Here is a 43,704-nt window from a genome sequence, read left to right as displayed (position 1 = left end):
CGGGCTCTTTGGGGGCTGGACAGGTGTGGTAACCACCATTTTCCAAAGATGCCCCGGATGAACAACCTACCGAGAGATCACAGTTAGTCGGCTGACTTCTGCGCACCGTCCCTCGACGGACCGAGGAGCACAGGGCACCGGCGTGCGAAGCACGCCGGCTCGCGACCTGGCGGCGTGTTTCTTTGGTTGCTTTCTTGATGGCGCACATCCATGTGCGCCACCCTACGGGCCGGCTGCGCCGTTCCGCGCTGCTCCCGCAGCGCGGTGCACGCGCAAAGAAAGTGACACCTCCCCACAGGCGCGGAAACGATCCGCCGGGAACTCCCGGCGAACCCGATCAATCCTTCCCGCGCGCCATCGCCTGGAACACCCCATCACGCCGCACCCACAGGTGGAACAACGCCGCACCCACATGCATCAGCACCGTGGCGAACAACACGTAGGCCAGCAGGCTGTGCGCGTTGCGCAGGGCCGCATACAGCGCCGGGGTGTGCGGGACGATCGGTGGCAGGTGCACGCCGCCCCACAGCACGATCGGGTAACCGCCCGCCGACAGCATGGCCCAGCCGATCAACGGCATCGCCAGCATCAGCGCATACAGCATCCAGTGCGAGGCCTTGGCCGCCATTACCTGCCAGACCGGCAGATCGGCCGGCAGCGGTGGCGGCCGATGGCGCAGGCGGTTGTACAGGCGCAGCAGCACCAGCAGCAGGATCGCGATGCCCAAGGGGCGGTGCAGGTCGATCAGCACGGGGCGCAGATGCAGCGAGGCGACCATGGTCACGCCGATGAACAGCATGGCGATGATCATCAGCGCCATCGACCAGTGCAGTACCCGCGCCAGCAGGTTGAAGTGGCCATTGCCGGTGCTCATCGTGCAGCCTCCTTCGGTTGCTCGACATTGCCGCTGGCGCGCTCGCGCTCGCGGCGGTTGAACGACTGCGAGTACACGGCCGAGCGGGCGGCCAGGATCGGATCGTCACTGCCGCGCACGCCGCTGGGCAGGATCAAGGGATCGAAGTTGATCTGGCCGCAGGCACCCTGTTCCTGCGACTGCATGCGGTCCAGGCTGAGCACGCCGGCGACCACCTCGTCGCGCGACGCGGGCCACGGCACCGATGGATCATCGATGGCATCGCCCGGCGCGGCGGTGCTGACGACCAGATTCCAGCGCACCGGACCGCTGGCCAGGCGCTGCTGCAGTTCCTGGCTGAGGAAGTCGACGCTGGCCTGCTTGCGCGTTTCCGCATCCATTTCCACTACCGGCGCCTGCGGCTGCCAGCGCCAGCGCACCGCGCGCTTCTGGCCCTGCGCATTGGTGAACCAGAAGCTGTTGACGCTGTTGAAGGTAGTGTCGGCCCAACTGCTGGTCCACGGCGCCGTCTTGGCCCACTGCTGGAAGGCCTGCGCGCTGGGATATTTCGCCAGCACTGCAGCCATCTTCTGCGGGTCGGGCTTGCCGGTGGCCGGATCGGGGATGGAGGCGCGCGTCTGTTCGTAGAACGCCTCGGCCGTGGGGACGGCGAAGAAGGGGAAGCTGTTCATCGCCATGCGCCATTCCTGGCCGTCATCGCTGACCATCTGCACGGCGATGCTGCGGACGCGTGCGGTGTTGTCGGCGCCGTAGGGGTCGCCGCCGCCGATCGACAGGCGGCCCATCACCGGCACACGCTTCTGCGAGAACACCCGTGCACTGGACAGGGTCGGCGCCTGCGCGCTCGGTTCGAACCAGCCGCTCACGCAGACGCCCTTGCTGTGCGCACGGCGGAAGCCGGGGTGGGCGGGGCCGGTGGCTTCGATGGTATCGGTGAAGCGCTGTGAGGTCAGGCGGCCGCCGATCCAGCCGGCCAGCCAGGCGAAGGCCAGCGCGACGGCACCCAGGAGGAGGGCGATCAGGGCGATCCAGAGCAGCGGCGAATGCCTGCGCGGTGCGCCTGGCGCCTGGCCGGCGCGGGTATAGCGGAAGAGCGACATGGTCGGGTTCCTGCCTTCACGGAGCGTGTGGGTGGTCGACCCTCACATCCTCGCAGAACCCTTCCAGGCCCGGTATTCAAATTTTCGTCAAGTTTGCCGGGGACGGCGTGCCGACCAAGGTCGACACCCACCCGATCAGCTGTAGCGCGCCTTCAGCATCGCCCACGCCGAGCGCAGCGCCAGCGCTTCGCCGCCGGCCGGACGGCCCGGGCGCTCGCCATCGTTCCAGGCGTACACGTCCAGATGTGCCCAGCGCTGGCCATCTTCCAGGAAACGTTCCAGGTACAGCGCGGCGGTGACCGAGCCGGCCATGCGCGAACCGGCGTTGGCCAGGTCGGCGATGCCGCTGCTCAGGTATCGCAGGTAGGGGCGCCACAGCGGCATGCGCCAGACCGGGTCGCGGGTGGCGTCGCCGGCCTGCAGCCACTGCTGTGCCACCGTATCGTCATTGCTGAACAGCGCCGGCAGGTCCGGGCCCAGCGCGATGCGCGCGGCACCGGTGAGGGTGGCGAAGTCCAGCACCAGGTCCGGCTTCTGTTCACCGGCGAAGGTCAGTGCGTCGCACAGGATCACGCGGCCCTCGGCATCGGTGTTGTCGATCTCCACGCTCAGGCCCTTGCGGGTGGCGATGACTTCGCCCGGACGGAATGCATCCGGACCGATCGCGTTTTCCACCGCCGGTACCAGCAGGGTCAGGCGCACCGGCAAGCCGCGCGCCATCACCAGGCCGGCCAGGGCCAGCGCGTGTGCGGCGCCGCCCATGTCCTTCTTCATGTTGCGCATGCCATCGGCCGGCTTGATGTCCAGGCCGCCGGTATCGAAGCACACGCCCTTGCCGACCAGCACCAGCGCCGGATCGGTGTCCTTGCCCCAGCGCAGCACGACCAGGCGCGGCGCACGATGCGAAGCGCGGCCCACGGCGTGGATGGCCGGGAAATTCTGCTTCAGCAGTTCATCGCCGGTGATCGCATCGACCTGCGCCCCGTGTGCATCGGCCAGCGCGCGCGCAGCGTCTTCCAGCTGCTGCGGGCCCATGTCTTCGGTCGGGGTGTTGACCCAGTCGCGCACGCGCAGGCTGGCGTTGATCAGGTCGGCCACTTCGCCGGACGGTGCAGCCACCAGCTGTGCCGGCGCGCGGTTGCGCTTGCGGTAACGGTCGAAGCGGTAGCTGCCCAGGCCCCAGCCCAGCTGCAGCAGCGCCTGTTCGGCGGCCGGCAGTTCGCTGGCCAGCTGCCAGACGCTGCCTTCCGGCAGCGCGTGCGGCGCATGCGCGTAGCTGTAGGCATCGCCACGATCGCCCACGCCCATCACCGCACCGGCCAGGCCATCGGTGCCCGGCAGCAGGGCCACGCTGTGCGCGCCGGCGCTGAAGCCCTGCGATGCCAGCCAAGCCTGGGTCGCGGCCGGTTGGCCCTGCTTCCAGGTGGCGAACTGCTCGCGGTCCAGCACGTACAGCGGCAGCGCCGTGGCGCTGTCGGCGGTGAAACCAGTGATCTCGCTCATGCGTCAGATACTCCGGGGTGCGGCGGCGTCGAGGTTGGCGTCCAACCAGTCGGCCAGGCCGGTGAGGGTGTCGAACTGCAGGTCCGGCTGCAGCTGCGGATGGGTCCAGGTGGCGGCTTCGCGGTTGATCCAGCATCCGCGCAGGCCGGCGGCGATCGCCCCGGCCACGTCCATGTCGGCATGGTCGCCAACGTGCAGCACCTGTGCCGGCGCCACACCCAGGCGGGTGCAGGCGGCGTGGAAAATGCTGGCTTCCGGCTTGGCCGCGCCGTGTTCGCGCGAACCCAGCTGGAAGGCGAAATGATGGGCCAGGCCGATCCGTTCCAGATCGGCGTTGCCGTTGCTCAGCGCGGCCACCGGCACGCGCGCGGCGATCCGGGCCAGCGCGTCGATCGCATCGGGGTAGCACTCGACCTGGTTGCGCGCGGCGTAGAACACGTCATAGGCCGGTTCCAGCAGATCGAGGCTGGCACCGCTGTTCTGCAGTGCTTCGTGCAGCGTCAGCCGGCGCAGCGCGCTCAGGTCGTGGTGGAGGTGCGGATGGGCGTGGTACAGGCGCTCGCGCAGTTCGCGCATCGCCGCGACCGGGTACATCGCGGCGGTGGCGGGGCTGTGTTCACGCATCCACGCGTGCAGGACCTGTTCGATGCGGGCGCCGATCGGTGCGAACGGCCACAGCGTGTCGTCAAGGTCGAGGGTGATGGCTTGGACGGGGAAATTCACCCCGCCATTCTACGCCTGCCCGCGCGGGCTTTCATTCCAGCAGGCGTGCCCAGCCCTGCATGCCGTCCAGCCGCGCCAGCACCAGCTTGATGCAGACCAGCAGGGGCACCGCCAACAGCAGCCCGATCATGCCCCAGGCCCAGCCGAACACCATCAGCGCCAGGATCAGCACCAGCGGCGACAGTTTCATGCGCCGGCCCAGCACGATCGGGGTCACCAGCTGCCCTTCCAGGGTATGCAGGGCCAGGTAGGCGGCGGCGGGCAGCAGTGCCTGCAGCGGGTCGCGGAATTCGACGAAGCCCATCAGCAGCATCAGTGCCACCCCGATCAACGGGCCTACGTAGGGGGCGAAATTGAGCAGCGCGGCTACCGTGCCCCACAGCAGCGCCTCCTGCAGACCGATGCCGAGCAGCATCAACACGCCGGCGAACACCAGCCCCACCAGCGTATTGATCACGCTGATGGTCAGCACGTAGCGCGAGACCTCGCGCTCGATCGAACGCAGGATGTCACTGGTGAAACGTTGCTGCTGGCGGTTTGGAAACAGTGCGATCGCCGCGCGCTGCAGGCTTTGCCCATAGATCATGAAGAACAGGGTGAGCAGCACCACCGCCAGCACCGAGGCGGCCAGCCGTGGTGCGCGGGTCAGCATGCGATAGGGGTCGTCCATCTGGGTGCGGATCACCTGCACCTTGTGGTTGCTGTCACCACCGGCCACGCGGGCGAAGTTCTCCGCCGCCTGGTTGGCCTGTTGCACCGGTTTGGTCAGGTCCTGCACCTGGCGTGCCACCTTGCGCAGCTGCTGCGGCGCTTCCTGCGCCCAGTCCATCGCCGGGCCGATCAGCTGCACCGCCAGCGAACCGGTCACGCCCAAGCCGGCGCCGAGGATCAGCAGCGCCCCCAGAGCGCGCGGAATCCACATCTTCTGCAGCAGGCGCAGGATCGGGTTGCCGACCAGTGCGAAGAACACCGCCAGCAGCACCGGCAGGATGATGTCCTGCGCGGCCCACAGGGTGTAGCCCACCGCCAGCGTGGCCAGTACCACCAGCGACATCGGGCCGCGCGGGCGCGATGGCGGCGGCAGTGGCGCCTCGGGCAGTTCAGGACCGGCGGCTGACGGGGACAGGAGGGACTCGCTCATCGACGCATCAACCGGGAAGGGGAGCGCATTATCCGCCGGCCGCGATCGGCGCGGCGGATTCCATGCATCAACGTTCGGACAGTTCAGTAGCCGCTTCGGCCGGACGCGGCTCGCGCAGTTCCGGCTCGGGAGCCGGTGGTGGCGCAGGCCGTGCCTCGGCGGCGGCCGCAGCGGCCTGTGCCTGCTCACTGGCATCGTCAGCGTCTTCAGCCGCGTCGTCAGCAGATGCCGCCGCCTGCGCCGCCATCGCTGCGCCGAACGCCGCCTGCGCACTGGCGAACAGGTTCGAGACCGAGCCCACCATCTGCAGCCAGCGCGCGCCGTTGACCTTGCCCGGCACTTCCAGCTTGCCGGCGATGAAGCCACCGGCCAGGCCAACCACCACGATACGCAGCGGCGACCAGCCCTGGCGCCAGACCTGGCTGAGCGTGGACCAGTGGTCCTGGGTCTCGACCAGGCGCACCGTCACCACCTGTTCGCAGCGCTTCACCCGCCGCTGCAGCGCACCGAACTTCATGGCTTGCCCTCCGGCAGTTGCACTTCGGCATCGGGATCATCTTCGCTGGGCTCGTCGAACAGGCCCAGGCGCGACAGCTGGCGCCGGGTGGCATGCATGCCGGTGTGGTGGAAGAAGTAGGACACCCGCCAGATCGCGTAGCCGGTCACGGCCAGGCTCAGCAGCGAGGTGATCAACAGGGCCTGCAGCCAGCTCAGGCCCCAGCTCTGCAGCAGGGCGATGAGGGTGGCGGCCATCAGCAGCCAGGCCGACGCACCGAACACGATCGCCACGCCGGCCCAGGCCAGCGCACGACCGAACGCGCTGCGTGCCATTGCGAAGTCGGCCGAGGCCAAGCGTCGCAACGAACGGAGCGAGTGCTTGGCCGAATCGGCAGCGGCACGGCCGGCCGCGCCGACCTGGCGGATGCTCTCATCCAGCGGCGGTGTGGCCGCCGGATCAGGGGCTTGCGCGTTGTCTTCGCTCACGCTGCGGCTTACTTGTCGCTGCTGCCGCGGGCCAGCTTGGCGATGATCCAGCCGGCAGCGAAGGCGACGCCGAACGAGGCCAGCGGACGTTCGCGGATCAGTTCAGCGGCGCTGTCGATCAGATCCTTGCCCTTGTCCATCAGCGCATCGACCTGCTCCTTCGCAGCAGCTCCGCCGAGCTCGGCGGCGGCCAGCCCGGACAGCGCGCTGTCGGACAGTTCGGCCTTGACGTTGGCCTTGCCGATACGCAGTTCATCGGTGGCCGCGCCGGTCGCGCCCTTGATCGCACCGCCGGCAGCGCTCGCGGCCTGCTTCAGGTGGGAACCGGCTTCACCCAGGTGGTCCTTCAGGTTCTCGGTATTGGTGGGGCTCATCGAATCACTCCAGTTGCGATGGGGGTTACGAACGATCGGCCAGGCCGATGGGGCGTACAGCAATAGCATTGCCGGGGTATAGGGGGTGTTAGGGCGGGGCGATCAGCGCATCACGAGCTGGCCCTGCTGCTGGCCGTTGTTGCGCAGCACGCGCAGCACCAGGGTCGGCGGGCGCTGCTGGAAGTTGGCGCGCCAGCTGGCCAGGTCGGCGAATTCACCCACCGTGGCGTTGGTGATGATGTCGCCCTGTTGCAGGCCATTGCTGGCCGCGCGGCTGCCGCGCTTGACCTCGCTGACCAGCACGCCGCCGACGCCGGACTGGCGCAGCGATTCGGGCAGGTCGACGAAGGTGGCACCTCCCAGGCGCGGGTCCAGGCTGTCGCCGGTGACCGCCCGCGCCTGCTCCTTCAGCGTCGCCTTGATCTGCAGCGGCTTGCCTTCGCGGCGAACGTCCAGCGTCAGCGCGCTGCCGACCGCCGCCAAGCCTTCCACGTTGTGCAGCGCTTCGGCGCTGTCCACGCGCTGGCCATTGGCCGAGACCACCACGTCGCCCGGCTTCAGTCCCGCGGTCGCTGCGGCCGAACCGGCCAGCACACGCGTGATCAGCGCGCCCCGGGCCTCGCCCAGGCCCAGGCCCTGCGCGATCTGCGCGGTCAGGTTCTGGCTCTCCACGCCCAGCGTGCCGCGTACCACCACGCCATGCTTGACCAGCTGGTCGACCACGCTGCGTGCCAGGTTGGAGGGGATGGCCAGGCCCAGGCCGATGTTGCCGGCCATGCTGCCCTGTGGGTTGAAGCTGGCGGTGTTGATGCCCACCAGCTGGCCCTGCAGGTCGACCAGTGCGCCACCGGAATTGCCCGGGTTGATCGATGCATCGGTCTGGATGAAGTTCTGGTAGCCCAGCCCGCGGATGCCGCTGCGGCCCACTGCCGAAACGATGCCCGAGGTGACCGTCTGGCTGAAACCGAAGGGGTTGCCGATGGCCACCACGAAGTCGCCCACGCGCAGCTGGTCGCTGTTGCCGAGCTTGATGTCGATCAGGTTCTGCGCCGGAATGCGGATCAGCGCAATGTCGGTGTCGCGGTCCGAACCGAGGAATTCGGCCTTGACCGTGCGCCCGTCGGCCAGTGTCACCTGCACGTCATCGGCGTTGTCGATGACATGGTGGTTGGTCAGCACCAGCCCTTCCTTGGCGTCGATGATCACGCCCGAGCCCAGCGATTCGTTGATGCGCTCCTGCGGGATGTCCGGGAACAGGCGGCGGAAGAACGGGTCGTTGAAGAACGGGTTGCGCACCCGCACCACCTGCTTGGTGTTGACGCTGACCACGGCGGGCATCGCCTTCTCCAGCATCGGCGCAAGCGACGGCACCGCCTGCCCGGCCACCGAGGCCGGCAGTGCCGCCGTGGTCGGCACTACCGCCGGCAGCGGTGCGGCATCGGCGCGGTTGTCCAGGTGGGCATTGATGCCGGTGGCAACGAAGCCACCGAAAGCGGCGGCGATTGCGAGCGTGAGCAGGGTGGGAAGCGGTCGCATGGGAGTCGGTTCGCAGGCGGGGATGGGGGCGGTTCGGCCCTACGGTAAAACAAGCTGAATGAGTGTGTCGCGATCTGGATAAATGCGCCATGAAAACCGCGGCCCCGAACGTGGCCGGTGGTCGCCGCGGAGCGGGCACCCGCGGCATCGCTGCGGTGCCTGTGCAGGTGTCGGCCGCGCGTCGGAAGCAGTGCCGACACACATCGATACTTGCGCAGTTCCGCGCAACCGGCTGCCGCAATGCGCCACAACGCTGGCCCGCCACTGTAGTCGAGCAGATGCGTGCAGTCGCGCTGTGCCGTCGTGCATTCCGCGCAGCGCAGCACTGAAAAGAAGGGGTTTCCTGCAAACCCGGGGTGTCGGCGAGGGTGCCGGGCTACACCATTGCTGTCGCAACAGATGCGATTGTCGGCGCGTGCCCCGTTCCACGATCGTCAATGTCGGTATAGCATCGCCCCGTTTTGATACTAAAGGCCCCCAGGAGGGCAACATGAGCAACGGTAATGGTAATGGTGTGTCGGTCGTGACCGACGCCGTCGAGAACGTCAAAGAAGCCGCCACCAACGTGGGCGAGACCATCGCCCACGCCGCCGAGGACGCAGTGAAGTCGGTCAAGAAGACCGTCAAGCGCGCCACCAAGGCTGCCGGTACCCGCGTTGCCAAGGCCAAGAAGGCCGTGGCCAAGGTCGAGAAGACCGTTGCCCAGAAGGCCGAGAAGGCTGCCAAGTCGGTCGGCAAGACCGTTGCCAAGGCCAAGCAGAAGCTGGAAGCCGCCAAGAAGAACGCCAAGGCCGAAGCCGCTGCCCTGAAGAAGGAAGTGGCCAAGAAGAAGGCGGCTGCAGGCAAGGCTGTGACCAAGAAGGCCGCTGCTGCCAAGAAGACCACCAAGGCTGCCACCAAGGCTGCCGGCAAGAAGGTCGCCACCGTGAAGAAGGCTGCCACCAAGAAGGCTGCCGTCGCCAAGAAGACCGTTGCCAAGAAGACCGCGGCCGCCAAGAAGGTGGTCGGCAAGAAGGTCGCCACTGCCAAGAAGGCCGTGGCCAAGAAGACCGTCGCCGCCAAGAAGGTCGCCGGCAAGAAGGCCGTGGCTGCGAAGAAGGTTGTCGGCAAGAAGGTTGCCGCCACCAAGAAGGTCGCCACCAAGAAGACCGCCGTTGCCAAGAAGGTGGTCGGCAAGAAGGCTGCCGTGGCCAAGAAGGCCGTCGGCAAGAAGACCGCTGCTGCCAAGAAGGTTGTCGGCAAGAAGGCCGCCGTCGCCAAGAAGGCGGTTGGCAAGAAGGTTGCCGCCACCCGCAAGACGGTCGCCAAGAAGGCTGCACCGCTGAAGAAGGTCGCCGCCAAGAAGGCGCCGGCCAAGAAGGCCGTGCGCAAGGTCGCCAAGCGCAAGTAATCGCGCCGTGACCGAAGGCCCTGTCGCCCTCCGGGTGGCAGGGCCTTTCGCGTTTCTGGGACACCTGGTGGGGCAAGATGCCGGTTCTTCCCGCCGGAGCACCGGGCATGCGCGGTATCGACTTCAGTTCCTGGCAGGGCGTGCTGTCCACGCTGGCCGGCCTGGTCCTGATCACTCTGCTGGGCGTGGGTATCCGCCTGCTGGTGATGCAGACCCTGCAGCAGCGCCGTGAGCGCGAGAACCGGCAGATCAACGAGCGGCTGCGCACGTTGATGGCCGCCTACAAGACGTTGGGCGGCTCGTTCACCGGCGAACTGGGGGTGGATCCCAGCCATCGCCGCGACCTGCGCCAGCGCGAAGAGGCGGAAGGCATCGCCGAGCCGCGTTCGGATCGCACGCGCCGCATCCGCGATGCCGTCGAGGCCGCGCTGTCGGACATCCTGCTGCTGGGCACCGACGAACAGGTGCGGCTGGCCGCGCGCGCAGCCAATGAACTGGCACAGGGGCGACCGGTGCACACCCACGAACTGGTGGTCTCGCTGCGTGACTTCGTACGTGAAGCGCTGGACCTGGCGCCGATTCCCGCCGACCTGCAGATTCCACCACAGGGACCGACCCGGCCCGGCGCCAGCGGCGGCGGCAAGGGCCGCAATGACGGCGATGCCAAGGGCGGTCGTGCGGGTGGCGGTGGTGGCGGTGGCGGAATGGGCGCGGGCATGGGGGGGCTCGGCGCCGGCGCTGCACTGGGCGCCGGCCATGCTGCCGCCAGCGATGAAACGGACGCGCGCTGAGCGCGCCCGCCGAGCCCTGCGCTGAGGTCAGCGCTTCAGTTCGTAGATCGGCACGAAGCCGCCGTAGATCATCCGCGCACCGTCAAACGGCATCGGGTTCTTGGCCGGATCCATCCGCGGGTCTTCCATCATCTTTGCCATGCCAGCGTCCCGGGTCGGCTTGTCCGGCCATTCGATCCAGGAAAACACCACCGTCTCTTCCGCCGTGGCCTTCACTGCGCCGAAGAAGTCGGTGGTCTTGCCGTGCGGAACATCATCGCCCCAGCACTCGACCACGCGCAGTGCGCCGAACTCGACGAATATGGGGTTGCCCGCACGTGCATGGGCGAGGAACTTCTCCTTGTTGGCGGTGGGTACCGCCAGCACGAAACCATCGATGTAGCTCATTGCCTGCCTCCGCTTGGACCGTGCCGCATGCACGGCCTTCAGGTACTCGACGAACCAGGGCGCAGTGGATCGACACCGTGGGCACGCCTGTTCAGCCCGGGCCGCCGGGCAGTGGCGCCAGCACCGCATCCGGCGGCTGCTGGCCGGCCAGGTGGCGTACGAAGTAGTCCCACATGCGGTGCGTGTAGGTAGCGTCGTTGCGGAACAACTCATGGTCCTGGCGAGCCAGGTACAGCAGGTCGTACTCGCGCTGGGCCTTGTTCAGGGCAGCGGCCAGCTGCAGGGTCAGCGCTGGTGGCGCGTTCTCGTCCAGCTCGCCATAGACCAGCAGCAGATGCCCGCGCAGGTTGCCGGCCAACGCTGCATTGTCGAGCCCGGCAAAGGGCGCCGGCACGCCCTCCGCCATGGCGGAGGCGGACAGCACACCGCCGAACAGCCGGTCCATGCCGTGCAGGGCGCCGCCATACATGCCCTGGAAGTTGTGGCTGCCGGCCGACGCCACGCCTACCTTGTAGAACGCCGGGTAGCGCAGCAGGGCGCGCGCGGCACTGTAACCCCCGAACGAATGCCCGTAGATGCCGACCCGCTGCAGGTCGATGCCCGGATAGCGCTCGCCCAGCTGGCGCAGCGCCGCTACATGGTCATCCAGCTGCACATCGGCGGCGCGCAGGAAGCTGCTGTCATGGAAGGCCTTGTCGCGGCCGCCGGTGCCGCGCGCATCGATGCTGACCACCGCGAAGCCGAGTTCGGCCAGGCTGGCGCGTGACACCGGGTTCAAGGCAGACACCGCCTCGGCATAGGTCACCGGCGCATTGCTGATGAACGAGCCGCCGTACATCGCGTCGATGACCGGGAAGCTGCCGTCATCGCGATAGTCGCGTGGCAGGTAGACGGTGGCGAAGATCGGCGTGCGCCGATCGGCGGCCAGCAGCCGTTCGCGCCGCGGAGGCCGCCACCCGGCAGCAACCACCGCGCGGTTGTCCGCCGCTTCCAGCAACAACACTTCGCGGCCGTCATCGCTGGAGCGCAGCACGCTGCGCGGCGGCTGAGTGAGGCTGGAAACGGTATCGACCAGATAGCCGCCCCGTGGTGACAGTGCCTGGGGCGCGCGTCCGCCGAACAACACGCCGGTGCCGGCATCGGCCAGGTGGTCGTTGCCATCGGCGGCCAGGCGCTGGACCGGGCCGCCCTGCAGCGATACCCGGTACAGGCCGCGCACGTAGGGGTCGCCACCGTCCACGCCGCCGGCACTGAAGTAGGCCCAACCGCCTGCGCCGTCCACGCCCAGCAGGTCGCGTACCACCCAGGGGCCACGGGTCAGCTGGCGCAGCACCTTGCCATCGGACAGGCGCACCCGGTACAGGTGGCCCCGGCCGTCGCGCTGCGAGAACCACACGGCGGTGTCCTGCCCGGGCAGGATCGCCACCGCCGGTCGGTTGTACGAATACACGTTGAGCTGGAGGCGGGTGTCACTGGTTTCTTCCAGAACGGTGCGCAATGCACCATTGCTGGCGTCGATCTCCACCAGGCGCAGGCGCCGTGGCGTTCCGAAGTGTGCGATTGCCGCGTACAACCGGCTACCGTCCCAGCCCAGCACGCCGGCTTCGCTGAGTGTGTTCCAGCCTTCGGGAAGCGCGATGTCATGCTGTTGACCGTTGCGGGTATCCACCACGTACAGGCTGTCGCGCACCTGCTGCGCATCACCCAGCACGGCCAGCTTCACCGAGTGCACGCGGGGGCGAGCGCTGCCGGCCGGCGTGCTTTCCAGGTACGGATAGTCCAGCAGGGCCCGCTCGTCATAGCGGATGCCGGCCACGTAGCGGCCATCCGGTGACCAGCCGACCGCGAACGGCCGCATCGGCATCCGGCCCTGCCGGCGCGGAATGCCACGCAGGGCGAAGTCCGGCAGCACGCCATAGCCATGGCCGGGTTCACCACCGGCCGTCAGCGTGCGTGCCACGGTTCCAGGCGACTGCAGCCACAGATCATGGCCGCGCACCTGCAGCCATGCATCGCCAACGGGCGCGGGCAGTGCATCGGCTGGCGGCATCGGATCCTGCGAGGGCGCGCATTGCCAGCGTGGCCACTGGCAATCGATCGGCATTTCACCGCTGAAACGCAGGCGCAGGCCAGCGTCCACCGCCTGCACGCTGGCCAGGCGCAGGCGTGGGCCGCTGGCAGCGAAGGGGGCCACCGCCGTATCCAATGCGGCGGGCTCGAACAGGATCTGGCGACGGGCCGTTGCCGGATCGACCAGCACGGCCTGGCTCCGGCCCTGCGCATCCTCGCGTTCGTACCAGAAGCGCCCGTCGGGCAGCCAGTTCGGCAGCACCGACGCATTGCGCAGTGCACCGCGCAGATGACTGTCGTGCACGCGTTCGGCGCGTTGGTAGTCGGTGGTCCGCAGCGCGTGTGCAGGCGCGGATGAAAACAGGGCAGCGCAGGTCAAAACGGTCGCATGGACCGTCGTTCGAAGCGGGTCGGGCAGGCGCAAGGCGACCTCCTGTCGCAATCGTCGATGGATCACAAAGGCACCCGCGCCGCGCGCGTATGCCAGAGACAGCCTGAATCAAGGCAAAAAATTCAGCAATGCGAAGACTGCTGTTTTCAGGGAGCGTTGTGGCGAATAACGGAGAATTTACATTCCCGATGCGATGGCGCCCTGGCGCTGCTGCACACCATAAGAAAGCAAAGGTGTACCCCCATGAAGAATTCGCTGATTGCTCTGGCCCTGGCCGCTGCCCTGCCGTTCACCGCCTCGGCTGCTGAGAACCTGTCCTACAACTACGCTGAAGCCAACTACGCCAAGATCGACAACGACGCGTTCAAGTCCGACGGTTGGGGCGTGAAGGGTTCCTACGGCTTCCTGCCGAACTTCCACGCTTTCGGTGAATACAGCCGCCAGGAAATCGACCACACCAACATCAAGCTGGACCAGTGGAAGATCGGTGCCGGCTACAACGTTGAAATCGCACCGTCGACCGACTTCGTTGCCCGCGTTGCCTACCAGAAGTTCGACCAGAAGCACGGCCTGGACTTCAACGGCTACAGCGCTGAAGCCGGTATCCGCACCGCCTTCGGTGCCCACGCCGAGGTCTACGGCATGGTCGGCTACGAAGACTATTCCAAGAAGCACGGCGTCAACCCGGATGGCCAGTGGTACGGCCGCCTGGGTGGCCAGGTCAAGCTGAACCAGAACTGGGGCCTGAACGGCGAGCTGAAGATGAACCGCGATGGCGACAAGGAATACACCGTCGGCCCGCGCTTCAGCTGGTAATTGCCTCCTCGGCGCGCGTGCGCGCTGAAGATGCCTCGACAGGCCCGGCATATGCCGGGCCTGTTGCGTTATGACGAACCGAAACAACGGCTGACCACGCATGCGCAGGATTGCTGCGTTGCAATGAATTGGATTCCGCTATCCGGGGCGCCAGCCTACCGTGGGTACTTCGTACTGCCGGATCTGTGTGATGCCGCCTGTCGTTCCCGCTCTGCCTCCGAATTGGCCGCGCCGCCTGGCACTGCTGGCGCCGCATCCGGTGCTGCGCCTGGGCCTGGAGGTGGTGCTGGGTCAGCACGGTGGCGTGCAGGTGTGCGGCAGCTTCACCGACGCGGCTGAACTGCTCGATCTGCTGCAGCGCCGGCCGGACAGCATCGACCTGCTGCTGGTCGACGTCACTGCGCCGAGCGGGCCGGAGGAGGGCCTGCAACTGCTGCACCTGCTGTCGCGCCGTTGGCCGTTGCTGCCGGTGCTGGTGCTGTCGGCCCATTGCAACACCAGTACGGTGACCATGGCGATGCAGGCCGGGGCGCGCGGATTCCTGTCCAAGGAAACCGAGCCGGAAACGCTGCTGCGCGCAGTGGATGTGCTGGCCCGTGGCGGGCGCTTCGTGCCCCCGCAGCTGCACATGCAGCTGGACCGACCGCGCAGCCGGCGCGCGCCGGCGCCGGTTCTGGCAACGTTGAGCCGACGCGAACGTGAAGTGATCCGGTTGGTCCTGCAGGGGTGCACCACCGGCGAGGTCGCGCGGCGCTTCGGCCGCACGCCCAGTACGATCAGTTCGCAGAAGCGCACCGCCTACCGGAAGCTGGGCATCCGCAGCGATGGCGAGCTGTTCCGCATCCGGCATCTGCTCGAATGCGGGTGAGCGGGCTTATTCGCCCTGGTACTGCTTTTCTTCCACCAACGCCGAACCGGCCACCCGGTTGATCTCGTTCTTCACCTGCACGCGCTCGCCGTTGGTGCCATAGACGCCGCGCGCCAGCTGGATGAACGCCTCGTCGAACACCTGGGCCGCTTCCTTGTCGCGCAGCTGGTCCTGGATGTCCCACATGCGCTCGTTGATCACCTTCAGCTGCTGCTTCAGCGCGGCCAGCGCCGGCTGTGCCTGCAGCTGCTGCTGCAGCAACGGCAGAAGGCCGTCCAGCTCGGTGCGCACGTTGGCCAGCTTGGCGGCATCGTCGATGCGCTCGGCCTTGATCTCGAGAATGGTGATCTTGTCGATCAGCTCGCCGATCGATACCGGGGTCAGGATGGCGTCCACGTGATTGGTTCCTGGAAACAGGCGGCCATGATACCGCGACGGTGGCGCAGCTCCCCGGGCGGCAGGATTTACGCCGAATTTGCGCAGCGGGCCGGGCAACGCCCTCGATCCGTTACGGCCCTGCCTTCGACACTGCGTTCCCGGCGGCGTGGCCGTCTTCGATGAGGAACACAGTGCAGTGAACAGCAAGGGGATGAGGGCGGCGATGGTGGCCGCACTGGCAGGCCTGCTCGGCATCGGCAGCGCGCAGGCACAGGTGCAGGCAAGCGGCAGCGTGGCACTGACCCGCGATTATGTGTGGCGTGGCAGCTCGCAGAGTGACGGCGATCCGGCGGTGCAGGCGGGCGCGAAGGTGGCGGTCGCATCGGGCTGGTACGCCAGCGTGTGGGGCTCGAACGTTTCGTTCAAGCCGGACAACGGAGCACGCAGCGAGTTCGACCTGGTGGCGGGCTGGTCCGGCGCACTGGCGCCGGACTGGACGCTGGACGCGAACCTGACCCGCTATGTGTACCCGGGCACCGGTCGTGCGCTGGACTGGACCGAACTCAACAGCACGCTGACCTGGAAGCAGCGCGCCTGGCTGCAGGTCGCGCATTCCAGCGATGCGCTGGCCGGTGGCCATCGCGGCACCTATGCGCAGCTCGGCGTGCGGCTGCCGCTGCATGAGCGCTTCCGCCTGGAGGCTGCGCTGGGTCGCTACTGGCTGGCCAGTGCGCAGGGTCCCGATTACCTGCATGGCCAGCTCAGTGCGGTTGCCACGTTGACGCCGGCCTGGGAGCTGCGTGCCACCGTGCACGACACCGACAGCGCCGCCAAGCGCCTGTTCCCGGGCAATGCCGGTGGACGCTGGGAGCTGGCGTTGCAGGCCAGCTTCTAGTTCGACGCCGTGGCCTGGCGTGCGCGCAGCGCGCCAGGCAGCCACAGCAGCAGCGCCAGCACCGCCACCGCGGCACCGGCAATGCAGACACCGGTCCAGCCGAAGCGCTGGTAGACCTGTGCCGACAGCAGCGAGCCCAGAGAACCGCCGATGAAGTAGCCGGTCATGTAGCCGGCGTTGAGGCGGTTGCGCGCGGCGGGCTGCAGCGCATAGATCAGGTTCTGGTTGCTGACGTGCAGCAGCTGCGCGGCCAGATCCAGGACCACCACGCCCACCACCAGTGCCAGCAGCGAGTGTGCCGACAGGCCCAGCGGCAGCCAGGACAGCAGCAGCAACACCAGCGCGATGGCGGTGGCATGGCCGGTCTGGCCACGATCGGACATGCGTCCGGCGAGGCCGGCGGCCAGCGTGCCAGCGGCACCGACCAGACCGAACAGGCCGATGGTGGCATCACTGTATTCATACGGCGGTTGTGCAAGCAGGAAGGCGAGCGGGGTCCAGAAGATCGCGAACATGGCGAAGCTGCAGGCACCGAGCAGGGTGCGCTGGCGCAGTACCGGCTCCTGTACGAACAGCACGCCGATCGAACGCAGCAATGCGAAGTAGCCCAATCCGGCGCTGTGGTGGAAACGCGGCAGCCCGCGCTGCAGGGCGAGGGCGGTCAACACCAGGGTGCCGGCCGCGATCATGTACACCAGGCGCCAGTCGCCCAGGCTCGACAGCAGGCCGGCCACGGTACGGGCCAGCAGGATGCCCAGCAGCAGGCCACTCATCAGCGTGCCGACCACCCTGCCCCGATGCTCCGGTGCGGCCAGCGTGGCGGCGAACGGCACCAGTACCTGCGCCACCACCGAGAACAGGCCGGTGATCGCGGTACCCACCAGCAACCAGGTCAGCGAGGGTGCGCAGGCACTGATCACCAGACCGCCAGCCGACAGCAGGCTCATCACCACGATCAGGCGGCGGCGCTCGAACAGGTCGCCCAGCGGCACCAGCAGGATCAACCCGGCCGCATAGCTGAGCTGTGCAGCGGTGACCACCATGCCGACCTGGCCGAACGGCACGCCAAAAGCATCGGCAATGGTGTGCAGCAGCGGCTGCGCGTAGTAGTTGCTGGCCACCGCGACACCGGTGGCGACCGACATCAGCAGCACCTGCCAGCGGTGCAGAGGGGGGAGGGACGGGCTCACGCGGTGTTCCAGGAAGCGGGGTGCACAGTGTCCGCCTGCTGCAGGCATGATGGAAATGAATCATCATCATCCCTGCCATCTGGAAATGAGATAGTCGGGTGAACCTCAAGCAGCTCGAATTTGCCGTTGCGCTGGCCGAGGAAGGCAACTTCACCCGCGCCGCCGAGCGCTGCCACGTGGTGCAATCCGCGCTCAGCCACCAGATCGCCGCACTGGAGCAGGAACTGGGCACGCCGCTGTTCGAGCGCCTGCCGCGCCAGGTGCGTGCCACCGCGGCGGGCGAGGCGCTGCTGGTGCACGCGCGCCAGGTGCTGGCCAGCCTGCGCCACCTGCGCGCCGACGTAGCGGCGGTGAGCGGTGAGGTGCGCGGGCTGCTGGCCATCGGGCAGATTTCCTCGCTTACCGACATCGACGTGGTGGCGATGCTGGCCGCCTTCCAGCAGGCGCATCCGCAGGTGGAATTCCAGTTGCGGGTGGACAAGAGCGAGGACTTGATCGCGCAGGTGCAGTCGCGCGCGCTGGATGCGGCGCTGGTCGGGCTGGCGCCCTCGGCGGCCTTGGACGGCGTCTGTCACCGGATGCTGCAGGAGGAAGACCTGGTGGCGGTACTGGCGCCCTCGCACCGGCTGGCCCGGCGCAAGCGGCTGCCCCTGTCCGCACTGCAGGACGAGGCGCTGGTCGATTTCCCGCGCGGCACCGGTGCGCGGCGGCAGACCGATGATGCGTTTGCCGCCGCCGGCCTGCCACACACGGTGCGTTTCGAGGTCAACCTGATGGAACTGGTCGAGCGCTTCGTCCGCCACGGGCTGGCGGTGGGCATCGTGCCGGCATTGATTGCCGAAGGGTTCCAGGGGGTCGTGCAGATTCCCCTGCAACCGACCCCGACCCGCCGCGTGCATCTGGTGTGGCAGCGGGTGCCGACGCCGGCGGCGCGGGCGTTCGTCGAGGCCGTGCTCAGCCGCGCAGGCGCAGGCTCAGGCCCTTGAGGAAGTTGCGCAGCATCTGGTCCAGGCAGCGCCGGTAGTTGTTGTGGCCAGGCTGGCGGAACAGCGCGCCCAGTTCCGACTTGGACACGTTGAAACCGGCGTTGGCGAAGATCTCCATCAGGTCCACGTCGCGAAGCTGGAACGCCACGCGCAGCTTCTTCAGCACCAGGTTGTTGTCGATGCGGGTTTCCACCGCGCGCTGGGGCTGGCTTTCGTCACGGCCGCGCAGGTGCACGATCAGCCCGTCGAGGAAGTGCGCCAGCGCGCTGTCATTCATCGCCTCGAAGCCGGCCTCGTCCTCGCGGCGCAGCCAGGCCTTCACCTGTTCGGTATCCACCGCGAAGGCCGGGTCGGCCAGCTGGCACAGGGCCACCACGTGGTGGTCGCCCAGGTCCAGGGAGTAGCGCACGCTGCGCAGGACATCGTTGTTGATCATGGCGCAATTGTACCGGTCACCCCGACAGGTAGGGTCGGATCTGGCCGATCCGGCAACGCAAGCCCCGGCCGACGGTGCCAGAATGGGGGTCTGGTTTTCGCCCTGGAGTTGCCTGATGACCCGCACTGTCCTGATAACCGGCGCCACCTCCGGCTTCGGCGCCGCCGCCGTCCACCGCTTCGCCCAGGCCGGCTGGAAGGTGATCGCCACCGGCCGTCGCAGCGAGCGCCTGCAGCCGCTGGTCGAGCGCTATGGCAAGGACGTGGTGCATGCCGCCGCCTTCGACATCCGCGATCCGGTGGCGATGGAAGCGGCGCTGCTGGCGCTGCCGCCGGCGTTCGGCGAGATTGATCTGCTGGTCAACAACGCCGGCCTGGCGCAGGGCACCGCGCCGGCGCAGGGTGCCAAGCTGTCGGACTGGACCACGATGATCGACACCAACATCACCGCACTGGTGACCTTGACCCACCGCCTGCTGCCGCAGCTGGTGGAGCGCAAGGGCGCGATCATCAACATCTCCTCGGTGGCCGGCGTCTACCCGTACCCGGGGGGCAATGCCTATGGCGGTACCAAGGCCTTCGTCAGCCAGTTCTCGCTGGGCCTGCGCTCCGACCTGCATGGCACCGGGGTGCGGGTGACCACCATCGAGCCGGGCATGGCCGAAACCGAGTTCACCGTGGTGCGAACCCACGGCGACCAGAACGCGTCGGACAAGCTGTACAGCGGTGCCAACCCGATGACCGCCGAAGACATTGCCGAACAGATCTTCTGGGTGGCCACGCTGCCGCCGCACCTGAACATCAATCGCCTGGAACTGATGCCGGTCAGCCAGTCCTTCGCCGGCTTCCAGGTAGCCCGCGAAGGCTGACCGCTCTTGGTAGCGTCGAGCTTGCTCGACGGCCTTTGAACGCAGTCGAGCATGGCTCGCCTCTACAGAAACAAAAAAAGCCGGGCGATGCCCGGCTTTTTCCGTTCAGGCCCGAAGGCTCACTGTGCCTTGATCGCCATCGCCTGCAGGCCGGTGCCATCCAGCTTCTGCTTGGCTTCGGACAGCTCGCCGGCGCTGCCATACGGCCCCATGCGCACGCGGTACACGGTCTTGCCGTTGATCTGCGCGGACTCCACGCGTGCGGCCAGGCCCATCATCGCCAGCTTGGCCTTGGTCGCTTCGGCATCGCCGGAGGCACCGAACGCGCCGGCCTGCAGGATGTAGCGGGCATTGTCGGCAGCAGCAGGTGCGCTGGTGGCGGCCGCTGCGGTTTCCGTGCGCGCTGCCGGGGCGGCGGCGGTGCTGGTCGATGCGGGCGCGGTCGTGGCCGGCGGCGTCGCCGCCGGGCGCTCGCTCAGCGGTGCCGGCAGCGGACGGTTGCTGGCAGTCACCGGTGCGGTGCTGGCCACGCTGGCCGTCGCCGTCGGGGCCATCGGTGCGGTGGCAGTGGCCTGGGGCGGTACCGGCTTGCCTTCCAGCGCGGCCTGCGCGCGCGACGCTTCGGCCTTGGCCCGGCGCTGCTCTTCAGCACGGGCGCTGGCCGCCAGTTCCGCGTCGGACATCTCCACTTCCTTGCCGGGCAGTAGAGTGTAGAAGTCGTACTGCGTGGCGGCCGGCTTTTCCGCTTCGGCCGGCTTCGGCGTGGCCGGCTGCGCGGCCGGCTGGGTGCCGACATCACCATCGCCATCGGCGACCGGCGCCGGTTGCGCGTTCGGGTTCGGCTGCGGACCGGCGCGCAGGAAGCCATCGCCTTCGCCCTTGAACAGGTTCGGCGCCGCCAGGAACACCACGGCCGCAATCGCCACACCGGCCACCAGCCACACCCATCCAGGGGTGCCCTGGCTGCTGCTGTTGCGCCTGGCCTGTGTTTTGCCGCGTCGTGCTGCCATGTCTACTACGTCTCCGGGGAGTTACATTTTTTCCGGGGCGCTGACGCCCAGGAGGTCGAGGCCGTTGGCCAGTACCTGCCGCGCCGCGCTGGCCAGGGCCAGACGCGCATCGAGCTCGGACTGGTCCAGTTCAAGAATCTTCTTGCTCTGATACCACGTGTGGAAGGCGTGTGCCAGTTCGCGCAGGTACTGTGCCACCAGGTGCGGTTCGAGCAGCGTGCCGGCTGATTCCACCACTTCCGGGTAGCGCGAGATCTCGTTCATCAGCAGCAGCGAGGCGTCGTCGGCCAAGCGGCCGAGATTGGCTACGCCATTGCCCTGCACGTACACCAGGCCCTTCTCCTGCGCCTGGCGCAGCAGGCTGCAGACGCGCGCGTGCGCATACTGCACGTAGAACACCGGGTTGTCGTTGCTCTGCTGGCGGGCCAGGTCGATGTCGAAGGTCAGCTGCGAATCGGGCTTGCGTGCGATCAGGAACCAGCGGGTGGCATCGCGACCGGCTTCATCGATCAGGTCGCGCAGGGTGAAGTAGCTGCCGGCACGCTTGGACAGCTTCACTTCCTCGCCACCGCGCATGACAGTGACCATCTGGTGCAGCACGTATTCCGGCCAGCCCTGCGGGATGCCCACTTCCATGGCCTGCAGGCCGGCGCGCACGCGGGCCAGCGAACCATGGTGGTCGGCGCCCAGTTCGGTGATCGCGCGCTCGTAGCCGCGCTGCCACTTGGACAGGTGGTAGGCCACGTCCGGCACGAAGTAGGTGAAGGTGCCGTCGGACTTGCGCATCACGCGGTCCTTGTCGTCACCGAAGTCGGTACTGCGCAGCCACAGCGCGCCGCCCTCTTCGTAGGTGTGGCCCGAGGCCTGCAGCTTGGCCACAGCTTCGGCGACCTTGCCGTCGGCGTACAGCGAGCTTTCCAGGAAATAGATGTCGAAGTCGACGCCGAACGCGGCCAGGTCCAGGTTCTGTTCGTTGCGCAGGTAGGCCACGGCGAAGCGGCGGATCGCCTGCATGTCGTCCGGATCCTTGGCGCCAATCACCAGGGTGCCTTCCAGGTCGACGCTGGCGCCGGCCATATAGGCGCGGGCAACGTCGGCGATGTATTCACCGCGGTAGCCGCCTTCCGGCCAGCCGTCCTGGTCCGGGGCGATGCCCTTCACGCGGGCCTGCACCGACAGCGCCAGGTTCTCGATCTGCACGCCGGCGTCGTTGTAGTAGAACTCGCGCTTGGCGTTCCAGCCGTTGGCATCGAGCACGCGTGCGACGCAGTCGCCGATCGCGGCCGCGCGGCCGTGGCCGACGTGCAGCGGACCGGTCGGGTTGGCCGACACGTACTCCACGCCCACCGTGCGGCCATTGCCGGACAGGTTGCGGCCATAGTCATGGCCTTCCTTGATCACCGACGCGGCTTCGCGCTGGTAGGCGGCCGGGGCCAGGTGGAAATTGATGAAACCGGGGCCGGCGATCTCGACCTTGCTGACGTCTTCGCTGCGCGGCAGCGCTTCGACCAGCGCCTGCGCCAGTGCGCGCGGGTTGCTGCGCGCGGCCTTGGCCAGCAGCATCGCGGCATTGGTGGCGAAGTCACCGTGGTCGCGGGTCTTCGGGCGCTCGACCACGAAGTCCGGCGGCAGGGAGTCGGCGGGCAGGGTGCCATTGGCACGCAAGGCTTCGATGCCTTGGCTGATCAGGGCGCGGAGGAGGTTTTTCACGAGGCCTGCTGTGAGAATGAGCGGCGGAATCGCCCATTTTAGCGCAGATACCCGCACCCACGCTGACCCGGGCCCGCCCGCGCAGCCGCCGACCGTGCCGGAGTGGCAGGACTCAGCCGAACAGGCGGGGCTGGGGCGGCGCCAGCAGGCCTCGTTCAGCAAACGAAACGGGCCGCCCTTCACCCACCACGAAGTGGTCCAGCAGGCGTACGTCGACCAGCGCCAGGGCCTGCTGCAGCTCATCGGTGATACGGGTGTCGGCACCGGAGGGTTCCGGATCGCCCGAGGGGTGGTTGTGGCTGAGGATCACCGCTGCCGCATTGTGCAGCAGGGCGCGTCGCACCACTTCGCGTGGGTAGACCGGGGCGGCGTTGATGGTGCCCTGGAACAGTTCCTCGCAGGCAATGAGGCGGTGGCGGTTGTCCAGGAACAGCGCCATGAAGATCTCGCGGGCCTGGCCGCGCAGGCGGTGCTGCAGGTAGCGGCCGACCGCGGCCGGGTTGTTGCCGACCGCCTCGCCCTGCTGCAGTTCCGCGGCCAGGTAGCGGTGGGCCAGCTCCAGCCCGGCGGCCAGCGTGCAGCTGCGTGCCGGGCCCAGCCCGGGCAGGCGGGCCAGTTCGCCGGCGGGGTGGGCCAGCAGCTCCCGCAGCGGGCCGTGCGCCTGCAGCAGGTCGCGTGCGGTCCGCACCGCGTCGCGGCCACCGGTTCCCGAACCCAGGAACAGCGCCAGCAGTTCAGCGTCGGAGAGTGCCGCGGGCCCGCGCGCGATCAGCTTCTCGCGGGGACGTTCCTGTTCGGGCCAGTCATGGATGGGCATGCCTGCATCATCGCCAGGGCGGGCGGCGCCTCCCATCGGGGCTTGGCGCAACCTGGGGTCGGCCGATGCCTCAGTCGCGCTGGGCCTGCAGGTAGTCGAACAGTTCCTGGTTGGTCTGCAGGCCCAGCTTGCGCTTGGCGTCGGCCTTCTGCCGGCTGATCGTCTTCGCACTGCGCCCGCAGTGCTCGGCGATGGCGTTGACATTGAGTCCGGCGGCCATCAACTCCAGCACTTCGCGCTCACGCGCCGAGAGCGCAGCGGGTGAACGTGCAAACAGCAGATCGCGGGCCTGCAGGTGATCGCGCAGCTGAGGAGAGACGAACACCTGCCCTGCCAGGGCGGCGTTCAGCGCCTGTGGCAACTGGGCGAAATCAGCGCACTTGTCGACCAGGCCGCGGATGCCGTCGCGCAGCAGGCCGTCCAGCAGGCCGGGATGGCGCGCGCCGGTCAGCACCACCACCGGCAGGTCGGGGTAGCGGCTGCGCAGCGTGTCGATCAGTTCCGGACCGTCCGGGCCGGTGCCGGGCATCGACAGGTCGGTCAGCACGACGTCGCAGCCGTGTTGGTCCACCAGTTGCAGCAACCCGGCGCCGTCGCGCGCGCTGCCGACGATGTCCATCGGATGGGACCGCAGGACGATGCGGATACCGTGCAGGACCACGGGGTGGTCGTCGGCGATGATGATGCGCGGGTGCACGCGGCTCCTTGGAACTCGGATCGGCCACCGCAGCCAGCGGCCAACGCCTGATTCTGCAAAACGTGCGCCCTGCTTAGGTATAGGAAAGGTCCGAAACAGCGTCTGGGGGAACCCCGGTTCGAGGTGGGGCTCCATCTGCTGATAGCTGTCGGCTATGTGCGCCCTGCATCGGGACATTACCGGCCATCGGGTAAGCTAACGCCCTCGTTTGCACAGGAATTCCAGGTGGCTGACTCCCCCAACGCTTCTCCCGCGCAGGCCCGCGCGCTGGAAGGTCAGAAACTGCTGTTGTGCGTCGGAGGTGGGATCGCGGCCTACAAGGCGCTGGAGCTGGTGCGTCGCCTGCGCGATGCCGGGGCCCAGGTGCAGGTGGCGATGACCGCCGGTGCCCAGCAGTTCGTCACGCCGCTCAGCTTCCAGGCCCTGTCCGGGCAGCCGACCCGCACCACGTTGTGGGACAGCGCCGCCGAACAGGCCATGGGCCACATCGAGCTGGCGCGCTGGGCCGATCGCATCGTGGTCGCCCCCGGTACCGCCGATCTGCTGGCGCGGCTGGCCCAGGGCCATGCCGATGACCTGGTCAGCACCCTGTGCCTGGCCAGCACCGCGCCGCTGACGATCTGCCCGGCGATGAACCACCGCATGTGGCTGCATCCGGCCACCCAGGCCAACATCGCGCTGCTGCGCCAGCGCGGCGCGCAGGTGATCGGCCCGGTCGACGGTCCGCTGGCTGAAGGCGAATCCGGACCCGGCCGGCTGGCCGAACCGGGCGACATCGTCGCCGCGCTGGCCGCCAACGGCAGCGCCGCAGCACCCGTGGCCGCGCCGGAAACCCGCGCGCTGCAGGGACTGCGCCTGCTCATCAGTGCCGGCCCGACCTATGAAGACATCGATCCGGTGCGCTACGTCGGCAATCGCAGCAGCGGCAAGATGGGCTTCGCCCTGGCGGCTGCGGCCGCGGCGATGGGTGCCCAGGTGGTGCTGGTCAGCGGCCCGGTGCAGTTGCCGACGCCGCCCGGCGTGCAGCGCGTCGACGTGCGTTCGGCCGCGCAGATGCGCGACGCCGTGCTGAAGTCGCTGCCGGCCGACATCTATATCGGTGCCGCTGCCGTGTCCGACTACACGCCGCGCCAGGTGGCCGCGCAGAAGCTGAAGAAGACCGCCGACAGCCAGTCGCTGGTCATCGAGCTGGTACGCACGCCGGACATCCTCGCCGAGGTGGCCGCGCAGACGCAGTCGCTGAAGCTGGTGGTCGGCTTCGCCGCCGAGACCCACGACGTGGAGAAATACGCGCGTGGCAAGCTGGTCGACAAGCGCCTGGACCTGGTGATCGCCAACCAGGTCGGCATCAGCGGGGCTGGCTTCGAGAGCGACAACAATGCCGCCACTGCCTATTGGCAGGATGGTGAACAGGTATTCCCGGCCACTTCCAAGCGCGAGCTGGCCGAACAACTGCTGGCGCTGATCGCGCGGAGACTCCAGGCATGACCCAGGCTTTCACTTCCCAACCGCTGCAGGTCAAGCTGCTCGATCCGCGTTTCGGCGACAGCTGGCCGCTGCCGGCCTACGCCACCGAAGCCAGCGCCGGCATGGACCTGCGCGCCGCGCTGGATACCGCGCTGACCCTGCAGCCGGGCGACACCGCGCTGGTGCCCAGCGGCCTGGCGATCCACATCGCCGATCCCAACCTGTGCGCAGTGATCCTGCCGCGTTCGGGGCTGGGCCACCGCCACGGCATCGTGCTCGGCAACGGCACCGGCCTGATCGACGCCGATTACCAGGGGCCGCTGCTGATCAGCGTCTGGAACCGCGGCCGCGAGGCCTTCACCATCGAGCCGGGCGATCGCATCGCACAGCTGGTGATCGTGCCGATTGCCCGTGTCAGCCTGCAGGTGGTGGATACTTTCACCGACAGCGTGCGGGGAACGGGTGGATTCGGCCATACCGGGGTGCGTTGACAGGGGACAGCGATGAGCGGCATCGGGGAAGGACAGCGGGGACGGTCGTTGGGTCGCAGTGCGCCACTTCTGGGCGTGCTGCTGGTCCTGCTGGCCGGCTGGTTCGGATGGAGCGCGGTGCAGCAATGGCGGCAGGAAGCCAACGGCCAGGCGCTGGAAGCCGCGCGTGACCAGGCGGTGCAGGGGCTGCAGGACGCCGCCGCCGGGCAGCTGAAACAGCTGCAGCAACAGTTGAAGAACGAACGCGTGCAGCAGGCGCTGCAGGCCGGCGATGCCGCTGCGGCAGCACTGGCCGTGCGCGAAAGCTGGACCGGCGTCGAGCAGGTCGAGGTGCTCACCGCCGATCTGGCCGCCGCCTACGCCGAACCCGCCCGCTTCGGTTACGCGCGGCTGGCGCTGCTGGAAGCGGCGCTGGCCAGTGCCAAGCCGGGCCTGCGCGTGGTTCGCGACGGGGGAGGCAATCGCCTCGGCCTGGCGGCACCGGTGCAGCTGGGCAGCCTCGGGCCCGCGGTGGTCTACGTGCGCCAACCGCTGCTGCGGCTGACCGCGCCGCTGGACCAGGTGAGCGCGCCGTCGGCCGGTTTCCTGGGTCTGCGCCAGGGCGCATACGATCTGGTGGCCCAGGGTGATGCCAGCCTGGCCGAAAGCGCCGAAGCGCTGGCGCGTCCGATTCCCGGTACGCCGCTGCGGCTGGTGGCCGCGGTGCCCAATGTCGAATCCGGTCCGCTGGGCCTGGGGGCGCTGGCCAGCGCCATCGTCGCGTTGCTGTTGGCCTTCATCGCGGTGCTGCTGGTGGTCGGACGTGGCCGCCTGCCGAAGAATCTGCCGCTGCCGCGACGCGCGGCGGTGGCCGACGCCGACCACGGCCCGACCCTGAGCGAGAGCCTGCAGATGGCACCGCCACCGGGTGCGGCGGCAGTCGTCAGCGAGGAAGGCACCCCGCCGCCACCGCCGCCCGTGCCGGCCGAGGAACTGGCGGCCGGCATTTTCCGCGCCTACGACATCCGTGGCGTGGTCGGCAGCGAACTGACACCGAAGACCGCCGCGCTGATCGGCCAGGCCATCGGCACCGTGGCGCTGGAGCAGGGCCTGCGCGAGGTGGTGATCGGCCGCGACGGCCGCCTGTCCGGGCCGGAACTGGCCGCAGGCCTGGCCGAAGGCCTGCGCCGCGCCGGTTGTGCGGTGATCGACATCGGCCTGGCACCGACGCCGGTGGTCTATTACGCCGCCTTCCATCTGCGCACCGGTACCTGCGTGGCGGTCACCGGCAGCCACAACCCGCCCGAGTACAACGGCTTCAAGGTGGTCATCGGCGGCGAAACTTTGTCCGGTGACGCCATCACCGATCTCTACCAGCGCATCGTCGAGGGGCGCCTGGTGCAGGCCGCCGAACCGGGCGACTACCAGCAGCGCGAAGTCGGCGCCGACTATATCCAGCGCATCGCCGATGACGTGCAGCTGGACCGCCCGCTGAAGGTGGTGGCCGACGCCGGCAACGGCGTGGCGGGCGCACTTGCGCCGCAGCTGCTGGAAGCGATCGGCGCCGAAGTCATCCCGCTGTACTGCGATGTCGACGGCACCTTCCCCAACCATCACCCCGACCCCAGCGAACCGGCCAACCTGGAAGACCTGGTGCAGACGGTCAAGCGCTTCGGCGCCGACCTCGGCGTGGCCTTCGATGGCGACGGCGACCGGCTGGGCGTGGTCACCGGCGAAGGCAAGATCATCTACGCTGATCGCCTGCTGATGCTGTTCGCCGCCGACGTGCTGATGCGCAACCCGGGCGCGATGGTGATCTACGACGTGAAGTGCACTGGCAAGCTGTCCGACCACGTGCTGCGCAACGGTGGCAGCCCGCTGATGTGGAAGACCGGGCATTCGCTGATGAAGGCGAAGATGCGCGAGACCGATGCCGAGCTGGCCGGCGAGATGAGCGGCCACTTCTTCTTCAAGGAGCGTTGGTTCGGCTTCGACGACGGCCTGTATGCGGCGGCACGCCTGCTGGAGATTCTTGCCCAGCGCGAGGAAAGCGCGGACGCGGTGCTGGCCGAGCTGCCGGAGATGGTGGCCACGCCGGAGCTGAAGGTGCCGGTGGCCGAAGGCACGCCGCATGCGCTGGTGGCGATGCTGGTGGCGGCGGCGCAGTCGCCGGACAACCCGTACGTGGGGGGCCGCCTGTCGACCATCGATGGCCTGCGCGTGGACTTCCCCGATGGCTGGGGCCTGGTCCGTGCCTCCAATACCACCCCGGTGCTGGTGCTGCGTTTCGAGGGCAACGACGAGGCGGCACTGGAGCGCATCCAGGCGCTGTTCCGCAGCCAGCTGCAGCCGGTGCTGGGCGACATCCCGCTGGGCTTCTGAGCGGAGGCCGGGCTGCGCCCGGCCCCCGCCGAAGCAACGGCAACAGCAACAGCAGGCATTCCGTGGGATGGTGGGGCGGTGTCGGAGTGCGGGGACGCCGCAAGTACGTCCCTGTAGGCTTGGCAGCCGCTTGCGCGTGTGCGCGTTCCTGCGCACACGGCAAGACCGGGGTTGGGCGTCCTGCCCAACCCGCCCGAGGCATGCCTCGGGCCCATGCGGCTGACACCCCACACTCCGACACCGCCCCACCTCTGACAGTTTCCCGGTGCTGTTGGTAGGCGTCGACCTTGGTCGACACGGTAGATCCACGCCATGCGTGGATGCTCTTCGATGGATGTTCATCCACGCATGGCGTGGATCTACCTGTCCGGTGGGTGCCGACCGTTGGTCGGCACACCCTCATCCCTTGAACCGCAAGCCCACGCCCGGTTCGGTGAACAGGTAGCGCGAATCCAGCGCCGAATCGCCCAGCTTGTGCCGCAGCTTGCCGACCAGGATGCGCAGGTAATGAGTATCGTGCTGGTGAGTCGGCCCCCAGATCTCCTGCAGGATCTGCGGTTGGGTCACCACCCGCCCGGCATTGCGCAGCAGCAGCGAGAGCAATGCATATTCCTTGCGGGTCAGCGCCACCGGCTCGCCATCCAGCGCCACTTCGCGGCGCACCAGGTCCACGTGCAGGTGGCCGTCGTCGAACACCGGTGGCGTGCCATCACTGGGCACGCTGCGGGTGCGCAGCAGCGCCCGTACCCGCGCCATCAGTTCCTGCGTGCCGAACGGCTTGGTCACGTAGTCATTGGCGCCGGTATCCAGCGCCCGCACCTTCTCGGCCTCGCCGGCGCGCACGGTCAGCATGATCACCGGCACCTGGCTCCACTGCCGCAGCTGTTCAAGTACCTCGTGGCCTTCCATGTCCGGCAGTCCGATATCCAGGATCACCAGGTCCATGTCCTCGCTGGCGGCCAGCTGCAGGCCTTCCTGGCCGGTGGCCGCCTGCCGCACCTGGTAGCCCTGCGCGCGCAGGCTGATGTCCAGGAACCGGCGGATCTGGGTTTCATCGTCAATCACCAGCACGCGTGCGGCCGGCACGCTGGCATCAATCAGGGTCGGGCTCATCGTGGGAGGCTGGCTTGAGCAGGGGCAGGGTGATGCGGATCAGGGTACCGCGACCGTCGCGTCCGGGCAGCGCCTGCACGCTGCCGCCATGCGCGCCGATCATGCCCTGGCAGATGGTCAGGCCCAGGCCGGTGCCGTGACGGCCGCGGTCGCCACGCTCGACGCTGTAGAACATGTCGAAGATGCGTGCGCGCTCGTCATCGGGAATACCCGGGCCGGCATCGATCACGTCGATGCGCAGCTGGCCGTCCAGTTCGCGCGCCTGTACCCGCACCGCGGCCTCGGGCGGCGAAAACTTGGCCGCGTTCTCCATCACGTTGAACACGGCCTGTTCGACCAGCGCCGGGTGCACCCAGATCGGGGCCAGCGTGGCCGGGATGTCCAGCTCCAGCCGCACCTTCGGCTGGTAGCGCTGCAGGCGCCGCGCCGCCGAGCCGATCAGCTCATCCACGCCGATCCAGTCGCGGTTGATCTTCAGTCCTTCGTGGCCGAGCCGGGTCATGTCCAGCAGATTCTGGATGTAGCGGTCCAGCCGTTCGCCTTCAACCAGGATGGTGTCCAGCAGGGCGCGGCGGTCGCTCGTGTCCATCGCCGCGCCGTAGCTGGCCAGGCTGTCGGCCGAGCCGATCATCGCCGCCAGCGGCGAGCGCAGGTCATGCGATACCGATGAGAGCAGCGCCGAGCGCAGCCGCTCGGTCTCGTTGCTCACATGCGCCTGCTCCAGTTCGGCCACCAGGCGCGTGCGCAGCGCGGCCTGCGCGATGTCATCGACCATCGCCTCGGCCAGCTGGCGCTGCTCGGGCAGCAGGCGCGCCTGTGCGCCGGGCAGGTACAGGCCCGCCACGCCGATTGCGCGGTCCTCGCCATCCAGCAGTGGCAGGAACCACCACTGCGCACCGGCCAGGGTATCGGTGAAGCGGCCGCTGGGCTGGCCGTGGCGCAACGCCCACTCGGCGGCGGCCAGATCGGTATCGCCCGGCTGCGAACGGCCACCGGACGCCGTGTCGGCGCCGATCCGCAGCCACGCCGGAACATCCATCGCCTGTTCCAGCGCCAGGCGGCCGGCCTGCGCCACTTCGCCGTTGCCGGCCGCGCTGGCCAGCTGCCGGCCCAGCTGCTGGCGCGCACGTGCATGGCGGTTGGCCGCGCGCAACGCGATCACCTGCATGCGCAGCCGCGACGCCAGGCGCCCGGCGACCAGCGCGGCGGCCAGGAACAGGAACACGGTGATCACGCCCTGGCGTGCGCCGATGGCAAAGGTGAAGCGCGGCGCGATGAACAGGAAGTTGTAGGCGAGGAAGCACAGGATCGCCGCCATCACCGCCACGCTGGCGCGCGTGCGTGCGGCTACCAGCACCACCGCGACGATGAACACCATCGACAGGTCGGCCATGCCCACCCAGCGTTCGGCCAGCCACGCCACCGCACAGGCCAGCGCGGTGGCGACCAGCGCCTGCACCGGTTCGTAGCTGATCCCGCGCGTCGCGGGCAGCAGGCCTTCGCGGCGCGAACGTGCACGCGCCTGCGGGGTACTGATGATGGTGATCTCGTAATGCGCGCCGCGCTGTATCAGCTGCTGGGTCAGGGTGCGGTTGAACATCCGCGCCAGCGGTCGCTCGCGGGTGCGGCCCAGCACCAGGGTGGATACGCCATTGTGTGCGGCATGGTCGAGCAGGGCATCGGCGATGCTCGATCCGTGCAGCAGTTCAGCCTCGCCGCCCAGGCGCCGCGCCAGTGCGAAGGCCGCGTCGATCTCGCGGCGGGTCGCGTCATCCTGGCGCCGGCCCTGCACGGTCACCACTGTCCATGGCGCATCGCGGCGTTCGGCGATGCGCCGTGCCACCCGCACCAGGTACTCGCTCTGGCCACCGCCATCGATCGCCACCAGCACGCCGCGGCGCAGTGGCAGGTTGGCTTCGCCGCGCGCGGCCCGGGTCTCGCGCAGGCTGCTGTCGACGCGGTCGGCGGCCTCCTGCATCGCCAGTTCGCGCAGGGCGGTCAGGTTGGCCGGCGAGAAGAACGCCTGCAGGGCCTGCGTGGCCTGCTCGGGCACATAGACCTTGCCCTGCTGCAGGCGCGCGATCAGTTCGCGCGGCGGCAGGTCGACCAGCACGATGTCATGCAGCCGGTCGAGCACGCCGTCCGGCACGGTCTCACTGACCCGCACGCCGGTGATGCGCATCACCACGTCGTTGAGGCTTTCCAGGTGCTGGATGTTGACCGTGGTCCAGACGTCGATGCCGGCGTCCAGCAGCTCCATCACATCCTGCCAGCGCCGCTCGTGGCGGCTGCCCGGTGCATTGCGGTGGGCCAGTTCGTCCACCAGCACCAGCGCCGGGTGCCGTGCGAGCACGGCATCCAGGTCCATCTCCTGCAGCACATGGCCGTGGTAGTCCACGTCCTTCAATGGCAGCTGCGGCAGGCCCTCCAGCAGCGCCTGGGTATCGGCACGGCCGTGGGTTTCCACCAGCCCGACCACCAGGTCGACGCCGCGGCGCAGCTGTTCCTGCGCGCGGGTCAGCATGGTGTAGGTCTTGCCCACGCCCGGCGCTGCGCCGAGGAACACCGTCAGCTTGCCACCGGCTTCGCGTTGCAGGCCTTCGACCAGGGCATCGGCCTGGCGGGTACGCGCATCAGTCATGGGTGCCGCTGTCATGGCCACCATTGTGCGCGCAGCCGGTGCAGGCCGGCATCACGGCGCTTTGGCCGCGTGGTCCAGGGCGAAGTTCAACGTCACCACGTTCACCCGCGGCTGGCCGAACAGGCCCCACTGGCGACCTTCGGTATGCGCCTGCACCAGTGCCTGCACGCGTTCCACCGGCAGGCCGCGGGCGCGCGCCACGCGTGCAATCTGCAACTGCGCCGCGGCCGGCGACAGCTGCGGGTCCAGGCCACCTGCAGACTGGGTGACCAGGTCCGCCGGTACCTGCGCCGGCGCCACGCCTTCGCGTGCGGCCACCGCTGCGGTGCTGGCGGCTACGCGTTCGGCCAGCGCCGGGTTGCTGCGTGCCATGTTGGAGCCCGCTGCGGCCATCGGATCGTAGTTGGCGGCCGACGGGCGTGCCTGGAAATAGCCGTCCCCGGTGAACGGCTGCGACAGCCACGCCGAGCCGCGTACCTGGCCGCTGCCATCGCGCAGCAGGCTGCCTTCGGCCTGGGTCGGGTAAGCGAGGCCGGCGAAACCGGTGGCGATGCCGGCGTAGACCGCGCCGGCCAGCAACAGCGTGGCCAGGCCCAGGCCGATGGCCGGGCGCCAGCTGGCGCCGTCCTGCAGGCCGGCCACGCGGGGCTCGGCTTTGGGTGCGCGCGGGAGGGAAGACGAAGTGGAGACAGAACGGTTCATGCGCCGAATACCAGGACAAGAAGAAGGTCGATCGCCTTGATCGCCGCGAACGGCAGCAGCACGCCGCCGAGGCCGTACACCAGCATGTTCCGGCGCAGCAACGCGGTGGCGGTGGCCGGGCGGAAGCGCACGCCACGCAGCGCGAGCGGAATCAGGGCGGGAATCACCAGGGCGTTGAAGATCAGTGCCGCCAGCACCGCATTGCGCGGGCTCGACAGCTGCATCACGTTCAAGGCGGCCATGGTCGGAACGGCTGCGGCAAACAGCGCCGGCAGGATCGCGAAGTACTTGGAGACGTCGTTGGCCAGCGAGAAGGTGGTCAGCGCGCCGCGGGTGATCAGCTGCTGCTTGCCCACTTCCACCACCGCCAGCAGCTTGGCCGGGTCCGAGTCCAGGTCGACCATGTTGCCGGCTTCCTTCGCCGCCTGCGTGCCGGAGTTCATCGCCAGGCCGATGTCGGCCTGCGCCAGCGCCGGGGCATCATTGGTGCCGTCGCCGACCATCGCCACCAGGCGGCCACCGGCCTGTTCCTGGCGGATGCGCGCCAGCTTGTCTTCCGGGCGCGCCTCGGCAATGTAGTCATCGACACCGGCCTCGGCGGCGATGGCCGCTGCGGTCAGCGGGTTGTCACCGGTAATCATCACCGTGCGGATACCCATCGCCCGCAGCTGCGCGAACTTCTCGCGCATGCCGTGCTTGACCACGTCCGACAGCTCGATCACGCCCAGCACATGGCGGCCCTCGGCCACCACCAGCGGGGTGGCGCCGTTGCGCGCGACCTGCTCGACACGACCGGCCAGCTCGGCCGGTACGTTGCCGCCGAGCGCCTGAACATGGGCGCGGATGGCGTCGGCGGCGCCCTTGCGGATCTGCCGCCCGTGTTCGAGGTCGACGCCGGACATGCGGGTCTGCGCAGTGAACGCCAGGTACTCGGCGCGGTCCGGCTCGTCGGTGGCGCAGCCCTGCTCGCGGGCCAGTCGCACGATCGACTTGCCTTCCGGGGTCGGGTCGGCCAACGAGGACAGCAGCGCCGCTTCACGCAGTTGGCTGGCATCGATGCCGGCCAGCGGATGGAAGTGACTGGCCTGGCGGTCGCCGTAGGTGATGGTGCCGGTCTTGTCCAGCAGCAGCACGTCGACGTCGCCGGCCACTTCCACCGCCTTGCCCGACTTGGCGAGCACGTTGGCAGCCAGCGCACGGTTCATGCCGGCAATACCAATGGCCGGCAGCAGGCCGCCGATGGTGGTCGGGATCAGGCACACCAGCAGCGCGATCAGCAGCAGCGGATCGACCTTGACGCCGACCGCCGCACCGATCGCCGGCAGCGTCGCCACCACCACCAGGAAGGTCAGCGTCATCGCCGCCAGCAGCAGCGTCAGCGCGATCTCGTTGGGGGTCTTCTGCCGGTTGGCACCCTCCACCAGCGCGATCATCCGGTCCAGGAAGCTGTGGCCCGGCTCGGCGGTCACCCGCACGATGATCTGGTCGGACAGCACCTTGGTGCCGCCGATCACGCCGGAACGGTCGGTACCGGCCTCGCGCAGCACCGGTGCCGATTCGCCGGTCACCGCCGCTTCGTTGATGGTGGCCAGGCCCTGCACGATCTCGCCATCGGCCGGCACCAGTTCACCGGCACTGACGATCACGTGGTCGCCCGGGCGCAGCTCGGCGGCCGGCACCTGGGCTTCTGCGGCGCCCGGCTGCGGCGCCGCCAGCCGGCGTGCCACCAGGTCCTGGCGGGCACGCCGCAGCGACGCGGCCTGGCCACGGCCGCGCGCTTCGGCCACGGCCTCGGCGAAATTGCCGAACAGCACGGTCACCAGCAGGATCGCGGTGACGGCCAGGCCAAAGCCCAGCGGCGCATTGCCGGTCAGGGTGACGATCGCGGCCACGATCGTGCCGGCCATCACCACCGCCATCACCGGGCTGCGCACCAGGTGCATCGGGGACAGTTTCAGGACCGCCTCGACCAGCGCACGGCGCAGGCCGGCGCCATCGAGCAGGGCAGGGCGCGCTGCATGGGAACTACGGGTTGAACTTGCGTGGCTACTCATTGCGTTGTCCTCAGTGCAGACCCAGGCTCAGGTGGTCGGCGATCGGGCCGAGTACCAGCGCCGGCATGAACTGCAGCACGGTCAGGATGACGATCACCGAGACCAGGGTCAGGGCGAAGGTCGGGGTTTCGATCTGCAGGCTGCCGGCAGATTCCGGCGCCTGGCGCTTGGCGGCCAGCTGTGCGGCCACCACCAGCGGGATGATCAGCAGCGGGAAGCGGCCCAGCAGCAGCACCAGCGAGCAGCTCAGGTTCCACCACAGCGTGGCATCGCCCAGGCCTTCGAAACCCGAACCGTTGTTGGCATAGGCCGACACGTACTCGTAGAACACCTGGCTGATGCCATGGAAGCCCGGGTTGGAGGTGCCGGCCAGGCCGGGCACGGCCAGGGTGATCGCGGTGAACACCAGCAGCGTGATCGGCTGCAGCAGCACCAGCAGGGCCAGCAGGCGCACCTGTGGCGTCTCCAGCTTGCGGCCGAACAGTTCCGGCGTACGCCCGGTCATCAACCCGGCCAGGAACACGCCCAGCAGCAGGTACACGATGAACTGCTGCAGGCCGCAGCCGATACCGCCCCAGATCGCGCTGACCAGCATGTTGACCATCGCGATGCCACCGCTCAGCGGTGCCAGTGAATCGTGCATGCCGTTGACCGAGCCATTGGACACCTGGGTGGTCACCGCCGCCCACAGCGCGGTGCCATCGGCGCCGAAGCGGACTTCCTTGCCTTCCATCAGCAGCGGGGTGGCGGCGCTGGCGCTATGGCCTTCGCTCCACATCATCGCGCCGGTGGACAGCAGCGACATGCCCAGCATGCAGCTGAACACCAGGGCGCCGAAGCGACGGCGACCGGTGAAGGCTCCGATCATGAAGATCACCGCCATCGGCACCAGCAGGATGCCGACGATCTCCAGCGCATTCGACAGCGGGGTCGGGTTCTCCAGCGGGAAGCTGCTGTTGGGGCCGTACCAGCCGCCGCCGTTGGCGCCCAGCTGCTTGGCCGCAACCATTGCTGCCACCGGGCCCAGCGGCAGTTTCTGCTGGGCCATGCCGGCACTGGCATCGATCGGCGTGGCCTGCGGGCCACCGTCCATCGTCGACGGTACGCCCTGGCTGGTCAGCAGCAGGGTCCACACCAGGCACAGCGGCAGCAGGAAGCGCACGCACAAACGCACTACGTCCACGTAGTAGTTGCCCACCGCCACCTGGCGGTCATCGCCGGCACCGCTGGCCGCCGCAGCCTGCGGCGCACGCGCAAACAGCGCCCGCAGCGTCGCCACCGCCAGCGCCAGGCCCATCATCGGCGTCACCACCTGCAGGCCGGTGATGCCGGTCATCTGCGAGAGATAGGACAGCTGCGCCTGGCCCGAGTAATGCTGCTGGTTGGTGTTGGTGAGGAACGAGATCATCGTGTGCAGCGCGGTGTCCCAGCGCATGTTCGGGATCTGGTCCGGGTTCAACGGCAACCAGGCCTGGGTCATGAACACGGCCTGGGTCAGCACCGCCACCACCACGTTGCTGAGCACGAAGGCCAGCACGTAGCCGCGCCACGACATGGCGCGCGACGGATCAACGCCGAACACGCGGTACAGCGGTTTTTCAATCCAGTTGAACAGCACGTCGACCTTCATCGGCGTGCCGCGCATCACCCGCGCCAGGTACAGGCCCAGCGGCCACGCCAGCAGAAGGCTGGCGGCAATAATGACAAGCATCTCAGTCATGGCCGGCTCCGTCAGAACGACTCGGGCCGAAGCACGACATAGAGAAGATAGGCGGCGGCGACCAGCACCAGCACGCCACACAACAACGACAGCCAGGGGGACATTGCAATAGCGTCCTGGTGGAACCCCTCCACCTCAGGGCGCCATCGTCGTCCTGCCCCCCATAAACGCACTACGCGCCGGACCGGGCCGACGCGTAAAGAGTGCATAAATTCGGTGGGGCAAACCGTAACCAGGCCCGCCTTCTGTATCCCCCGCCATGCCGGGTGATGCTTTCTACCCGGGAATCACGGGGCCTGGCCCGCCGGCACCAGACCCTTCAGTTCGCGATAACGCTGCAGCGTACTGTCGATCTCGGCCTTCAACGCCTGCAGTTGCTGCAGGAAGCCGGCCTGCAGGCGCTGCTGCGCCTGCAGCTGCACATGCCGCTGGCGGATCGCCTCGGCCTGCTTGTCGGCCACCTTGCCACCGGCCAGCTCACGGTCGCCGGCGGCCGACAGCAGCGCCACCAGCGATTCGCGCAGGCTGGTGACGTTGTACTCGGCGGTCTTGAGGTTGTTGTCCAGCACTTCCTGGCGTTCGGCGAACACCCGGCGCAGGTCGTCCTCGCTGCCGTAGGTGGACAGCATCGCCTGCTCGGTGCGCTGGCGGGTCTGCACGGCCATCAGGTCCAGCTGCTGCTGCGCCGCTTCCGTGCTGGCGGCGGCGCGTTCGGCATCGGTCAACGCGCGCTGGACCTGCGCATTGCGCAGGCCACTCTTCGCGTTGAATTCCTCGCGGGCATGGTTGACCGCATCGGCCGGCAACGAATCACTGCAGATCCGCTCCTTGCCCTCGTTCCAGCAGTACAGCTTCTTTTCCACCTTGCCGCTGTCGCGCGACTGCGCCGGCGCCGTGAAGGGCACGCCCAGCAGCAGGCCGGCAAGGAGAACAGCAGGAACTCGGGACATGACCTTTCCCCTGGGTCGGTCAGCGGGTCGAACGGACGCCGTACTGCGCCCGGTAGGCTTCCAGCGGCTGCCGGTAACCCACAAGTTCCGGGTTGCCGGAGGCGAAATCAAGCAGGTCGGCCAGCGAGGCCACGGCGATCACCGGAATGCCGGCTTCTTCGGCCACCGACTGCGCGGCCGAACGACGGTCGGTTTCCGAGGCGATCTCCTGGCGGTCCAGCGCCACCACGATGCCGGCCGGGGTGCCACCGGCAGCACGGATGATGCCCAGCGCTTCGCGGATCGCGGTACCGGCGGTGATCACGTCGTCAACGATCAGCACGCGCTTGCCCTGCATGTCGGCGCCGATCAGCTGGCCGCCTTCGCCATGGTCCTTGGCTTCCTTGCGGTTGAACGACAGCGGCAGGTCGCGGCCGCGCTGGGCCAGCTCACAGGCCATCGCGGTGGCCAGCGGAATGCCCTTGTAGGCCGGGCCGAACACCACGTCGTACTTGATTCCGCTGGCATCGATGGCATCGGCGTAGCAGGCGCCAAGCTGGGACAGCAGCGAGCCGGAGTCGAAGCGGCCGGCGTTGAAGAAATAGGGGCTCAGCCGGCCGGACTTGAGGGTGAACTGGCCGAAGCGCAGGGCATCGGCGGTCAGGGCCAGCTGCAGGAAACGGTGGCGGTGGTCGCTCATCAAAACTCGATTCATCTTCATTTGGAGCACAAATCCTAATCCAGCTGGGCGTTTCGCGCTCGTCCGATGCCTTGTGAAGACGGTCGCGGCCTGGCCTGGCGGACTGCGCAGCCCCGCGGTCAACCGGTATGCTTGCCCGGTTTCCCGCCGTAGGTCTTCCGCATGCGCATCATCAGTTTCAACGCCAATGGCATCCGTTCCGCCGCAACCAAGGGCTTCCTCGACTGGTTCCGTGCCCAGGATGCCGACGTCCTGTGCATCCAGGAGACCAAGGCCCAGGAAGACCAGCTGACCGACCCGATGTTCCGTCCGGATGGCCACCACTGCTTCTACCGCGACGCCATCACCAAGAAGGGCTACAGCGGTGTGGCGATCTACAGCAAGCGCGAGCCCGACCAGGTCATCACCTCGCTGGGCTGGGCCCCGTTCGACGACGAAGGCCGCTACATCGAGGCGCGCTACGGCAACCTCAGCGTGGTCTCCTTCTATATCCCGTCCGGCAGCTCGGGCGACCTGCGCCAGGGTTTCAAGTTCGAAGTAATGGAATGGCTGCGGCCGATCCTCGAGGAATGGGCACGCAGCGGCCGCGACTACGTGCTGTGCGGCGATTGGAACATCGTGCGTTCGGCGCTGGACATCAAGAACTGGAAGTCCAACCAGAAGAACTCCGGCTGCCTGCCGGAAGAGCGCGACTGGCTCAACGCGCTGTGCGCCGACCACGGCCAGACCACCGATGTCGCCGCCGGCCGTGGCTGGGCCGATGCCTACCGCCTGCTCAACCCCACCGGCGAGGACTACACCTGGTGGAGCAACCGTGGCGCCGCCCGCGCCAACAATGTCGGTTGGCGCATCGACTACCAGTTCATCACCCCGGGCCTGCGTGACCGCCTGCGCGGCTGCTCGATCTACCGCGACGAGCGCTTCTCCGACCACGCGCCGTTCATCGTGGACTACGACCTGTGACCGAGGCCGCCACGCCGGTCAGCTACAAGGGCTGGGCAGGAATCAAGCGTGCCTTCGGCACCCCGTCGGCGCTGACCATGGCCATGCTCGGCTTCGGCAGCGGCCTGCCGTTCCTGCTGATCGCCTCGCAGACCCTGTCCACGCGCCTGCGCGACGTCGGCCTGGACCTTGGCAGCATCGGCCTGATCAGCCTGGCCAGCTTCTTCTACCTGCTCAAGTTCCTGTGGGCGCCACTGCTGGATCGCTATGCCTTCCCGCTGCTCGGTGGGCTCGGCCGCCGTCGCTCGTGGCTGCTGGTGTCGCAGGCGCTGGTTCTGGTCGGCCTGGTTGCACTGGCCTTCGTGCGGCCCGAGCAGGGTGTCTGGCCGCTGGTGGCCTGGGTGCTGGTGGCCTCGTTCGCCGGTGCCACCCAGGACTCGGCCGTCGACGCCTACCGCATCGAGATCGCACCGCAAGCGGCGCAGGCCGCGCTGGCGGCCACCTATACGCTGGGTTACCGGATCGGCCTGATCCTGGCCGGTGCCGGCGCGCTGTATCTGGCCCAGTTCGAAGGCTGGATCGTGGCCTATCTGGCCATGGCGGCGCTGATGCTGCTGCCGATCGTCACCACCCTGCTGTGCGCCGAACCGGAACGTCCGGCCACGACCGTGCAGCGCCGCATCGATGTCGCCGAGGCGTTCGTCCAGCCCATCACCAGCTTTTTCAGCCGCAACGGCGTGGCGCTGGCGCTGGTGCTGCTGGCCTTCGTCGGGCTGTTCAAGTTCCCCGACCAGGTCATCGGCGTGATGGCCGGGCCGTTCTATCTCGACTCGGGCTTCGACAAGGCTGACATCGCCACGGTCTCCAAGCTGTTCGGTGTGTGGATGGGCATCGGCGGTGCGTTCCTGGGCGGCATCGCGGTAGCCGCATTCGGCTTCCGCCGCATGCTGCTGGTGGCCGCGCTGGGCGTGGCGTTGTCCAACCTGGCGTTCCTGCTGATGGCCCACAACCCGGGCAAGCTGTGGGCGTTCTATGCCGCGCTCAGTGCCGACAACCTGTTCCAGGGCTTTGCCGGCACCGTGCTGGTGGCCTTCATGTCGTCGCTCACCGACCGCAACTTCACCGCCACCCAGTACGCGTTGCTGGTGTCGCTGGCGAACCTGCCCGGCAAGTTCGTCGGTGGCGTATCCGGCTATATCGTCGAAGCCACGTCGTACAGCACGTTCTTCATCCTCAGCTCGGTCACCGTGGTGCCAACCCTGCTGCTGCTGGCCTGGTTGTGGCCGCGGATCGTCGATCGCGGACCGCCGCCGGTCGCCTGATTGCCTGTGCGCCCGGTCTGCGGGATCATCGCCCCGACGCGCCGAGGGGGCGGTGCCTTGCGAACGGGGAAGTGAGCATGGCCGATGTTGTGCTGCGGGATCTGGACCCGCTGCTGCTGGAACGCATCCGAAGAGTCGCGGTTGCCCGCGGCTGGACCCACGAACAGACCTGCTCGGCGTTGCTGGAGCAGGGCCTGTTCAGCAGTGAACTGGAGGTCCGCTCCGGCTTTGGCGATCCTGAAGTCGATGCCCTCTCCGCCGCCATCGCCGCCCTGCAGGCGCTGCCGGCAGGCCAGGGCTTCCGGTAGATCCACGCTATGCCTGGATGGCGCCGACGGGGTAGCGCCGGGCCACGCCCGGCGGATGGCGCCATCTCACGCCAGATGGATCGCACCCAGGATCCGCGGGCCCTTGGCCCCGGTCACGCTCGGCAGGTTGCCTGCCAGCCCGTCCATCGTCCGTTGGGCGAGCCATGCAAACCCCATCGCCTCGACGTACTCCGGGTCCAGGCCGTGCACCGCGCTGGACTCCACCTGCACGCCCGGCAGCCGCGCGGCCAGGCGTTTCATCAGCTGCCGGTTGCGCACGCCGCCGCCACAGACCAGCAGGCGCCGGGTCTGCGGCTGTTGCGCGAGCAAGGCATCGGCCACCGTCAGCGCGGTCAGCTCCAGCAGGGTCGCCTGCACGTCGGCGGCGCTGTACTCGCCTTCGCCCATGTGCGCCTCGGCCCAGGCCAGGTGGAACTGTTCGCGGCCGGTGCTCTTCGGCGGCGGCAGGTCGAACCACGGCTCCGAACGCCAGCCGGCCAGCAGGCCTTCGTCCACCGCACCGCTGGCGGCATAGGCGCCATCGGCATCGAAGGTGCGCCCAGTGTGGCGCTGGCACCAGGCATCCATCAGCGCATTGGCCGGGCCGGTATCGAAGCCACGCACTGCCCCTTCGCGCGGAATCAGGGTGAGGTTGGCGATGCCACCGAGGTTGAGCACCGCGCGGTCCTCATCGGCCGCACCCAGCATGCCCAGGTGGAAGGCCGGCATCAGCGGTGCACCCTGGCCCCCGGCCGCCACGTCGCGGCGGCGGAAGTCGCACACCGTGGTGATCCCGGTCAGCTCGGCGATGCGGTTGCCGTCGCCGAGCTGCACGGTGAACGCCGGGTCGGCCAGCGGCCGATGGCGTACGGTCTGCCCATGCGAGCCGATTGCCCGCACCTGCGCCGGCTCCACGCCCGCCTCGGCCAGCAGCTGGTTGGCGGCGTCGGCGAAGTTGATCGCGATCCGCGCATCCAGCTCGCCCAGTTCCTCCAGCGAGTCCAGTGGGCCGCCTTCGCCCAGTGCCACCAGCCGTGCGCGCAGCATCGGCTCCCAGCGGGTGGTCAGCCCATGCACGAAGCGGCAGCCGCCGGTGGTGGGGAACTGCACCAGGGCAGCGTCGATGCCATCGGCGCTGGTGCCCGACATCAGGCCAAGGTACAGGGGGGCGTCAGCGTCGGCAGTGGTGTTCATGGCGGGCATAAAAAAAGGACGCGGCAAGCTTGGGCTGCCGCGTCCTTCTTCGTCAACGCAGGGGCTCAGCCGCGCTTGCGGCCGGCGCTGCTCTTGTCCTTGGCGCTGGCCACCTCGGGTGCGGCCTCGTCACGGCTGGTCGGGGCCGGGCTGGCGTCGGCGTAGATCAGCTTCTCCATGCCCTGGATGCGCGCCATCGCCGGCGCGGTCTGCGCGCGGAAGGCGACCAGTTCGGCGCCCTTCAACGGCTCCGGCGGCGGCATGGTCACCGTCAGCGGGTTGCGGTGCTCGCCGTTGACGCGGAATTCGTAGTGCAGGTGCGGGCCGGTGGCCAGGCCGGTCGAGCCGACATAGCCGATCACCGTGCCCTGGGCCACGCGCTGGCCGGTCTTGATGTTCGCAAAGCGCGACATGTGCCCGTACAGGGTGGTGTGGCCACGGCCGTGGTCGAGGATCACCACGTTGCCGTAGCCGCGCTGCACGCCAGCGAACTGCACGCGAGCGTCGCCGGCGGCCATGATCGGGGTGCCGGTGCGCGCGGCGTAGTCCACGCCCTTGTGCATCCGCATCTTGCCCAGCACCGGATGCTTGCGCGCGCCGAAGGTCGAGCTCAGCCGTGCGAACGGGATCGGCATGCGGATGAAGCTCTTCTTCAGCGAACGCCCGTTGATGTCGTAGTACTCGGACTTGCCGTTGCGGTCGAAGCGGAAGCCGGAATAGGTCTTGCCACCGGTGGTGAAGGTCGCCGCCAGGATCTTGCTGGTGTCCACCTTCTCGCCTTCGCGCCAGGTTTCATCCATCACCACGCTGAAGCGGTCGCCCGGCTGCAGGTCCTTCGAGAAGTCGATGTCGTACTTGAAGATGTCGTCGGTCATCGTCGCGATCGCCGACGGTGACAGCCCGGCGCGGCGGGCGGCGGCATACAGGGAACTGGTGATCTCGCCACTGGTGACCACGGTGCGCGTGGAGGTCTCGCGCTTGGTCACCTTCTCCTTGATGTCATCGCCGGCCAGGCTCAGCTCGACCCGGTTGTCGGCATCGCGGTCGAAGCGGATGCTGCGCAGGTCGCCGGACAGCGGCATGTCGAAAGCGATCTCGGCACCCGGGCGCAGCTTGGTCAGCGCCTCGCGCGCACCGGGATGGTCCAGTACCCGGTGCAGGGTGGTGGCCGGGATGCCGGCCTTGTCGAACAGATCGCTCAGGGTCTGGCCGCGCTGCACGCGCAGTACCTGCCAGCTGTCGCCCGGCACCTGCTGCTGCCGGGCCATGGTCAGCGGCGGCAACGGCAGCGCCAGGCTGGTGTGGCTGTCGGCGAAGGGGGCGTCGATGGTGTGCGAGAAGCCGGGAACGATCGTTGCCACCAGGGCGCCGATGGTCGCGAACAGGCTGGCATGCATCCAATGGCGCCGGGTCCAGCGTTCATTGAAAGCGGCGGGAAGGTGTTGCCTGAGCTTCCGATGCAGGGCGTTGTCGTGCAGGACGTGAAGGCGTTCCTGGAAGCGCTGCTTGCGTGCGCGCCCTTGTTCGGAATTGTGCATCGGCGATTTTTCCTGACGGCCCGGGAGCGCGGGCCTAAACGCCGGTTACCATAGACACCTGAGAAAACCGCGTCAAACCCTTGTGCCCATTGGCTTTTGTGAAGCCAATCGGGTTAACTTTGCTTTAACACCCCACACAAGAATCGGCGTTGCCGGGAGTAGTCACGTGTCCTCGATTGAAGAAGCCCTTGCCCTGATCGGCCGCGGTGCCGACGAGATCCTCAAGCTCGAGGATCTGCGTGCGCGCCTGCAGGAAGGCCGCCCGCTGCGGATCAAGGCTGGCTTCG

42 protein-coding genes (1 of these 42 cut by a window edge) are annotated in these 43,704 nt (G+C 68.3%); 14 read left to right on the top strand and 28 right to left on the bottom strand.

Annotated elements, in window-relative coordinates:
• Nucleotides 1–337 precede the first annotated feature (337 nt).
• The 9 genes from ACMZPQ_RS12405 to ACMZPQ_RS12365 form a co-directional block, all read right to left on the bottom strand.
• Nucleotides 338–874, bottom strand: coding sequence for a cytochrome b (locus ACMZPQ_RS12405; protein ID WP_197581375.1), 537 nt, complete (start codon nucleotides 872–874; stop codon nucleotides 338–340).
• The gene (locus ACMZPQ_RS12400; RefSeq protein WP_197581378.1) at nucleotides 871–1,974 is read right to left on the bottom strand and encodes a catalase family peroxidase; all 1,104 of its coding nucleotides are present in this window, start codon (nucleotides 1,972–1,974) and stop codon (nucleotides 871–873) included. The genes ACMZPQ_RS12405 and ACMZPQ_RS12400 overlap by 4 nt, the downstream gene beginning before the upstream one ends.
• A gap of 135 nt (nucleotides 1,975–2,109) precedes the next feature.
• Nucleotides 2,110–3,477 (bottom strand): leucyl aminopeptidase family protein, encoded by a 1,368-nt coding sequence (locus tag ACMZPQ_RS12395; RefSeq protein WP_197581380.1) that lies wholly within the window; start codon nucleotides 3,475–3,477, stop codon nucleotides 2,110–2,112.
• A 3-nt stretch (nucleotides 3,478–3,480) separates the two neighbouring features.
• Entirely contained in the window at nucleotides 3,481–4,200 is a 720-nt protein-coding gene (locus ACMZPQ_RS12390) for an HAD family hydrolase (protein ID WP_197581383.1), read from the bottom strand.
• 31 nt (nucleotides 4,201–4,231) lie between these two features.
• Complete coding sequence (locus ACMZPQ_RS12385; protein ID WP_197581386.1) at nucleotides 4,232–5,341, bottom strand: AI-2E family transporter; 1,110 nt, start codon at nucleotides 5,339–5,341, stop codon at nucleotides 4,232–4,234.
• Between the two features lie 67 nt (nucleotides 5,342–5,408).
• Nucleotides 5,409–5,858: a protein sip-5 gene (locus ACMZPQ_RS12380; RefSeq protein ID WP_197581389.1), complete on the bottom strand. Its 450-nt coding sequence runs from the start codon at nucleotides 5,856–5,858 to the stop codon at nucleotides 5,409–5,411.
• Nucleotides 5,855–6,325, bottom strand: coding sequence for a phage holin family protein (locus ACMZPQ_RS12375; RefSeq protein WP_197581392.1), 471 nt, complete (start codon nucleotides 6,323–6,325; stop codon nucleotides 5,855–5,857). Before ACMZPQ_RS12375 ends, ACMZPQ_RS12380 begins: the two co-directional genes overlap by 4 nt.
• A gap of 8 nt (nucleotides 6,326–6,333) precedes the next feature.
• Nucleotides 6,334–6,699 carry a hypothetical protein gene (locus ACMZPQ_RS12370; protein ID WP_197581395.1) on the bottom strand — a complete coding sequence of 122 codons (366 nt, stop codon included), beginning with the start codon at nucleotides 6,697–6,699 and terminating at the stop codon, nucleotides 6,334–6,336.
• Nucleotides 6,700–6,801: 102 nt separating this feature from the next.
• Complete coding sequence (locus ACMZPQ_RS12365; protein ID WP_197581396.1) at nucleotides 6,802–8,235, bottom strand: Do family serine endopeptidase; 1,434 nt, start codon at nucleotides 8,233–8,235, stop codon at nucleotides 6,802–6,804.
• Between the two features lie 490 nt (nucleotides 8,236–8,725).
• Between ACMZPQ_RS12365 and ACMZPQ_RS12360 the strand changes: the two genes are divergently transcribed.
• Both ACMZPQ_RS12360 and ACMZPQ_RS12355 read left to right on the top strand, forming a co-directional pair.
• Nucleotides 8,726–9,625, top strand: a complete 900-nt coding sequence (locus ACMZPQ_RS12360) for a histone (protein ID WP_197581397.1) — start codon at nucleotides 8,726–8,728, stop codon at nucleotides 9,623–9,625.
• A gap of 107 nt (nucleotides 9,626–9,732) precedes the next feature.
• Nucleotides 9,733–10,416, top strand: a complete 684-nt coding sequence (locus tag ACMZPQ_RS12355; protein ID WP_197581446.1) for a hypothetical protein — start codon at nucleotides 9,733–9,735, stop codon at nucleotides 10,414–10,416.
• Nucleotides 10,417–10,443: 27 nt separating this feature from the next.
• On the opposite strand, the gene ACMZPQ_RS12350 is transcribed toward ACMZPQ_RS12355, so the two are convergent.
• Together ACMZPQ_RS12350 and ACMZPQ_RS12345 are read right to left on the bottom strand one after the other, a co-directional pair.
• On the bottom strand, nucleotides 10,444–10,803 hold the full coding sequence (locus ACMZPQ_RS12350) for a DUF1428 family protein (protein ID WP_197581399.1): 360 nt from the start codon (nucleotides 10,801–10,803) through the stop codon (nucleotides 10,444–10,446).
• A gap of 91 nt (nucleotides 10,804–10,894) precedes the next feature.
• Nucleotides 10,895–13,297, bottom strand: a complete 2,403-nt coding sequence (locus ACMZPQ_RS12345) for a prolyl oligopeptidase family serine peptidase (protein ID WP_197581401.1) — start codon at nucleotides 13,295–13,297, stop codon at nucleotides 10,895–10,897.
• A 210-nt stretch (nucleotides 13,298–13,507) separates the two neighbouring features.
• Between ACMZPQ_RS12345 and ACMZPQ_RS12340 the strand changes: the two genes are divergently transcribed.
• Both ACMZPQ_RS12340 and ACMZPQ_RS12335 read left to right on the top strand, forming a co-directional pair.
• Nucleotides 13,508–14,080 carry an OmpO family porin gene (locus ACMZPQ_RS12340; RefSeq protein ID WP_197581403.1) on the top strand — a complete coding sequence of 191 codons (573 nt, stop codon included), beginning with the start codon at nucleotides 13,508–13,510 and terminating at the stop codon, nucleotides 14,078–14,080.
• A gap of 190 nt (nucleotides 14,081–14,270) precedes the next feature.
• Complete coding sequence (locus ACMZPQ_RS12335) at nucleotides 14,271–14,948, top strand: response regulator (protein ID WP_197581405.1); 678 nt, start codon at nucleotides 14,271–14,273, stop codon at nucleotides 14,946–14,948.
• A 6-nt stretch (nucleotides 14,949–14,954) separates the two neighbouring features.
• Here the strand turns inward: ACMZPQ_RS12335 and ACMZPQ_RS12330 are convergent, their stop codons facing one another.
• Nucleotides 14,955–15,344 carry a DUF6165 family protein gene (locus tag ACMZPQ_RS12330; protein ID WP_133936077.1) on the bottom strand — a complete coding sequence of 130 codons (390 nt, stop codon included), beginning with the start codon at nucleotides 15,342–15,344 and terminating at the stop codon, nucleotides 14,955–14,957.
• Nucleotides 15,345–15,522: 178 nt separating this feature from the next.
• Here ACMZPQ_RS12330 and ACMZPQ_RS12325 point away from each other — a divergent pair, with 178 nt between their 5' ends.
• Nucleotides 15,523–16,221, top strand: a complete 699-nt coding sequence (locus tag ACMZPQ_RS12325; protein ID WP_197581407.1) for a TorF family putative porin — start codon at nucleotides 15,523–15,525, stop codon at nucleotides 16,219–16,221.
• Here ACMZPQ_RS12325 and ACMZPQ_RS12320 read toward each other — a convergent pair.
• The gene (locus ACMZPQ_RS12320; RefSeq protein WP_414486118.1) at nucleotides 16,218–17,366 is read right to left on the bottom strand and encodes an MFS transporter; all 1,149 of its coding nucleotides are present in this window, start codon (nucleotides 17,364–17,366) and stop codon (nucleotides 16,218–16,220) included. The genes ACMZPQ_RS12325 and ACMZPQ_RS12320 overlap by 4 nt on opposite strands.
• A 143-nt stretch (nucleotides 17,367–17,509) precedes the next feature.
• Here ACMZPQ_RS12320 and ACMZPQ_RS12315 point away from each other — a divergent pair, with 143 nt between their 5' ends.
• A complete protein-coding gene (locus ACMZPQ_RS12315; protein ID WP_197581410.1) occupies nucleotides 17,510–18,397 on the top strand; it encodes a LysR substrate-binding domain-containing protein in 888 nt (295 codons plus the stop codon).
• On the opposite strand, the gene ACMZPQ_RS12310 is transcribed toward ACMZPQ_RS12315, so the two are convergent.
• Nucleotides 18,366–18,833: a DUF1456 family protein gene (locus ACMZPQ_RS12310; protein WP_197581412.1), complete on the bottom strand. Its 468-nt coding sequence runs from the start codon at nucleotides 18,831–18,833 to the stop codon at nucleotides 18,366–18,368. The two genes, ACMZPQ_RS12315 and ACMZPQ_RS12310, sit on opposite strands and share 32 nt — an antisense overlap.
• Before the next feature lie 115 nt (nucleotides 18,834–18,948).
• On the opposite strand from ACMZPQ_RS12310, the gene ACMZPQ_RS12305 reads away from it, so the two are divergent.
• On the top strand, nucleotides 18,949–19,701 hold the full coding sequence (locus tag ACMZPQ_RS12305) for an SDR family NAD(P)-dependent oxidoreductase (RefSeq protein ID WP_008265780.1): 753 nt from the start codon (nucleotides 18,949–18,951) through the stop codon (nucleotides 19,699–19,701).
• 119 nt (nucleotides 19,702–19,820) lie between these two features.
• On the opposite strand, the gene ACMZPQ_RS12300 is transcribed toward ACMZPQ_RS12305, so the two are convergent.
• From ACMZPQ_RS12300 to ACMZPQ_RS12285, 4 genes are all read right to left on the bottom strand, one after another.
• Nucleotides 19,821–20,711, bottom strand: a complete 891-nt coding sequence (locus ACMZPQ_RS12300; RefSeq protein ID WP_197581414.1) for an SPOR domain-containing protein — start codon at nucleotides 20,709–20,711, stop codon at nucleotides 19,821–19,823.
• 21 nt (nucleotides 20,712–20,732) lie between these two features.
• Nucleotides 20,733–22,421 (bottom strand): arginine--tRNA ligase, encoded by a 1,689-nt coding sequence (gene argS, locus ACMZPQ_RS12295; protein WP_197581416.1) that lies wholly within the window; start codon nucleotides 22,419–22,421, stop codon nucleotides 20,733–20,735.
• Nucleotides 22,422–22,533: 112 nt separating this feature from the next.
• On the bottom strand, nucleotides 22,534–23,238 hold the full coding sequence (gene radC, locus ACMZPQ_RS12290) for a RadC family protein (RefSeq protein ID WP_197581418.1): 705 nt from the start codon (nucleotides 23,236–23,238) through the stop codon (nucleotides 22,534–22,536).
• Nucleotides 23,239–23,308: 70 nt separating this feature from the next.
• Entirely contained in the window at nucleotides 23,309–23,935 is a 627-nt protein-coding gene (locus tag ACMZPQ_RS12285) for a response regulator (protein ID WP_197581420.1), read from the bottom strand.
• Nucleotides 23,936–24,160: 225 nt separating this feature from the next.
• Here ACMZPQ_RS12285 and coaBC point away from each other — a divergent pair, with 225 nt between their 5' ends.
• Genes coaBC through ACMZPQ_RS12270 form a run of 3 tightly spaced genes read left to right on the top strand, consistent with a single transcriptional unit; the run spans nucleotide 24,161 to nucleotide 28,254 of the window.
• The gene (coaBC, locus tag ACMZPQ_RS12280; protein WP_197581422.1) at nucleotides 24,161–25,423 is read left to right on the top strand and encodes a bifunctional phosphopantothenoylcysteine decarboxylase/phosphopantothenate--cysteine ligase CoaBC; all 1,263 of its coding nucleotides are present in this window, start codon (nucleotides 24,161–24,163) and stop codon (nucleotides 25,421–25,423) included.
• Nucleotides 25,420–25,893, top strand: coding sequence for a dUTP diphosphatase (gene dut, locus ACMZPQ_RS12275; protein ID WP_032130326.1), 474 nt, complete (start codon nucleotides 25,420–25,422; stop codon nucleotides 25,891–25,893). Before coaBC ends, dut begins: the two co-directional genes overlap by 4 nt.
• A 12-nt stretch (nucleotides 25,894–25,905) precedes the next feature.
• Nucleotides 25,906–28,254 (top strand): phosphomannomutase/phosphoglucomutase, encoded by a 2,349-nt coding sequence (locus ACMZPQ_RS12270; protein ID WP_197581424.1) that lies wholly within the window; start codon nucleotides 25,906–25,908, stop codon nucleotides 28,252–28,254.
• 399 nt (nucleotides 28,255–28,653) lie between these two features.
• On the opposite strand, the gene ACMZPQ_RS12265 is transcribed toward ACMZPQ_RS12270, so the two are convergent.
• From ACMZPQ_RS12265 to pyrE, 8 genes are all read right to left on the bottom strand, one after another.
• Entirely contained in the window at nucleotides 28,654–29,367 is a 714-nt protein-coding gene (locus tag ACMZPQ_RS12265) for a response regulator transcription factor (protein ID WP_180880079.1), read from the bottom strand.
• Nucleotides 29,348–32,008, bottom strand: coding sequence for an ATP-binding protein (locus ACMZPQ_RS12260; protein ID WP_197581426.1), 2,661 nt, complete (start codon nucleotides 32,006–32,008; stop codon nucleotides 29,348–29,350). Before ACMZPQ_RS12260 ends, ACMZPQ_RS12265 begins: the two co-directional genes overlap by 20 nt.
• A 51-nt stretch (nucleotides 32,009–32,059) precedes the next feature.
• Complete coding sequence (gene kdpC / locus ACMZPQ_RS12255) at nucleotides 32,060–32,710, bottom strand: potassium-transporting ATPase subunit KdpC (RefSeq protein ID WP_197581428.1); 651 nt, start codon at nucleotides 32,708–32,710, stop codon at nucleotides 32,060–32,062.
• Nucleotides 32,707–34,764, bottom strand: coding sequence for a potassium-transporting ATPase subunit KdpB (kdpB, locus tag ACMZPQ_RS12250; protein WP_197581429.1), 2,058 nt, complete (start codon nucleotides 34,762–34,764; stop codon nucleotides 32,707–32,709). Before kdpB ends, kdpC begins: the two co-directional genes overlap by 4 nt.
• A 10-nt stretch (nucleotides 34,765–34,774) precedes the next feature.
• Nucleotides 34,775–36,484 carry a potassium-transporting ATPase subunit KdpA gene (kdpA, locus tag ACMZPQ_RS12245; RefSeq protein WP_197581431.1) on the bottom strand — a complete coding sequence of 570 codons (1,710 nt, stop codon included), beginning with the start codon at nucleotides 36,482–36,484 and terminating at the stop codon, nucleotides 34,775–34,777.
• 11 nt (nucleotides 36,485–36,495) lie between these two features.
• Nucleotides 36,496–36,588 (bottom strand): potassium-transporting ATPase subunit F, encoded by a 93-nt coding sequence (locus ACMZPQ_RS12240; protein WP_005407770.1) that lies wholly within the window; start codon nucleotides 36,586–36,588, stop codon nucleotides 36,496–36,498.
• Nucleotides 36,589–36,771: 183 nt separating this feature from the next.
• On the bottom strand, nucleotides 36,772–37,434 hold the full coding sequence (locus ACMZPQ_RS12235) for a hypothetical protein (protein ID WP_197581432.1): 663 nt from the start codon (nucleotides 37,432–37,434) through the stop codon (nucleotides 36,772–36,774).
• Nucleotides 37,435–37,453: 19 nt separating this feature from the next.
• Nucleotides 37,454–38,113 (bottom strand): orotate phosphoribosyltransferase, encoded by a 660-nt coding sequence (gene pyrE / locus ACMZPQ_RS12230; protein WP_197581434.1) that lies wholly within the window; start codon nucleotides 38,111–38,113, stop codon nucleotides 37,454–37,456.
• A 162-nt stretch (nucleotides 38,114–38,275) separates the two neighbouring features.
• Between pyrE and ACMZPQ_RS12225 the strand changes: the two genes are divergently transcribed.
• The 3 genes from ACMZPQ_RS12225 (at nucleotide 38,276) to ACMZPQ_RS12215 (ending at nucleotide 40,685) form a co-directional block, all read left to right on the top strand.
• Nucleotides 38,276–39,076 (top strand): exodeoxyribonuclease III, encoded by an 801-nt coding sequence (locus ACMZPQ_RS12225; RefSeq protein ID WP_197581436.1) that lies wholly within the window; start codon nucleotides 38,276–38,278, stop codon nucleotides 39,074–39,076.
• Nucleotides 39,073–40,377 carry an AmpG family muropeptide MFS transporter gene (locus tag ACMZPQ_RS12220; RefSeq protein WP_008268384.1) on the top strand — a complete coding sequence of 435 codons (1,305 nt, stop codon included), beginning with the start codon at nucleotides 39,073–39,075 and terminating at the stop codon, nucleotides 40,375–40,377. The genes ACMZPQ_RS12225 and ACMZPQ_RS12220 overlap by 4 nt, the downstream gene beginning before the upstream one ends.
• Before the next feature lie 77 nt (nucleotides 40,378–40,454).
• Nucleotides 40,455–40,685: a hypothetical protein gene (locus ACMZPQ_RS12215; RefSeq protein ID WP_197581438.1), complete on the top strand. Its 231-nt coding sequence runs from the start codon at nucleotides 40,455–40,457 to the stop codon at nucleotides 40,683–40,685.
• Between the two features lie 66 nt (nucleotides 40,686–40,751).
• On the opposite strand, the gene ACMZPQ_RS12210 is transcribed toward ACMZPQ_RS12215, so the two are convergent.
• Both ACMZPQ_RS12210 and ACMZPQ_RS12205 read right to left on the bottom strand, forming a co-directional pair.
• A complete protein-coding gene (locus ACMZPQ_RS12210) occupies nucleotides 40,752–41,879 on the bottom strand; it encodes an anhydro-N-acetylmuramic acid kinase (protein ID WP_197581440.1) in 1,128 nt (375 codons plus the stop codon).
• Between the two features lie 65 nt (nucleotides 41,880–41,944).
• Complete coding sequence (locus ACMZPQ_RS12205) at nucleotides 41,945–43,417, bottom strand: M23 family metallopeptidase (RefSeq protein ID WP_197581442.1); 1,473 nt, start codon at nucleotides 43,415–43,417, stop codon at nucleotides 41,945–41,947.
• 166 nt (nucleotides 43,418–43,583) lie between these two features.
• Between ACMZPQ_RS12205 and tyrS the strand changes: the two genes are divergently transcribed.
• Nucleotides 43,584–43,704, top strand: the beginning of a protein-coding gene (gene tyrS, locus ACMZPQ_RS12200) for a tyrosine--tRNA ligase (RefSeq protein WP_197581444.1). Its footprint extends 1,091 nt past the window's final position; 121 of the gene's 1,212 nt are visible here — the first part of the coding sequence; it begins with the start codon at nucleotides 43,584–43,586; the stop codon falls past the right edge of the window.

It is taken from the genome of Stenotrophomonas maltophilia (genome assembly GCF_047497515.2).
GTDB lineage: Bacteria > Pseudomonadota > Gammaproteobacteria > Xanthomonadales > Xanthomonadaceae > Stenotrophomonas.
This window is presented reverse-complemented; position numbering and strand designations above follow the sequence as displayed.

What these genes read in the sequence shown, in the direction of transcription:
- ACMZPQ_RS12215 (WP_197581438.1), top strand. Translation starts at nt 40,455, where the DNA reads ATGGCCGATGTTGTGCTGCGGGATCTGGACCCGCTGCTGCTGGAACGC.
- ACMZPQ_RS12355 (WP_197581446.1), top strand. Translation starts at nt 9,733, where the DNA reads ATGCGCGGTATCGACTTCAGTTCCTGGCAGGGCGTGCTGTCCACGCTG.
- ACMZPQ_RS12205 (WP_197581442.1), bottom strand. Translation starts at nt 43,417, where the DNA reads ATGCACAATTCCGAACAAGGGCGCGCACGCAAGCAGCGCTTCCAGGAA.
- pyrE (WP_197581434.1), bottom strand. Translation starts at nt 38,113, where the DNA reads ATGAGCGACCACCGCCACCGTTTCCTGCAGCTGGCCCTGACCGCCGAT.
- dut (WP_032130326.1), top strand. Translation starts at nt 25,420, where the DNA reads ATGACCCAGGCTTTCACTTCCCAACCGCTGCAGGTCAAGCTGCTCGAT.
- ACMZPQ_RS12320 (WP_414486118.1), bottom strand. Translation starts at nt 17,366, where the DNA reads ATGTCGGTCGCCACCGGTGTCGCGGTGGCCAGCAACTACTACGCGCAG.
- radC (WP_197581418.1), bottom strand. Translation starts at nt 23,238, where the DNA reads ATGCCCATCCATGACTGGCCCGAACAGGAACGTCCCCGCGAGAAGCTG.
- ACMZPQ_RS12365 (WP_197581396.1), bottom strand. Translation starts at nt 8,235, where the DNA reads ATGCGACCGCTTCCCACCCTGCTCACGCTCGCAATCGCCGCCGCTTTC.
- ACMZPQ_RS12240 (WP_005407770.1), bottom strand. Translation starts at nt 36,588, where the DNA reads ATGTCCCCCTGGCTGTCGTTGTTGTGTGGCGTGCTGGTGCTGGTCGCC.
- ACMZPQ_RS12225 (WP_197581436.1), top strand. Translation starts at nt 38,276, where the DNA reads ATGCGCATCATCAGTTTCAACGCCAATGGCATCCGTTCCGCCGCAACC.
- kdpB (WP_197581429.1), bottom strand. Translation starts at nt 34,764, where the DNA reads ATGAGTAGCCACGCAAGTTCAACCCGTAGTTCCCATGCAGCGCGCCCT.
- kdpC (WP_197581428.1), bottom strand. Translation starts at nt 32,710, where the DNA reads ATGAACCGTTCTGTCTCCACTTCGTCTTCCCTCCCGCGCGCACCCAAA.
- ACMZPQ_RS12400 (WP_197581378.1), bottom strand. Translation starts at nt 1,974, where the DNA reads ATGTCGCTCTTCCGCTATACCCGCGCCGGCCAGGCGCCAGGCGCACCG.
- ACMZPQ_RS12340 (WP_197581403.1), top strand. Translation starts at nt 13,508, where the DNA reads ATGAAGAATTCGCTGATTGCTCTGGCCCTGGCCGCTGCCCTGCCGTTC.
- ACMZPQ_RS12300 (WP_197581414.1), bottom strand. Translation starts at nt 20,711, where the DNA reads ATGGCAGCACGACGCGGCAAAACACAGGCCAGGCGCAACAGCAGCAGC.
- ACMZPQ_RS12405 (WP_197581375.1), bottom strand. Translation starts at nt 874, where the DNA reads ATGAGCACCGGCAATGGCCACTTCAACCTGCTGGCGCGGGTACTGCAC.
- ACMZPQ_RS12270 (WP_197581424.1), top strand. Translation starts at nt 25,906, where the DNA reads ATGAGCGGCATCGGGGAAGGACAGCGGGGACGGTCGTTGGGTCGCAGT.
- ACMZPQ_RS12350 (WP_197581399.1), bottom strand. Translation starts at nt 10,803, where the DNA reads ATGAGCTACATCGATGGTTTCGTGCTGGCGGTACCCACCGCCAACAAG.
- ACMZPQ_RS12210 (WP_197581440.1), bottom strand. Translation starts at nt 41,879, where the DNA reads ATGAACACCACTGCCGACGCTGACGCCCCCCTGTACCTTGGCCTGATG.
- ACMZPQ_RS12335 (WP_197581405.1), top strand. Translation starts at nt 14,271, where the DNA reads ATGCCGCCTGTCGTTCCCGCTCTGCCTCCGAATTGGCCGCGCCGCCTG.
- ACMZPQ_RS12305 (WP_008265780.1), top strand. Translation starts at nt 18,949, where the DNA reads ATGACCCGCACTGTCCTGATAACCGGCGCCACCTCCGGCTTCGGCGCC.
- kdpA (WP_197581431.1), bottom strand. Translation starts at nt 36,484, where the DNA reads ATGACTGAGATGCTTGTCATTATTGCCGCCAGCCTTCTGCTGGCGTGG.
- ACMZPQ_RS12380 (WP_197581389.1), bottom strand. Translation starts at nt 5,858, where the DNA reads ATGAAGTTCGGTGCGCTGCAGCGGCGGGTGAAGCGCTGCGAACAGGTG.
- ACMZPQ_RS12360 (WP_197581397.1), top strand. Translation starts at nt 8,726, where the DNA reads ATGAGCAACGGTAATGGTAATGGTGTGTCGGTCGTGACCGACGCCGTC.
- ACMZPQ_RS12370 (WP_197581395.1), bottom strand. Translation starts at nt 6,699, where the DNA reads ATGAGCCCCACCAATACCGAGAACCTGAAGGACCACCTGGGTGAAGCC.
- ACMZPQ_RS12265 (WP_180880079.1), bottom strand. Translation starts at nt 29,367, where the DNA reads ATGAGCCCGACCCTGATTGATGCCAGCGTGCCGGCCGCACGCGTGCTG.
- ACMZPQ_RS12310 (WP_197581412.1), bottom strand. Translation starts at nt 18,833, where the DNA reads ATGATCAACAACGATGTCCTGCGCAGCGTGCGCTACTCCCTGGACCTG.
- ACMZPQ_RS12260 (WP_197581426.1), bottom strand. Translation starts at nt 32,008, where the DNA reads ATGACTGATGCGCGTACCCGCCAGGCCGATGCCCTGGTCGAAGGCCTG.
- ACMZPQ_RS12385 (WP_197581386.1), bottom strand. Translation starts at nt 5,341, where the DNA reads ATGAGCGAGTCCCTCCTGTCCCCGTCAGCCGCCGGTCCTGAACTGCCC.
- ACMZPQ_RS12235 (WP_197581432.1), bottom strand. Translation starts at nt 37,434, where the DNA reads ATGTCCCGAGTTCCTGCTGTTCTCCTTGCCGGCCTGCTGCTGGGCGTG.
- ACMZPQ_RS12395 (WP_197581380.1), bottom strand. Translation starts at nt 3,477, where the DNA reads ATGAGCGAGATCACTGGTTTCACCGCCGACAGCGCCACGGCGCTGCCG.